Genomic DNA, 55,044 nt, shown 5'->3' on the forward strand with positions numbered 1-55,044 from the left:
GTCGCGGACGGGTGAAGTGCCCCATGCCAGCGGGAAGTTCAGCTCGTCCTTGAGTGCCTGGTGGAAGTCGGGCAGCGGCCCGTCCACGACCGCCGCACTCGCCGGGACCGCTCCCCCGCCGAGCAGCGCCGCCGCCCCGGCCCCCACCACGAAGGCCCGCCGCCCCAGGGGTTCATCGGCGCTCATACGGCCTCCAGTCGCCCAGGTACGCGGCGCGGGTGGCCGACTCGGCCTGTTCGCGGGCGAGTTGGGGCCGGTTCTGCGGGACCGTGATCACGGCGCCGGGGCCGGTGTTGCGGTACTCGGCGAACCGCTGGCTCTGCCACGGGTACGCGTCCGACATGTTGGTGTAGGGCGCGACCGCGTCGATCCCCGCGCCGAGGTGGGTGTCACGGACGACGAGACTCGGGCGGGCGGTGGTGTCGGAGCTGGGCACCCAGGGGCGGGCCAGCTTGTAGGCGGCGTCCGGGGCCTCGCTGCTCACCCGGCTCCGCGTCACCAGGTAGCCGCGCGGGTTGGTCACCGCCGTGGAGGGCGCGAAGACGAAGCCGTAGGGGGCGGCGGCCAGGTCGGTGCGGTCCAGGGTGCGGAAGTGGCACTGCTCGTAGACCGCGGTCGCCCGCCCGAAGACGAAGTCGACGTCGCCCTCGACATAGCAGTGGGCGTAGTACTGGCGGGCGAAGGTGCCGAGCGCCATGGAGTCGGCGTAGAGCGTGTCCTGGTGGCCGAGGAAGCGGCAGTGGATGAAGGCACTGCGGTCCCCCTGCACCTTGACGGCCACCGCCTGCGTCCCCGTGATCTCCGGGTGCTCGGCCCGCAGCCAGTCGTTGGCGAAGGTGATCCAGCGGGCGGTGAAGCCGTCGGCCTGCACGGTCGTGGTGGCGGATCCGGTCGTGCCGTAGGTGCCGCCGCCGGGCTTGGGGGTGCCGGCCGCGTTGTCGTACACGATCACGACGTCGCGGGGGTTTTCGGAGGCGCCGATCCAGGTGGCGCCGGTGCGGGTGGCGTCGACGGCGACCGTCTCCCGGTAGACGCCGGGTGCGAGGACCAGTGTGCGGCCGCTGCCGCTCGCCGCGGTCACGGCGGCCTGGACGGTGGCGAAGTCGCCGCGGCCGTACGGGTCGACGTAGAGGGTGCCGGGGGTGAGACGGCGCCGCGGGGAACCGTACCGGCCGAACGGGCGGGGGCCGCCGGCGGCGCGCGCGGGGACGGCCGCGAGGCCGAGTGCGGCGGTCGCACCGGCGGTCGCGAGGAGGAATCCCCTTCTGGACAGGGGTGGTTGAGGTCTGGACGCGGGCATGCTGAAGCTCCTTGAGTCTGCGGCTCGTGCGGGTACGTCCTCGTGTGTGGGGGGGGTGGGCCGGGACGGGGGTGTCCCGGCCGTTGTGGATGGGGCGGCGTCAGTGCAAGTGGCCCGCGCCCGCGTGGTGGTCGACGATGGCGGGGACCGCCCTGGCCGGGTCGATCCGGGTGCGCAGGGTCGGCGTCCAGCCGGCGCCCGACCGCAGGATCTCGGTCGGCACCTCGGCGTTGTGGACGGCGATCAGATCGACCCGCCTGCCGTTGACGTAGTTGTCGTCGGCGGTCAGCGGCGCGTCGTTCCACCGCTTGAGGATCGTCCCGGCGCCGATCCCGTCGGGCAGCGTGAACGCGTTGTGCTGCGCGACGAGTTGGGACTCCAGGCCGATCCCGTAGCTGTAGCCGTAGCCGTCCTTGGCCACGAAGTGGTTGTTGTACGAGTCGACCTGGCCGAAGCGGACCCGCGGCGCCCGCTCCACCAGGTTCGAGAACAGGTTGTGGTGGAAGGTGACCTTGAGATGGCCGCGGTCGACGGCGGCCGTCGAGGCGCTGTCGCTGTTGCCGATCAGGATCGTCTTGTCGTGGTCCTCGAAGACGTTCCAGGAGGCCGTGACGTAGTCCGCGCCCTTGACGATGTCCAGCTCGCCGTCGTGCTGCTGGTAGATCCGTCCGTAGTAGCTCGGCAGCGTGCTGTCGGGGTGGTCGCCGTCCGTGAACGTGTTGTGGTCCATCCACACGTGCGTGGAGTTGTACACGACCGCGCTGTCGTACTCGGAGTTCCAGTTGCCGTCGGCGGTGTCGGTCGGGTCCCACTGCGGGAAGCAGTCGAGCGGGCTCTCGAAGGCCAGGTTGCGCACGATGACGTTGTCGACGTCCTTGATCTGCAGGCTGGCGCCGTGGAAGCCGGCGTTCCTGCCGACCCCGATGATGGTGGTGTTGGCGGGCACGGTGGCCTTGATGTACGCGTCCTGGTTGGCGGCGGAGGCGCGGCGCAGGCCCTCGGGGCTGTCGTCGGGCTCGTCGTCCAGGGTTCTGTCGCGGCCCCACACCGCGGGGTCGTACGTGGCGAGATAGGCGTCGAGGTCGTAGCCCGGCGCCTGGAACGAGTCGCAGCTCGGCCCGTCGGCGTCGATGACACCCTTCACCTTGATGATCTTCGGCGCGCTGCCGCCGTCGGCCAGGGCGGCCTTGAAGCCGGCCCAGTCGGTGACGGTGTGGACATGCGCGGCGTCGGCGGCCGCGCCACCCGTGGTGCCGGTGCCGTAGGACCCCCACCCGTCGTGCGCGCCCAGCACCTGCCGGGCGGTCTCATGGTGCTGGGCATGCGCGGCGGCCGTCCCCGTGACGCCGAGCACCAGGGCGGTGCATCCCACGATCGATGCTATGACGCGTCCATGACATATCTGTGTACGCACGTGCGACTCTCCTCGTTTACGCGGCCGGGCTGCCGGTCGCCTCGGGCCAGGTGATCCAGGACGTCGGAATCTCGTCGTGCAGCCGGACGACGTCGCGCGGCGCGAGCACCCGGGTGCGCAGCAACTCCCGCGCCACGAGCCGCGCCACGGCGATCGCGCCCGGCGGATTGAAGTGCGTGTTGTCCTGCTCGGTGGCGGTCCAGTTGAAGTAGACCTTCGTCTCCTCGACCCCGAGCTCCTGCCACAGCGCCAGGGACAGCGCCTCGATGTCGAGCAGCGGCACCCGCTCCCGCCCGGCGAGGGCACGCATCGCCGCCGGATACTCACCGTGGGTCGGCACGGCGTTCCCGTCGGCGTCGAACCTGCGGCGCTCGACCGGAGTGGCGAGTACGGGCCGGGCCCCGTGCGCCCGCGCTCCCTCGATGTACAGCCGCAGACAGTCCTGGTACGTCGTCCAGGGCTCGGTGTAGCGGGTCGGATCCCCGCTCTTCTCGTCGTTGTGCGCGAACTGGACGAGGAGAAGATCTCCGGGCCGGATCAGTTCGAGGATCGCCCCGAGCCGCCCCTCGTCCACGAAACTCTTCGAACTCCGCCCGTTCACGGCGTGATTGGCGACAGCGAGCCCCTTCCGCACAAAGAAGGGAAACGCCATACCCCACCCCGTCTCGGGGGCGGCGTCCGCGTATTTCTGCGCGGCGGTGGAATCACCGGCGATATACAGCGTGCGACGCCGCGACGCCGCCTGCGCATTGCCGACCCCCGAAAGGGCGAGAGGAACAGCGGCGCCCACCGCCATGCCGACCTGTCTTCGAGTAAGAGCCACACCGGTACCTTTCAAACATGGGTGGGACGAGCTTGCCTGTTTGGGGGCGCGGGGAACTGCGCGACCAGCCACTACCAACCGGCAGTCCCTCACGAACCGAAACCACAAAAGACCTCAGTGGTTCTGCTTCCAGTCCGCCTGCGCCTTGTTCAACTGGTCCGCGACCGTGTCCAGGAAGTCCTTCACGCTCATCTTTCCGAGCAGCACCTTCTGGAAGTTCGGCTCGTTGTCGGCCTTGGAGATCGTGTTCCAGTCCGGCAGGTAGTACGGCAGCTGCACGATCTTCGTGCCGTCACCGTTCAGCGCCTGCGCCGCCAGCTTCGTCGGCTCCGCCTTCTGGATCCACTCGTCTCCGGCCGCCTCCGTGTTCGCGGGAATCTGCCCGGCGGACTCGTTGAACTTCGAGTTCTCCTCATGCGAGACGGCGAACTCGATGAACTTCCACGCGGCCGCCTTGTTCTTGCTGGACTTGAACAGGCTCATCCCGTCGACCGGATTGGAGATCTGCACCCGTGTGCCGTCGGCCTGCGTCGGGTTGGGCAGGCCCCGGAACTTCTCGGCGCCCAGTGCCTTCAGATGGTCCTGGTACGAACCGAGGTTGTGGCTCAGCATGCCGATCGTGCCGCTGTCCCACTGGGCGACCATCTTGGTGAAGTCGTTGTTGACGTCGGCGGACGGGGTGTCCTTCTTGTAGAGCGCGACGTACTTCTCCAACGCGGCCACGTTCTTGGGGTCGTTGACCGTCGTCTTGTCGCCGTTCCAGAACGAGGTGATCCCGCTCTGGCTGTACGCCGCGTCCAGCGCCGGCGCGATGGATCCCTCACCTCCACGAATGGTGAACCCGAACTCGTTCTTGCCCTTGTTCGTGAGCTTGTCGGCGGCCGCGTAGAACTTGTCCCAGGTCGTCGGTGCGTCCAGACCGGCCTTCTCGAACAGGTCGGTGCGGTACCACAGCGTGCCGTTGTTCGACGACGTGGGGATCTGGTACAGCTTGTCGCCGCCGCCCGCGGCCTTGCTGCTGTCCAGCAGGTTCTGGCTGAGCTTGCCGTTCAGCGAGCTCTTCGCCAGCCGGCCGTCCAGCGGCTCCAGCGCACCCTGGACCGCGACCTCGGCGAGCATCGCGGTGCCCACACCGCCGACGTCGGGCAGCCCGCCGCCCTGGATGGCGGTGTCGTACTTGGACTGGGCGCTCGCGGCCGGGATGCCGACGTAGTTGACCTTGATGTCCGGGTTCTTCTTCTCGAAGTCGACGATGATCTCCTTCCAGATGTCGGTACGGACACCGCCGTTGTTGTCCCAGAAGGTGATCTCGCCCTTGCCGGAGCCCTCGTTGCCCTTGTCCCCCGCGCTTCCGCTGCCGTCGTCGCCGCAGGCGGTGGCGGTCAGCGCGAGCACGGAGCCCAGGGCGACGGCGACGGCCGCGCGCCTGCTTCTGCGGATGCTGCTCTTCATTGGTCGGCTCTCTTCTTCTGGACGGACGGACATACGACGTCGTGGGGGGTGCGCTGTTACAGGGAGGTGATCCGGAAGTGCGTGAAGGTCGCCGCGCCGGCGTGCCCCGTCCCGGTGGGCGCCAGCGCGAACAGGCCGAGCAGGGCGCCGACCCAGCGCCAGGGGGTGGCGGCGAAGACGGGACCCGAGGAGCGCGGGCCGTCCCCGAGGTCGTACGAGAAGCGGCAGCGCGCCCCCGCGCCGATCTCGATCCGCAGCCGCACGCGTCCCTCGGGAGCGGGCAGCGGATGGGCGGCGTCCCGTTCCCGCTCCGCGACCGGCTCGGCGAACCGGTGGACGAGCTGGACCGTGCCGTCGGACCCCCGCTGGAGACCGATCCAGCCGAACGCGTCCCCGAGCACCGCGAGTCCGGCCCGCGCCCCCGGTTCCTCGCTGTGCAGGGTGAGGTCGACCTCGACGGCGGACGGGGTGCCGGGCAGCCGCTGGGTGAGGACGTTCGGGATCCGGCGCAGGTCGTGCGCGTCGGCGGAGCGGACGCAGGTCAGCCGGAGGCCGTCACCGGAGTGCTGAGTGGCCCAGCCCGCCCGCGGGTTGACGGTCCACGACCACTGGCGGCCGAAGCGTCCGCCGGGGAAGTCGTCGTCGGTGGCGGGCGCGGCGGGCGGCTGCGCAGGCAGCCCGGGCTTCTCGTGCTCGGCGACGGGGGCGCCGTCGTCCCCGATCACCGGCCAGCCGTCCGCGCCCCAGCGCATCGGCTGGAGGTGCACGACCCGGCCGTAGGGGCCCTTGTGCTGGAAGTGCAGGAACCAGTCCTCGCCGGACGGGGTGCGCACCCAGGCGCCCTGGTGCGGCCCGTTGACGTCGGTGTCCTTCTGCTCCAGGACGATGCGTTCCTCGTAGGGCCCGAAGAAGCCGCGTGAGCGCAGGGCTCCCTGCCAGCCGGTCTCGACTCCCCCGGCCGGCGCGAGGATCCAGAACCAGCCGTCGTGCCGGTAAAGCTTGGGTCCTTCGAGGGTGAACCACCCCGGTATCCGGTCGCCGTCGACGATCACCTTGCCCTCGTCGAGGAGTTCGGTGCCGTCGGGGTGCATCCGGTGGCCGGTGAGGCGGTTCTTGACGCCGGAGCGGGACTTCGCCCAGGCGTGCACGAGATACGCCTCGCCACTCTCCTCGTCCCACAGCGGGCACGGGTCGATGAGCCCCTTTCCTGCCTTCACCAGGTGCGGGCGCGTCCAAGGACCGCGTATCTCGGGGGCGTTGACCTGGAAGATGCCCTGGTCGGGATCGCCCCAGTAGATCCAGAAACGGTCCTCGTGGTGCCGGATCGAGGGTGCCCAGACCCCGCAGTCGTGGCGTGGGGTGCGGAACTCGGCGGCGGGTTCCAGGCGTTGCAGGGCATGGCCGACCAGCGTCCAGTTGACCAGGTCGCGGGAGTGCAGCAGCGGCAGCCCGGGCACGCGGCCGAAGCTCGACGCGGTGAGATAGAAGTCGTCGCCCACGCGGACGACGTCCGGGTCGGACCAGTCGGCGTCGAGGACGGGGTTCGTGTACGTCACCGGTGCACCGCCTTGCGCACCAGTGCCGCCGCTTCGTCCGGGCCGAGGCCGCCGTCGGCGACCACGGTGACCACGCGCCGCAGGACCGTCTCACCGGGTGGGACCGGCAGCCGCGCTTCGTGCGCCAACGACGAGCCCACGCCCGGGTATTCGGCGGTGCGCACGAACCACGGGTCGTGGCGGGTGGCGTCGGTGGCACCGGCGAGGACCAGGGTCCAGGTGCTGCCCGCGAGCGCGAGCCAGTCGGCGCGGGTGCCGTGCACCGCGCTCTCGCCCTCACGGTCCGCGGTGAAGACGTGCGGTGCCGTGTGCTCCTTGCGGGCCCGCCAGAAGAAGCCGCCGTAGGCCGCGCCGGGGCGTCCGTTGGTGGCGGGGCTGCCGATGGACAGCGGGCCGGGGGTGACATTGGTCAGGGAGAAGGTGAAGTCCAGCGCCCACGCGGTGTCGGTGAGTTCGGTGGCCGCCACGGTGCGGCGCTCGCGCAGCAGCTCGACACCGGCCGCCACCCAGCGCAGCTCCTCCACGAAGCCGTCGGGCTCGCGCAGCAGGAAGGAGGTGTGGCGCTGGGCGCCGTGGTTGTCCAGCTCGGTGGGGCCCTGGTCGCGTACGAAGGTCCGGCCGCCCCAGAAGTTGTGCCCCTCGACGTCGGGAACGGCGACACCGACGCCGAGGTGGTGGGTGTGATCGGCGGGGCTCAGCTCGGTGACCGCCGTACCGGCCAGGGTGGTCACGGGGTGCAGATACGGCCGCGGGGAGAGCCGGTCCGGCAGCTCGGGCCGGGTGACATACCGGCCGATCGGGCGGCCCGCGACGCGCAGGACGGGCGAGTCGTTGGTCGTCATCAGGTGCTCACCTCTTTCGGTGGGGCCCAGGTGGCGCCGAGTTCGGAGTAGAGGGCGAGGGTGTCGGCACAGGTGGCGACGAGTGCGTCGACGCCGTCGACGACCCTGCGGTCCTCGTCGGCAACCGCATGCCAGGCCGCGGTGGGCAGCGGGGCCGGATCGGGGGCCTGTCGAACCGCTTCAACGACCGTCATGAAGGCCCCGGTCGAGGCGGGAGGGACCAGCAGCGCGGTGCCGTCCGTGACGTGCGCGACCAGGTTCTCCAGCAGGTCGGTGCGGCCGTACACGTACTCCTCGGGGCCGTGACCCGCACGCTGGAGCAGGACGCGGTCCTGCTTGTACCAGAAGGTGATCCGGCCGCTGGTGCCGTGCACCACGACATACGGTTCGCCGGGGTGCTCGGCGCACAGGGTCGCGGCGACGGTGACGGGGACGCCCCGGGCGGTGGTGATGCGTACGCAGGAGGTGTCGTCGGACTCGATGTCGTTGGCGCGCCACAGCTCCGGCTCGATGCCGGTGACGTCCTCCTCGTGGGTGGAACGGCCCAGGGCGAGGGCGGTGGCGACCACGTGTGCGAGCGGGTTGGTCAGCACGCCGTCGATCACGTCTACGCCGTCGAGGCGCCGCTTGCCGGCCCAGGGCGCGCGCCGGTAGTAGGACTCCGTGCGCGCCCAGGCACCGGCCCCGCCGATCCCGACGACCTCGCCGATCGCGCCCTCGTCGGCCAGCGCGAGGATCGTGGGCACCGCCAGGGAGCCCAGCGACTGGAAGCCGATCTGGCAGGCCACGCCCGCCGCGGCGACCCCGTCGGCCATCCGGCGGAACTCCGCGCAGGAGGGCGCGGGCGGCTTCTCCAGGAGCAGGTGCGCGCCCTTGCGCGCGGCCGTCAGCGCCAGGTCGGTGTGGGTCGGGATGGGTGTGGAGATCACCGCGAGCCGGGCGCCCGTGGAGTCGAGGAGTGCGCCGAGGTCGGCGGACTGCTCGGGCGTGCCGAGCCCTTCGGGGATCTCGTCGGCGGCCAGCGGGGTCAGCTCGCAGATCCCGGCGAGCCGGACGGCGCCCTGGTCCTGGAGCCGGCGGATGTTGTCCAGGTGCCGGCGGCCGTGACCGCGTGCGCCGGCGAGGACGACGGGTACGGTCATGGGATCCTCCCCGCGCCCTTTAGGTCCGGGCCGATGTGACGCGCACCGGCGGGCACCGGCGAGCCGGCCGCTGTCAACACCGCGCTGTACACCCTGAGTTGACGCCGCCTCATCCCTTCACCGCCCCCGCGCTGAACCCGGTGATCAGCCACTTCTGGATGAAGGCGAACACGATCACGACGGGCACGGCCGCGATGATGCCGCCCGCGGCGAGCGCGCCGAGGTCGACGCTGTCCGCGCTCATCAGGGTGTTGAGGCCGACCGGGATGGTCTGCTTGCCCTGGTCGCTCAGGAACATCAGGGCGAACAGGAAGTGGTTCCAGGCGTGCACGAAGGCGAAGGAGCCGACCGCGATCAACCCGGGCCGCAGCAGCGGCAGGACGACGATGCGGAAGGCGGTGAACCGGTTGCAGCCGTCGACCCAGGCGGCCTCCTCCAGCGAGGCCGGCACGTTCCGGATGAACCCGCTGATCAGGATCATAGACAGCGGCAGCTGGAAGACGGTCTCGGCGATGATGACGCTGCCCAGCGAGTTGATCATCTGCAGCTTGGCGAAGATCTCGAACAGCGGTACCAGGAGCAGTGCGCCCGGCACGAACTGGGTGCACAGCAGGGCCAGCATGAAGGCCTTCTTGACCCGGAAGTCGAACCGGGCGAGGGCGTAGCCGCCGGCCAGCGCGACCAGCGTCGTCATCACCAGGGTCGCAATGCCGACCAGCACGCTGTTCTGGAAGAAGGTGGCGAAGGCCCGTTCGTTCCAGACCTTGTCGAAGTGGTCGAAGGTCATCGGCCAGGGCACGAGGGAGGTCGAGCCGGCCGGGCGCAGCGCGAAGAGCAGGATCCAGTAGAAGGGGACGAGCGTGAAGAGCAGATAGAGGCTGAGCGGGAGGTAGATGTGCCAGCGGGGGACCTCGTCCCAGGCGCGGCGCTTCCTCCTCGGCCGGGCGGGCTCGGACGCCACACGGTCCGGCGCGGGTGCGATCTCGGTGATCACTTCTGCTCACCTCCGAACTTGCTCAGCCGCAGATAGACGATCGAGCAGAAGAGCAGGATCACGAACGCCACCGTGGTCAGGGCGGAGGCGTAGCCGAAGTTGTGTGCGTCGACGCTGGTGTTGGCGATGTAGAGCGGCAGGGTGGTGGTCTCGCCCGCCGGTCCGCCGCCGGTCAGGGTGTAGAGCAGGTCGACGTTGTTGAACTCCCACACCGCGCGCAGCAGCGTGGACAGGACGATGGCGTCCTTCAGATGCGGCAGGGTGATGTGCCAGAACTGCTTGAGCCGGCTCGCCCCGTCGACTTCGGCGGCCTCGTACAGGTCCTTCGAGACGGACTGCAGGTCGGCGAGGATGAGGATCGCGAAGAAGGGGACGCCGCGCCACAGGTCGGCGACGATCGCCGCCGGGAAGACGGTGGAGGTGTCCGAGAGCCAGCTGGTGCCGTACGAGCCGATGCCCATGTCCGCGAGGTAACGGGTGATGCCCGTCTGGGAGTTGTAGAGCAGCACCCAGATCGCCGAGGTCAGCACGCCGGAGACGGCCCACGGGGAGAAGACGAGCGCGCGGCCCAGCGCCCGGCCGACGAAGGTCTGGTTGACGATCAGCGCGAGCGCGAGGCCGAAGAGCAGCTGCAGACCCACTTCGACGAAGACCCACTTGGCGCTGAAGGTCAGCGTGTCCCAGAACTGCGGGTCCTTGGTGAAGATCTGGACGAAGTTCTCGGTGCCCGCGAAGCCGTTCCGCCACGGCTTGGTGGGGTTGTAGTTCTGCAGGCTGTAGTAGAAGACGCTGATGACCGGGTAGGCGATGAAGCCCAGCATCAGCAGGGCCGCCGGTGCGATCAGCAGGTACGGGAGCCTGCGCGGCGCGGCGGAGGCACGGCGCCGCCGAGGTGGCGGGGGCGGTTTCGCCACGGCTGCGGCTTGGGCCATGACAGGGTCTCCGTTCTCGGTGCGTCGTGCGTGCGGCGTGCGTGCGGCGTGCTCTTGCGGTACAGGAAGCGCTTTCTCAACGGATGTGGCAATGGGTGGTTCTGCTGCTCGATGAGTCAGCCGGCGTACGGGTCCGCGACCTTGCCCGGGCGGGCCAGGAACTCGAAGTCGCAGCCGGTGTCGGCCTGGGTGATCTGTTCGTTGTAGAGCGCGCCGTAGCCGCGCTCGTAACGGATGGGCGGCGGCGTCCAATTGGCCCTGCGCCGCTCCAACTCCGTGTCGTCCACATGGAGGTGGAGGGAGCGCGCCTGGACGTCGAGGGTGATGAGGTCCCCGGTGCGTACGAGGGCCAGCGGTCCGCCGACGTACGACTCGGGCGCGACGTGCAGCACGCAGGTGCCGTAGCTCGTGCCGCTCATTCGCGCGTCGGAGATCCGCACCATGTCCCGCACGCCCTGCTTGAGCAGGTGGTCCGGGATCGGCAGCATGCCGTACTCGGGCATGCCGGGGCCGCCCTTGGGCCCGGCGCCCCGCAGCACCAGCACGCTGTCGGCGGTGATGTTCAAATCCGGGTCGTCGATGGTGCGTTGCATGGTCCTGTAGTCGTCGAAGACGACCGCGGGACCGGTGTGCTTCAGCAGGTGCGGCTCGGCCGCGATGTGCTTGATGACGGCGCCGTCCGGGCAGAGGTTGCCGCGCAGGACGGCGACCCCGCCCTCGGCGGCGACCGGGTTCTCGCGGGTGCGGATGACGTCGTCGTCGTGGACGACCGCACCCTGAATCTGCTCCCCCAGCGTGCCGTTCACGGTCGACCGGTCCAGGTGCAGCAGGTCGGTGATCCGTGAGAGGAACGCGGGCAGGCCGCCGGCGAAGTAGAAGTCCTCCATGAGGTACGTCCGTCCGCCCGGCCGCACGTTCGCCAGCACCGGCACGGTGCGCGCGATGCGGTCGAAGTCGTCGAGGGTGAGCGGGACTTGGCAGCGTCCCGCCATCGCGATCAGATGGATGACCGCGTTGGTGGAGCCGCCGAGCCCGAGCACGGTGGTGACGGCGTCCTCGAACGCCTCGCGGGTGAGGATGCCGGAGGGCGCGAGGCCGCTCCAGGCCAGCTCGACGGCGCGACGTCCGGAAGCCGCGGCCATCCGCTCGTGCCCGGAGTCGACGGCGGGGATCGAGGAGGCGCCCGGCAGCGTCATGCCGAGGGCCTCGGCCGCCGCGGTCATCGTGGACGCGGTCCCCATCGTCATGCAGTGACCCGGTGAGCGCGCCAACCCGCCCTGCAGCTCGCGCAGTTCGCAGTCGGTGAGGTTGCCCGCGCGGTGCTCGTCCCAGTACTTCCACATGTCGGTGCCGGAGCCGAGGGTCTCCCCGCGCCAGTGCCCCGGCAGCATCGGCCCCGCGGGCACGAACAGGGACGGTACGTCGGCCGAGGCGGCACCCATGAGCAGTGCGGGCGTCGACTTGTCGCAGCCGCCGAGCAGCACCGCCGCGTCGACCGGATAGGAGCGCAGCAGCTCCTCCGTCTCCATCGCGAGCAGGTTGCGGTAGAGCATCGGGGTCGGCTTCTGGTACGTCTCCGAGAGCGTGGCCACCGGGAATTCGAGCGGGAAGCCGCCGGCCTGCCACACCCCGCGCTTGACCGCCTCCGCGCGCTCGCGCAGATGGACGTGGCAGGGGTTGATGTCGGACCAGGTGTTGACGACGGCGATGACGGGGCGGCCCCGGTACTCCTCGGCCTCGTAACCCAGCTGGCGCATCCGGGCGTTGTGCGACCAGGTGCGCAACTGGCCCTCGGTGCCGTACCACTGGTGGCTTCTGAGCTCTTCGGGGGACTTCATATCGACCACCCCGCGGCTATCGCGGCGACCTCGGCGCGCTTGTCCTCCGCCAGCGGCTTGCTCGGCGGACGGACCTCGCGGCGGCACAGGCCGAGGGAGGCGAGGGCCTCCTTGACGACGGTGACGTTGTCGGCGGAGCCGTTGGCCGCGCGCAGCTCCTCGAAGCGGCGGATCTGTTCCCAGACCTTCATGGCGGCCGGGTAGTCGCCGGATCGAAGCGCTTCGATCATGTTCAGCGAGACGGACGGGGCGACGTTCACCAGCCCCGAGGTGAAGCCGGTGGCGCCCGCCGAGAAGTAGGAGGGGGCGTACGGCTCGGCGAGACCGGCCACCCAGACGAACCGGTCCAGGCCCGCGTCCCGTGCGAACGCGGCGAACTTGGCGGCGTCCGGCACGGCGTACTTGACGCCGATCACGTTCGGGCAGGCGTCGGCCAGCTGGGCGAGCCGGGCTCCGGTGAGCTGGGCATTGCGGATGTACGGGACGACGCCCAGCTCCGGGACGGACTCGGCGATGGCGCGGTGGTAGTCGACCCAGCCGGCCTGGGAGACGTACGGGTGGACGGGCTGATGGACCATCACCATCCGGGCGCCGTGCTCGCGGGCGTGCCGGGCGGAGTCGACGGCGGTCGGCACGTCGAGACCGACGCCGGCCAGGACCACGGCCCGGTCCCCCGCCTCGTCGAGGGTCAGCTCGGTGACCAGGCGGCGCTCCTCGGGGGTGAGGGCGTAGAACTCGCCGGTGTTGCCGTTCGGGGTGAGGGTGGTGACGCCGCCGTCCAGCAGCCGACGCAGCAGCGCCCGGTGGACGTCCCTGTCGACGCTGCCGTCCTCGGCGAACGGGGTCACCGGGATCGCCACCACGTCGGCCAGGGCCGCCCGCTGGGTCTCGAACGCCGCGCTGCTCATGACTGACCTTCCTCTGCCTGGGCCTCGGGGAACGCTCGCCGCACGAAGGACGCGATGTGCGCGTGCAGGGCACGGGCCGCGCCGTCCGCGTCGCCGTCGAGGGCGAGCCGCAGGATCTCGCGGTGCTCGCCCGCCTCCCGCTCCCAGGACGGGTCCGCGGCCCAGGCCACGGCGGAGACCAGGGCGGCCTGGTCGCGGACCTCGTCGAGCATCCGGCCGAGCAGCGGGTTGCCGCACGGCAGGTAGAGCGCGCGGTGGAACTCCCGGTTGGCGAGGGAGCGTTCGGCGGTGTCGGCCGCGTTGTCGGCCCGGGTCAGGGCCTCGCGCGCATCGTCGAGCGAGGCACCGCGCCCGACCGCCCGCCTCAGCGCCTCCGGTTCGAGCAGCAGCCGTACGTCGTAGACCTCGCGCGCCATGTCGGCGTCCACCATGCGCACCGTGACGCCCTTGTACTGGCTCATCACCACAAGACCGGTGCCGGCCAGGGTCTTGAGCGCCTCGCGCACGGGGGTCTTGGACACCCCGAACTGTGCGGCGAGGTCGGTCTCGACCAGGGCCTGACCGGGCGTCAACTGCCCGGTGAGGATGCGGTGTTTGATCGCGTCCAGCACATATTGCGTGCGGGACGGGATCGGCAGGGGCACAGAGGTCATGCGCGCCTCTCGGATCTCGCGTATCGCGTCTCATATATGACGTACGAAGTACGACGCGATGAAGGTAGGAGCGGGCGCGGCCTTCGTCAATGCCTCTGACAAAAGAAGGCTTCCGAGTAAGGAATTCAGTGCTCCGGGCGCCAGTCCGGCTTTCGTCCGCTCAGCCCGACCGCCCGGTCGAGCAGGTCGGCGCCGGACGGCACCGGCACGACGGGGCCGAAGATGCCGCCGCCGCGGCTCGGGTCGTCCGCCGCGGCGAACAGGAAGTCGTGGCACATCCGCAGGGCGGCCGGGTCGGGGTCGTAGTCCTGGCCGGTGGCGCGGGCGAGGTCCCAGCCGTGGATCACCAGTTCGTCGGTGGCGACGGCCGCGGCGACGTCGCCGGGCAGGTCGATGCCGCCGGCGCGGGTCATGCCCGTCCAGGCGGCGGGGTCGCGCCAGGACTCGGCCAGCTCGTCGAGCACCTTGGACAGCTCCTCGCGCCAGCCCGGGCCGAGTTCCGGCACGGCGGCGGGGTCCGGGGCGGTGTCGGTCGAGCCGCCCAAGTCCTTGCGGGCGGCGTCGCGGAAGGCGACGGTCAGGCCGAGGACATGGCCCAGCAGGCCCTGCACGGTGTAGTCGGGGCAGGGCGTGGGGCCCGTCATGTGCTCCTCGCGCACCCCCTGGGCGAGCCTCGCGATGACACGCGTCTGCGGTCCGAGGTCGAGGGTCGTGTTGTCCGTCATGCGTTGCTCCTCGTGGTCCGGGGCCTCGAAGGCTCTCGAAGGTTCTCTAAGGTTCTCGAAGGGTTCTCCGAGGTGTGGACCGCTCCGGAGCGCAGAACTCATCGCATGCCGGGCTCGGGGTCGGGACGTGCCGTGCGCAGCAGCTCGGCCGGTGTGCGGCCGCCGCCCAGGCACCACAGGGCGATCACCGGGTCGCAGATCGCGCACCCCAGCGAGGAGCTGTGGGCGAAGGGGATGATCGGGTTGCCCTTGACGTGGTGCACGACGTCCCACGCGGTGTGCATGAGCCAGCCGATGCCGACGAAGGTCCAGGAGTCCAGGCCCCGGTAGGCGACATAGGTGGCGACCGCGGTGAAGGCGAACTCCCAGCCGCCGAGGCCGCCGCCGCTCAGATAGGCGGCGCCCGCCCCGCCGACCATGACCGCGTTGAGCCTGCGTCGGTGCGGCTCGCGGACCAGGCACATCAGCAGGACGTAGAGGAGGCCGATGAGGATCGGGGCGACGTAGTTCATGGTGCCGACGCTAGGGCGGGCGCGCGGGGCGTCCCATGGGGATTACCGACAGCTTCCCACGGGATTCCGCCGCCTTTCTAAGGCAGTTGCCCCATGCCCGAGCGGGGGTCTTAGACCCACGATGGCCAGGCATGACGACATCGCTATCGACACCGGCATGGGCGGTGGTGCGGGTCCTGCGGGACCGCAACGCGGGGCTGTATCTCGTGGGCGTGGTGGTCTCCGGCTTCGGGACGTCGGCGCTGTGGCTGGCGTCGGGTGTGTGGGTCAAGGACCTGACCGGCTCGAACGGCCTCGCGGCGCTGTGCCTGCTCGCCATGTGGACGCCCACGCTCGCCGGCCCCCTGCTCGGCACCCTCGCCGACCGGGTGCGCCGCAAGCCCCTGCTGATCGGCACGAACCTGCTGCTGGCCGTCCTCCTGCTCACCCTCTTCACCGTCGACTCCCCCGGCCGCCTCTGGCTGCTCTACGCGGTCCTGTTCGTCTACGGCGCCGCGGGCGTCGTCGAGGACGCCGCCGAGTCGGCCCTCGTCGCCGCCGCCGTCGACCGGTCCCTGCTCGGCGACTTCAACGGGCTGCGCATGACGGCCACCGAGGGCATGAAGCTGGTGGCGCCCCTCGCGGGAGCGGGCCTGTACGCGGCCTACGGCGGATCGGGTGTGGCCCTGCTGGACTCGGTCACGTTCGTGCTGGCGGCGGGGGTGTGCACGCTCTTGCGAGTCCGCGAGGACAGGATGACGCCGCCCACGACCGGCTGGTGGGAGCGGACGGCCGAGGGCACGCGCTGTCTGTGGGCCCACACCCGGCTGCGGCCACTGGTCCTGGCGGGCGGCGGCACGATGCTCTGCGCGGGGGTGAGCGGCGCGCTGCTCTACGCCGTCGTCGACGGCCTCGGCCACGCCCCCGCCTACGCCGGCGTGCTCTACGCCGTCCAGGGCGCGGGTTCGGTCCTGCTCGGGCTGACCTCGGGCGCCGGACTGCGCCTGCTGGGCCAGCGCCGGTTCGCCGCGTTCGGGATCGCCCTGACGGCGTGCGCGGTGGCGGGCCGGGCGGTGCCGTCCGACGCCGTGGCACTCGCCTGCAGCGCGGCGAGCGGAGTGGGGCTGCCGTGCGTGCTGATCGCCGCGATGACGGCCGTACAGCGCGAGACCCCGGGCCCCCTTCTCGGCCGCACGGCCGCCACAGCCAACACCCTCATGTTCACCCCCAACGTGCTCGGCCTCGCCGCGGGCGCAGCCCTGGTCGAACTGATCGACTACCGCCTGGTGCTCGCGACCCTGGGGGTCGCGCTGCTGGCGACCGCCGCGGCCCTGATGCAGAGCCGAGCGAGCGCCTCCCGCACCAGCGACAGATCGCCGTCCGACGCCAACCCGGCGTGACAGAGCTGCAGTTATGTGGCCCCGAGCCCTCTGACCGCGGCCGGGTCGGCCGCCAGGGTGGCGATCTCGCCGTCGGCGCGGGACTGGTCGAACCGGTCGACCACCGCCTGCTCCTCCCGGCACTGGGCGTGACCCTGATTCAGAGCCGGGCAAGTGCCTCCCCCACCAACGACAGGTCGCCGTCCGACGACAACCCGCCTTGATGCAGCCGCGCTTGGGAGGGATCGACTCCTCCCGGCCCCGCCTCGTCCACCGCCAGAGTGCCGATCTCGCCCCCCGGCACGAGACTGGTCGAACCGGTCGACCACCGCCCGCTCCTCCCGGCCCCGGCGTGGCGCCGCTAGTGACGGCCGGCCGTGACCCTGGTTCAGAGCCGGGCGAGCGCCTCCCCCACCTGCGACAGATCGCCGTCCGAGGCCAACCCGGCCTGATGGAGCCGCAATTGGGAGGCGCCGAATCCCCCGGTCCCCGGCCATGGCGCCGCTGGTGACGGCCCCGGCCCTGGTTCAGAGCCGCGCCAGTGCCTCCCCCACCAGCGACAGGTCCTCGTCCGACGCCAACCCGGCGTGATACAGCCGCAGTTGTGTGGCGCCGAGGTCTCTGGCCCGGGTCGCGTTCGCCGCCAGGGTGGTGGGGTTGCCGCCCATGCCGGAGACCACGGTGAAGTTGGCGGCGATCACGCTCTTCTGGTGGCGCTGCTCGGTGAAGGGGGGCAGCAGGTCCGTGCCGCCGGTGCACGGGACGACCACGCCGTCGGCGACGGACAGGATGTGTGCGGGGTCCACGCCGACGTTGGCGCCGACGTGGTACGTCACCGGATCGGCGTGCAGCAGCACCTGGAAGCCCTCGGGGGCCGCCGCGCGCACCGCCCGGACGGCCTCCTCCTGGAGGGTGCGGGCCCTCTCGTCGCGCCACGCGCGCGTGGCGGCCGCCGTGGCCTCGCCGAGCAGCTTCTCGACCCCGGCCCAGCCCCCGTCGTCCGGCGCGCCCCGCCACAGCGGCTCCAGCGCGTCGCGCACACCGGCCGCCAACTCGTCCGCGTCCAGGCCCTGTTCGCCGTACCCCTCACGGCAGTACGGGCAGAAGCAGAGCCCCATGAGATACGTACCGGCGTCGCCGAGAGCGACTCCGCCGGTCTTGTCGTGGGCGTGCAGATGCTGCAGCCCGTACCAGCCGAGTGACTCCAGCTCGGTGCCGCGCGCGCCCGGCCGTACGGCCGCCTCGGCGGCCAGTTCGACGAGGTACGCGCGCGTGGCGGGCTGCGCGATGCACGGGGCCCACGGGTAGCGGTCGCCGTAGGCGTTGACGACGGAGGTGTCCGGACGCTCCGCGCCCAGGCGGGAGTTGTGGGCGAGCACGACCCAGGTGTGCACGTCGAGCCCCGCGTCCGCGAGCGCCTGCGCGGCCTCGCCGTACGCGTCCCCGGGCGCCCAGTCGCCGGCCGCGTACGGCCTGATCTCGTGCCCCTCCCAGCGCGCGTCCGTGGGGTAGAGCACGGCGGCGTGCTCGGCGGTGACGATGCGGTGGCGCGGGTGGCGCGGCGTCAGCGCGCGCGTGGAGTGGTACGCGGCGGCCAGCGTCACCTGCCGCACCCCGAGCGCGGCGATGCGCCGCGCGGCCTCGGGGTCCCCGTTGACGTCCCAGGGGTAGACGAACGCCGACGCCCTCACTTGTCCTCCAGCTCCTCCAGCAGCGCGTACCCGCGTTCGATCAGCGCCGCGAGCTGCTTGACATGGTCCTCGGTGGGCTCGTGCAGCGGCGGCCGCACCTCGCCCGCGTCCAGGCCGCGCAGCCGTACGCCCGCCTTGACCAGGGCGACGGCGTAACCCCGCCCCTGGGCCCGCAGCTCGACGAACGGCCGGTAGAAGCCGTCGAGGAGGCGGTGGGCGGTGGTCTCGTCGCCGGTGCGCAGCGCCTCGTAGAAGGCGCGGGCGATCTCCGGGGCGAAGCAGAACACGGCGGACGAGTACAGGCCGATGCCGATGGCGCGGTAGGAGAGCTGGGTCTGCTCGGCGGTGGGCAGGCCGTTGAAGTACAGGAACTCGCCCGGGACCTCGGTGCGCACGGCGCTGACGATGCGCTGCATCAGGTCGAGGTCGCCGAGGCCGTCCTTGAAGCCGATGACGCCGTCCGTGCGGGCCAGCTCGACGACGCTCTCGGGCGTGAACACGGCGTTGTCGCGCTGGTAGACGATCACGGGCAGCGCGGTCGCGGCGGCCACCTCGCGGTAGTGCCGCAGCAGCCCCTCCTGCCCGGCGACCACGAGATAGGGCGGCATGGCGAGCAGGCCGTCCGCCCCCGCCGCCTCGGCGAGGCGCGCGTACCGCACGGCGAGCGCGGTCCCGTACCCGGCGCCGGCGACGACCGGCACCCGCCCGTCCGCCGCCTGGACGGCCGTCCGTACGCACGCCTCGAACTCCTCGGGCGTGAGCGCGTGGAACTCGCCGGTGCCGCAGCAGGCGAAGACCGCGGCGGCCCCGGCGTCGACCCCGCGGCGCACATGGGTGCGGTACACGTCGAGGTCGACCGAGCCGTCCGGGCCGAAGGCGGTGACCGGGAAGAACAGCGGCCCGCTGGGGATGCTGAGTCGAGCGGCGAGGGGGGATGGCGTCACGGGCTCTCCCTGTGGCAGGCGCGTACGTTCTTCTGATCGGTGTCTATATTTCTGAACATCGCCACACTATGGAGCCGACTCGCGGCAGGTCAAGCGCGCAAACCCGCAAGACATCGACGGATTCGGCCGCTCCGCGCGACACTTGACGGAGTCGGGCCGCGCTCCTTAGCGTGTCCACGAATGTGAATTCTGTCCACGCATGCGGCCGTCATCGGCGGCGGACCAAGGAGACCCGAGGATGCCCGCTCCCCGCACCGTTCTGCTCACCGGCGCCGCCGGCGGACTCGGCACCCTGATGCGGGACCTGCTCCCCGCCTTCGGCTACGAACTGCGCCTGCTCGACCTGCGCCCGATCGACGGCGAGCCCGACGCGATCACCGCGGACCTCGCCGACCGGGACGCCCTGCGCGAGGCCGTGCGGGGCGTCGACGCGATCATCCATCTCGCCGGCATCTCCCTGGAAGCCCCCTTCGAGAAGATCCTCGCGGCGAACATCGAGGGGACGTACAACCTCTACGAGGCCGCGCGCGAGGAGGGCGTCGGCCGCATCGTCTTCGCCTCCTCCAACCACGCGGTCGGCTTCACCCCGCGCCCCCAGGGCGAGCCGCCGTTCGCGGCGAGCGCGCTGATCCCGATCGACACCCCGCGCCGCCCGGACACCTTCTACGGCCTGTCCAAGTCCTTCGGCGAGGACCTCGCCCAGCTCTACTGGGACAAGCACGGCCTGGAGACGGTCTCGGTGCGCATCGGCTCCTGCTTCCCGGAGCCGACCAGCGTGCGGATGCTCTCGGTGTGGATGAGCCCGGCCGACGGCGCCCGCCTCTTCCACGCGGCCCTGACCGCCGAGGACGTCGGCCACACGGTCGTCTACGGCTCCTCGGCCAACACCCGCCTGTGGTGGGACCTGTCGACCGCGCGGGCGCTCGGCTACGACCCGCAGGACGACTCCGAGCCGTACGCGGAGAAGCTGATCGCCGAGCAGGGCGAACTGGAGCCGGACAACATCGCGCACGCCCACCTCGGCGGCCACTTCGTGAGCGACCCGCCGATCTGGCCCTACTGAGCCTTCGGCCGGTCCCTCCGGCTCCGCCGTACGGCGGAAATCGATCGTTCGCGAACGGCGGGCGGGCACCGAACGGGCCCGCCCGCCGTCGCATTCGGGCACCGCGCCTGCCCGATCTCACGCGTCCGTTCGCAGGCGCGCAGGTCCGAGGCGGGCACTCCGCTCTGCAAACGGGCACATACGGGCAGCATCGGGCGTGCAACAAGCCTGGTCAGTGCGGCACACCGGGGGTAAAACTTCCCCCGTGGGCCCCACCCGGGCCCGAACGGGCAGTGAGCAAGGAAGGCGGTTGCGGCGATGACGGCGAACACCGCGAAGACGGCTGAAGAACGTCAGCGCGAGATCGTGCGGGTCGCGCGCGCCACCGGCTCCGTCGACGTCACCGTGCTCGCCGACCAGCTGGGCGTGGCCAAGGAGACCGTACGGCGGGATCTGCGCGCCCTGGAGGACCACGGTCTGGTCCGCCGCACCCACGGCGGCGCCTATCCCGTGGAGAGCGCGGGCTTCGAGACGACGCTCGCCTTCCGCGCCACCAGCCATGTGCCCGAGAAGCGCAGGATCGCGTCCGCGGCGGCCGAACTGCTCGGGGACGCCGAGACGGTCTTCGTCGACGAGGGCTTCACCCCGCAGCTCATCGCCGAGGCACTGCCCAGGGACCGGCCGCTGACCGTGGTCACCGCGTCCCTGCCGGTGGCCGGCACCCTCGCCGAGGCCGACGCCATCTCCGTGCTGCTGCTCGGTGGCCGGGTCCGCTCCGGCACGCTGGCCACCGTCGACCACTGGACGACGAAGATGCTGGCCGGCTTCGTCATCGACCTCGCCTTCGTCGGCGCCAACGGCATCTCCCGCGAGCACGGCCTGACCACCCCCGATCCGGCCGTCAGCGAGGTGAAGGCGCAGGCCATCCGGGCCGCGCGCCGCACGGTCTTCGCGGGCGTGCACACCAAGTTCGGCGCGGTCAGCTTCTGCCGCTTCGCCGAGATCGGCGCACTGGAGACCATCGTCACCAGCACGCTGCTGCCGTCGGCCGAGGCCCACCGCTACTCCTTGCAGGGGCCGCAGGTCATCAGGGTCTGACCCGGCGGCCGTCCCGCAAGGCATCTCCACACCCCAAAGCGCCCCTTATCTCCCCCTATGTCCAGGAGCGATCCATGCGCACCCAGAGCCGACGACGGCCACCGCGAGCAACGCTCGCCATGGCCGCCGCAGGGACGCTGCTCGCCCCGCTGCTCTCCGGCTGTTGGGTCGGGGCGGGCGGGTCCGGTTCCGGCGGCAACTCCATCAACGTCCTGATGGTCAACAACCCGCAGATGGTGGAGTTGCAGAAGCTCACCAAAGCGAACTTCACCAAGCAGACCGGCATCAAGGTGAACTTCACCGTCCTGCCGGAGAACGACGTCCGCGACAAGATCAGCCAGGACTTCGCCAACCAGGCGGGCCAGTACGACGTGGCGACGCTCTCCAACTACGAGATCCCCATCTACGCCAAGAACGGCTGGCTGCACGAGATGAACTCGTACGTCGCCAAGGACGCGGCGTACGACGAGCAGGACGTCCTCAAGCCGATGCGCCAGTCGCTGACCGCCGACGACGGCAAGCTCTACGGCCAGCCCTTCTACGGCGAGTCGTCCTTCCTGATGTACCGCAAGGACATCTTCGCCGAGAAGGGCCTGAAGATGCCCGCGCACCCCACCTGGGACCAGGTGGCCGACCTCGCCGCGAAGGTCGACGGGGCCAGGCCCGGGATGCACGGCATCTGCCTGCGCGGCCTGCCCGGCTGGGGCGAGGTGATGGCGCCGCTGACCACCGTGGTGAACACCTTCGGCGGCACCTGGTTCACCAAGGACTGGAAGGCCCAACTGGACTCCCCCGCCTTCAAGAAGGCGACCCAGTTCTATGTCGACCTGGTGCGCAAGCACGGCGAGTCCGGTGCCGCGCAGTCCGGTTTCGCCGAGTGCCTGAACAACATGACCCAGGGCAAGGTCGCCATGTGGTACGACGCCACGTCCGCGGCCGGCTCGCTGGAGGCCAAGGGCTCCCCCGTCAAGGGCAAGCTCGACTACGCGCCCGCCCCGGTGGAGAAGACCGACAACTCCGGCTGGCTCTACACCTGGGCCTGGGGCATCCAGAAGGCCTCCCACAACCCCGACAAGGCCTGGAAGTTCGTGTCCTGGGCGTCCAGCAAGGGCTATGAGCAGCTGGTCGGCGAGTCCAGCGGCTGGCCCAACGTGCCCGCGGGCAAACGCGCCTCGACCTACGCGAACGCCGACTACCGCAAGTCGGCGGCGTCCTTCCAGGAGATGACGAAGGAGGCCATCGAGAGCGCGAAGCCCAACAATCCGGGGGTGCAGCCGCGCCCCGCGCCCGGCATCCAGTTCGTCGGCATCCCCGAGTTCACCGATCTCGGCACCAAGGTCTCCCAGGAGATCAGCGCGGCCATCGCCGGACGCCAGTCCGTCGACTCGGCCCTGAAGAAGTCCCAGAAGCTCGCCGAGAAGATCTCGAAGGAGTACGAGGGGCGATGACAGCCACGACTACGGCTCCGATAGCCGCAACTCCCGTACGTACCAAGGGCGCACCCCCCGCCCGACTGCGCGCCTGGGCCACCCGTGCCCCGCTGCTGCCCGCCCTGGTCTTCATGATCGTGGTGACCCAGCTCCCCTTCGTGGCCACGCTGGTGATCTCGTTCTTCGACTGGAACGCCCTCTACCCGAAGGCCCGTCACTTCACGGGCTTCGACAACTACCAGGAGGTGCTGACCGACGCGGATCTGCGCCACTCGGTGTGGACGACCGTCCTGCTGACGGTGGCGGTGGTGGTGGCCTCCCTGGTCCTCGGCCTGGCGCTCGCCCTGATGCTCGACCGCAAGTTCCGCGGCCGGGGCGTGGTCCGCACGCTGCTGATCGCGCCGTTCCTGGTGGTCCCGGTCGCCGCGGCCCTGCTGTGGAAGCACGTCCTCTACAACCCCGAGTACGGCCTGCTCAACGGCCTGTTGCACTACGTCGGCGGGCCGCAGCCGGACTGGATCTCCAACACCCCGCTGCTCGCGGTGGAGGCCTCCCTGGTCTGGCAGTGGACGCCGTTCATGATGCTGATCCTGCTGGCCGGCCTGCAGAGCCGCGACAGCCAGCAGCTGGAGGCCGCGCGGGTGGACGGCGCGAGCGACTGGCAGATCTTCCGCCATCTGACGCTTCCGCACCTGCGCCGCTATCTCGAACTCGGCGCGCTGCTCGGCTCGATCTACATCGTGCAGAACTTCGACGCGGTCTTCACGATCACGTCCGGCGGCCTGGGCACCGCCAACCTGCCCTACACCGTCTACCAGAGCTTCTACCAGGCCCATGAGAACGGCCTCGCCTCGGCCGCGGGCGTCCTGGTGGTCATCGGCTCGATCATCATCGCGACCTTCGCGCTGCGCGTGGTGTCGTCCCTGTTCCGCGAGGAGGTGTCCCGCGCATGAGTACCGTCGCCGCATCGGCCCGCCCCCGCCGCAGGGGAGCCGGCATCGGCCTGGTGGCCTGGCTGGTCGGGATCGTCTTCTTCCTGCCCATCGCGTGGATGGCGCTGACGTCCTTCCACTCCGAGTCGGACGCGGCCACCAACCCGCCGTCCTTCGGCGCCGCCCTCACCCTGGACGGCTACCGCGAGTTCTTCGGCTCCGGCGGCGGCGCGAGCCCCTGGCCGGCGCTGATCAACTCCGCGGTGGCGTCGGTGGGTTCGACGATCCTGGTGCTGCTGCTCGCCCTCCCGGCGGCGTACGCGCTCTCGATCCGCCCGGTGAAGAAGTGGACCGACGTCCTGTTCTTCTTCCTGTCGACGAAGATGCTCCCCGTCGTGGCGGGCCTGCTGCCGATCTACCTGTTCGCCAAGAACACGGACATGCTGGACAACATCTGGCTGCTGGTCATCCTCTACACCTCCATGAATCTGCCGATCGCGGTGTGGATGATGCAGTCCTTCCTCGCCGAGGTCCCGGTCGCGGTGATCGAGGCGGCGCAGATCGACGGCGCCCGGCTGCCGGTCATCCTCGCCCGCGTGGTGGCGCCGATCGCGCTTCCGGGCATCGCGGCGACCGCCCTGATCTGCTTCATCTTCAGCTGGAACGAGCTGTTGTTCGCCCGGGTCCTGACGGGCGTGGTCGCCGAGACCGCCCCCGTCTTCCTGACCGGCTTCATCACCAGCCAGGGCCTGTTCCTGGCGAAGGTGTGCGCCGCGTCGCTCGTCATCTCCCTGCCGGTGCTCGCCGCGGGGTTCGCCGCCCAGGACAAGCTGGTCCAGGGCCTGTCGCTTGGAGCCGTCAAATGAAGGCCGCCGTCATCGAGTCCGTGGGCCGTGCCGTCGTCACCGAGGTCCCGGACCCGACGCCAGGGCCCCGCGAGGTCGTCGTCGAGGTCGCGGCCTGCGGTCTGTGCGGCACCGATCTGCACATCCTCCAGGGCGAGTTCGCGCCCAAGCTGCCGATCGTGCCCGGACACGAGTTCGCGGGTCAGGTGGTCGGCGTCGGCACCCAGGTCACGGAGGTCGCGATCGGCGACCGGGTGGCGGTCGACCCGTCGCTGTACTGCTACGAGTGCCGCTACTGCCGTACGGGGCACAACAACCTCTGCGAGCGGTGGGCCGCGATCGGCGTGACCACGGCCGGCGGCGCGGCCCAGTTCGCGGTGGCGCCGGTGGCCAACTGCGTGAAGCTGCCCGAGCACGTGCGCACCGAGGACGCCGCCCTGGTGGAGCCCCTGTCGTGCGCCGTGCGCGGCTACGACGTCCTGCAGTCCCGCCTCGGCGCACACGTCCTGATCTACGGCTCGGGCACGATGGGCCTGATGATGCTGGAGCTCGCCAAGCGGACGGGCGCGGCGAGCGTGGACATGGTGGACCTGAACCCGGCCCGTCTGGAGACGGCCCGCACGCTCGGGGTGTCGGCGTCCGCCGCCACCCCGGACGAGCTGGACCGCCCGCAGGGCTGGGACCTGGTGATCGACGCCACCGGCAACGCGGCCGCGATCCAGGACGGCCTGGACCGCGTCGCCAAGGCGGGCACCTTCCTGCAGTTCGGGGTGGCCGACTACGCGACGCGCGTGACGATCGACCCGTACCGCATCTACAACCAGGAGATCACCATCACCGGCTCCATGGCCGTGCTGCACAGCTACGAGCGGGCGGCCGAGCTGTTCGCGAACGGCGTCCTGGACCCGGAGATCTTCATCAGCGACCGCCTCCCGCTGGACCGCTACCCCGAGGCGCTGGACCAGTTCGCGTCCGGGGTGGGCCGCAAGATCGTGGTGGTTCCGTAGGTATTGGCCGGGAACCGGGCCGGGGGTGTGCGGCTCCCCCGAATGATCGAAGGGTAAGGGAACGGTAAAGCGCCCTCGCTCGTTCAAGGGGCATGACAGCTATGACCCCCGGCTCGAACATCCCTCTTCCCACCGCCCGCGTGACGGTGGACGTCGCCGCCCCGGTGCGGCTCGACGTATCGGGCCTGCTGCTCACCGGCGACGGCAAGGTGCGCTCCGACGACGACTTCATCTTCTACAACCAGCCGAGCGGCCCGGGCGTGACCTACCGCTCGGGCGGGGGTGCGGCGCCCGACGCGATCGTCGTCGACACCGCCGCCGTCCCCCCGGGCATCGAGAAGATCGTGGTGACCGCAAGCCCCGACGCCCAGGGCCAGACCTTCCAGGGCATCGAACCGACGGCCACGATCCGCAGCGCGGACGACAACAGCGTCCTGGCCACGTTCACACCCCCGCAGCTCGGAGCGGAGACGGCCCTGGTGGTCGTCGAGATCTATCTGCGAAACGGCCAGTGGAAGGCCCGCGCGGTCGGCCAGGGGTACGCCAACGGCCTGGCGGGCATCGCCACGGACTTCGGGGTCACGGTCGAGGAGCCCGCCGCGCCGGCCGCCCCCGTGGCACCGCCGCAGCCCACGGTGCAGACCCCGGTGACGCCGCCGGCCCCGCCCCTGTCCACCACGCCGCCGCCTCCGCAGGCCCCGCCGGCCGCCGCGGCCCCCGCCCCCGGCACCGGGAAGATCAACCTCGACAAGGGCCGGGTCAGCCTGCAGAAGAACCAGACCGTGTCCCTGGTCAAGGGCGGCCGTCCGCTGCTCAGCCAGGTCAAGATGGGCCTGGGCTGGGAGCCGGCCTACGGCGGCAAGGACATCGACCTGGACGCCTCGGTCATCGCCTTCGGCCCGCAGCGCAACCACATCGACAGCTGCTACTTCGGCAAGCTGTCCATCCTGAACGGCGCGATCAAGCACTCCGGCGACAACCTCACGGGCGAGGGCGGTGGCGACGACGAGGTGATCGCGGTCGACCTCGGCCGCATCCCGCCGGAGGCGACGGGCCTGGTCTTCACCGTGAACTCCTTCTCCGGGCAGAAGTTCACCGAGGTCGCCAAGGCCTACTGCCGCCTCCTGGACGCCGCCACCGGCGAGGAGCTTGTCCGCTTCGACCTCACCAACGCCGAGGCCCAGACGGGCGTGATGATGGCGAAGCTGATCCGCCAGTTCTCCGGCGAGTGGGAGATGACCGCGATGGGCGACTTCGTCAAGGCCCGCACGGTCCGCAACATGGTCAAGCCGGCCGCCCAGGCCCTCTGACCGAGTACGACTACGCGCGCAGCCCCTCCGTCAGCAGTGACAGATACCGGCGGAGGTGCTGCGTGCCGCCGTTGGCGAGTTCCGACGCGGTCGACACCCCGTGGGCCAGCCGCAGTACGTCGACCGGCTCGACATCCCGCCGCAGGGTCCCCTCCTGCTGGGCGGCCTCCACCAGCCGCTGCGCGGCCGACTTCATATGGGTCGCGCAGGCGGTGAGCGCGGCATTGCTCCCGTCCGAAACGGCCGATCCCAGCAGGGACTTCAGGCCGCGGACCTCGATCGTGCCGAGACAGACCTCGTAGAGCCACTCCACCAGCGCCTCACCGGGCGCCAGCTTTCGCGCGAGTTCGTCCGCGCGGCTCCCGAGCGCCTCGATCGCGTCGACGTAGACCGCCTCCAGCAGGGCCTGGCGGTTCGGGAAGTGCCGGTACAGCGTGCCGGAGCCCACCCCCGCCCGCTTGGCGATGTCGTCGAGGGACGCGCTCTCCCCGTGCTCGGCGAAGGCCTCGGCCGCCACCTTCAGCAGCCGCTCATAGTTGCGCCGAGCGTCCGCTCGCATGGGCTTGACCTGCGCCATTCAGATACTCCTTGCGAACCGGGGACTCTCTCCGTATTTTAGCGAGAGTTAAACGGAGACAGTCCCCGGTTATCTCCGCGGTCAACCTCGCCTGCCCATGATCCGTTGCTTCGTGCTGCCCGCGCGCACCCACCGGGGACCTCGAAACGGGAGAACTCCATGTCCACCCCGTCCACCGCCACCGAAGCACCCACGACACCACAGCACCCCGCCGGGCTCGGCACCGTCCTGCTCGTCATCGTCACCGCCTACCTGATGGTCGGCGTCGACTCCACCGTCGTCAATGTCGCGCTGCCCGACATACAGCAGGACCTCGGCTTCACCCGCACCGGTCTGTCCTGGGTCCTCAACGCCTACACCCTCGCCTTCGGCGGACTGCTGCTGCTCGGCGGACGCGTCGGAGACATCATCGGACGCCGCCGCACCCTCACCACCGGCGTCCTGCTCTTCGCCGGCTCCTCCCTGCTCGGCGGACTCGCCACCGACAGCGCCTGGCTGCTCGCCGCCCGCGCACTGCAGGGCATGGGCGCCGCCCTCGTCGCACCCAGCACCCTCGCCCTGATCACCGGCACCTTCCCCGAGGGCCCGCGCCGCCACCACGCCCTCGGCATCTACTCCTCGACGGCCGGCATCGGCGCCTCCGTCGGCCTGGTCCTCGGCGGCATGCTCACCTCCTGGGCGTCCTGGCGCTGGGCCCTGCTGATCAACGTCCCGATCGGCGCCGTGGTCGCGTTCGCCCTGCCCCGCTCTGTCACCGAGACACCGCGCCACGCGGGCCGGTTCGACGCGGCCGGCGCCCTCACCGGCACGGCGGGCATGACGTCGCTGGTGTACGCCTTCATCCGGGTCTCCGAGGCCGGCTGGAGCGACACCTGGGCCCTGCTCGGCTTCAGCACGGCGGCCGCCCTGCTCGCCGGATTCACCCTCGTGGAGTCCCGGGCCGGCCAGCCGATCATGCCGCTCCGGCTGCTGTCCGACCGCAACCGCGCGGGCGGCTACCTGGGCGTACTGCTGCTGCCCGCGGGCATGTTCGGCGCCTTCTACTTCCTGACGCTGATCAGCCAACAGGTGCTGCACTACAGCCCGTTGCGCGCCGGGTTCGCCTTCCTGCCGATGACGCTGGCGATGTTCGTCACCGTCCGCTTCGTGCCCCGCCTGCTGGCCAGGACCGGCGCCAAACCGCTGCTGCTCACCGGCATGGGCCTGCTCGTCACCGCGGCCGCCTGGCTGTGGCGCCTCGAACCGGGCGACGGCTACGCGTCCGGCCTGCTCGGCCCGCTGCTGCTGATCGGCATCGGCGTCGGCCTGAGCTTCATGCCGCTGAACGCGACCATCCTCGCCCGCGTGGAACCCCGTGAGGCCGGTGCCGCCTCCGGCCTGCTGCAGACCCTTCAGTGGCTCGGCGGCACCCTCGGCCTCTCCGTCCTGGTGACCGTCTTCGGCACGGCGACCCGGCACGCCTCGGGCACCCCGGCCGAGATCCTCACCGAGGGCTCGGCGCGCGCGTTCGGCGTCGGGGCGCTGATCGCCCTCGCCGCCCTGCTGGTCTCGGCGTTCGTGATCACCGGGCGGCGCGGACGGACCGTCTAGAACAGCGCGCTGTAGGCGTTGAGCGCGGGCTGGCCGCCCAGATGGGCGTAGAGCACCGTGGAGTCCGGGCCGATCTCGCCGCGCTCGACCAGGTCGACCATCCCGGCCATCGACTTCCCCTCGTAGACCGGGTCGGTGACCATGCCCTCGGTGCGGGCGGCCAGCCGCATCGCGGCCAGCGTGGTCTCGTCCGGGATGCCGTAGACCCCGGCGTGATAGCGCTCGTCCAGTTCGACGTCCGCCTCGGTCAGCTCACGCTCGACCCCGATGAGCCGGGCGGTGTTCCGGGCGATCCGCGCGATCTGGTCGCGGGTGGCGGCGGGCTTCGCCGAGGCGTCGATGCCGATCACCCGGCGCGGCCGTCCGCCCGCCTCCTCCAGCGCGGCGAACCCGGCGACCATGCCCGCCTGGGTGGAGCCGGTCACCGAGCACACCACCACGGTGTCGAAGAAGACCCCGAACTCCCGCTCCTGCTCGGCGACTTCGTACGCCCATCCGGCGAAGCCGAGGCCACCGAGCGGGTGGTCGGAGGCGCCGGCCGGGATGGCGTACGGCGTGCCGCCCGCTTCCTCGACGTCCCTGAGCGCCTGCTCCCAGCTCTCCTTGAAGCCGATGCCGAACCCGGCCTTCACCAGGCGTACGTCGGCCCCGGCCAGCCGGCTGAGCAGGATGTTGCCCACCTTGTCGTAGACGGAGTCCGGCCAGTCCACCCAACTCTCCTGCACGAGCACGCACTTGAGCCCGGCGCGGGCGGCGACGGCCGCGACCTGGCGGGTGTGGTTGGACTGCACCCCACCGATCGAGACGAGTGTGTCGCAGCCCTTGGCGAGCGCGTCGGCGACCAGGTACTCCAGCTTGCGGGTCTTGTTCCCGCCGTAGGCGATGCCGGAGTTGCAGTCCTCGCGCTTGGCCCAAAGCGAGGCGCCGCCGAGACGCGCGGTCAGCCGCTCCAGCGGATGCACCGGCGACGGGCCGAAGAGGAGGGGGTAACGCTCGTACGAGGAAAGGGACATGAGTCCTCCCGGGGTCGGGATCAGTCGTCGTCGGCGAGGTCGGCGAGAGTGCGCCAGATCTCCGCGGTGACACGGACCGCCTCCTCGGCGTCACCGGCGGCGCAGGCATCGATCAACCGCTCGTGCAGTCCGGCCGAACGGCAGGAGCTCTCGCCGAAGCGACGTCGCTCCAGGCGGCGGATGAGGGGGGTGTAGCGGGCGATGGTGGCGGCCGCCGCGCCGTTGCCCGCGGCCTTGACGAGCACGTCGTGCAGTGCGTCGTCGGCCCGCAGGGCCCCGTCGACGTCCCCCGCGCCGACGGCCGTGGCGAAGCGCTCGTTGGCCACGCGCATGGCGCGAACGCCCTCGGTGGTCAGCCGGGGCACCCCGGTCCGCGTGACCAGCTCGTGCAGGGCGCCGACCACGGCCGCGGCGTCCCGTACGTCGGCGGTGACCAGCGGGGTGACGCGGGTGTAGCTCTGCGGCTTGCTCTCCAGCAGCCCTTCGTCCACGAGCCGCGAGAACGCCTGCCGCACCGGCGCCCGCGACAGCCCGAGCCGCTCGGCGAGCTCACCGTCCCGCACCACCGCACCGGGTTCGAGCTCCCCGCCGACGATGGCGTCACGGATCACCTCGTAGGCGCGGTCCCGGAGGAGGGTGCGCCGGACGGGTCGTATGGCCTCCATGAACTGAAATGTTAGATGTCAGTCTCGTCGAGGGACAAGAGCCGGAGACGGACAAGGGCGTGGCCCGCACCCCCGTGAAGTGCGGGCCACGCCTCGGTGCTCAGACCCTCAGACCGCCCAGGGCCAGTCGGCGTCCCGGGCCGCCTCCAGCAGCGGCACCATCCGGAAGGCCGCGTCCGAGAGGCCGCCGAAGGTGTGCCGGTTCGCCGTGCCCGACGGGCCGTGGCCCGCGCGGTAACCGGCGAGGTTCCAGGTGTAGACCGGCACCCGCGACGGGACCTGCTCGGTCGGGTCGCCGTGGTGGCTGTAGCTGTACTGCTCGTCGGTGACGATCAGCACCCGGTCGTGCCCGCGGTAGTGCCTGCGCACCGCGCCGGTCGTGTCCGTGCCGCCCAGGTCGCCGAAGCGGTCGAGGATCTTCAGCACGGACTCACCCTTGCGGTACCTGATCCGGTTGCTCGTCGAGCCGAACTCGACGAGGTCCGCGTTCGCCGCCCGCAGCGCGAGCGCCGTACCGAAGACCGCCGCCGCGTCGGCCCGGCTGAGCTCCGTGCGGTCGGACATCCGCGAGTAGAACATCGAGCCCGAGCGGTCCACGAGGACCAGCGTCCGGCCGGGCAGCGCGGGCACATTGGCCAGCGAGTGACCGAGCGCCTGCTCCAGCGGGTACGACCAGCGCAGCGAGGGCGCGTGCCGGTACGCGGCCAGATACCGGAAGGGGAACTGCCGCGAGCGCGCGACCTCCGCCGGGTCGCTGATCTTCGCCGCGACCCGGGCTGCGACCTCGTCGGACACACCGGCCTCGTCGAAGTTGCGCAGGTTGCGCACCAGTGCCATGGCGCCCATGGACGGAATGACGGCCTCCCACGCCGCCCTGTCCATCGGCCCCCGCAGCCACCCGGCCAGCGCCTCCCAGGTCATCCCGGCGGCGGCCAGCCGCTGGGCGCCGCCCTCGGAGGTCACCACCGCGCGCCGCTCGGCCGACGGCACCGCCATGAGCGCGCGGTGCGCGGTCAGGACGCGGCTCGACGCGGGCGGCACCGCGGTGTCCGGGTTGTGCCGGCGGTCCAGGGCGTACTGGAACAGCTCGCCCTGCCACGGCTTGTCCGGGTCCGGGGCCGCGTGCACCAGGTTGAGGATGTCGCCGAAGCGGTAGCCCTTGGACGCGGTGTCGTACTTCAGCAGCGACTTGCCGCTGTAGAGGCGTCGCACGGCGTCGGCGATCCCCCGCTTGACGGGCTTGGGGACGCTGCGGCCGTACCTCGCCGTCCAGTACCCGAGCAGTTCACCGGGCTCGTCGGGGCGCTGCAGCACCGAGGCCACGACCTGCCGGTTCGACGGCCCGTCCGTCGTGCCCGCGTCGAGGCGCGCCTTCACGTACTCCGCGGCGCCCACGATCGAGGCGGTACGGAGATTGCCCTCGCCGCGCAGCCAGCGGAGCAGGCCTGCGGTCCAGTCCGGGTCCTCGACGGCGAGCTCGCGCACGAGGCGTGCGAAGCGGTCGTCGCGGTCGGCGCCGGTCTCGTAGAAGGCCTGCTGCGACACGAAGTTGGCCACCGCGAGGAGAAAGAGCTCGGAACGCGTGTCCCGCTCACGGCCGCGGCCGCCCTCGTACGTACGGAGCACTCGGCCCGTGGAGGTGACCCGCGAAACGGGCTGCGCCTTCGCGCCCTTGCGATTGAATCGCGCCATGGTGAATTCCCCCGAATTCCTTGCTGTTTCGGAGGGAGGCGCAGCAAAGGGAAGGTGCCCGGAATCGAGAGCAGACCCGCGCTCCGGACACACACCTTGAACTGCGCCTCCCGAGATCAAGTCGGCTGCGGCATCGGATTTTCTTTGCGAAAGAAGTAGCCGCGGCCCGCGCACCGGGAGGTGCATGAAGTTGTAGATGTCCAGAGATCGAGGTCGGCGGAACCGACGTAGGTGCTCTAACCCCTGAGCTACACCGGCGAGTTGTACCGGTGGCGGGACTCGAACCCGCGGCCGCCCCATTATGAGTGGAAGTAGGTCCTGCCTTCGCACCTGGACGTTTCTCACTCTAGGAGGCGGGCCGCGGAACTCGCGAACCAATTAATGCATCAACGCTTCTGACGCTTCCACGGCCCCGTGATGGCCAGCATGATCCCGGGGGTCTGGATGTTGGCGTACAGCGTCTTTCCGTCGGGCGAGAAGGTGACCCCCGTGAACTCGCTGTACTCCGGCTCCTCCTCGGTGCCGATGTTCAGTTCGTTGCGGGCGATGGGGTAGGTGCGGCCGCTGTCGGTGGCGCCGAACAGGTGCTGCAGTCCCTCGCCGTCCTCGGCGATGACCAGGCCGCCGTACGGGGAGACGGTGATGTTGTCCGGGCCGTCGAAGTTGCCTTCCTCGGACGGGTCGGGGTTGACACCGATGAGGACCTTCAGGGTCAGGGTGCGGCGCTTGGGGTCGTAGAACCAGACGGCGCCGTCGTGCTGGACGGGGCTCTCGTCACGGGCGTAGGAGGAGACGACGTAGGCGCCGCCGTCGGCCCACCACATGCCCTCCAGCTTGCGGGCGCGGGTGACCTGGCCGTCGGTGAACTGCTTGCGGACGGAGGTGGTCCTGGCGTCGCGGTCGGGGACGGTCACCCAGTCGACGCCGTAGACCGTGCCGATCCTCGTGGCGCGGGAGAGGTCGTCGACGAACTTGCCGCCGGAGTCGAAGCACTTGAAGGCCTGGAGGACTCCGGCGTCGTCGGCGAGGGTGCGCAGCCTGCCGCGGCCGTGGTGGAAGTGCTCCGGCGGGGTCCAGCGGTACAGCAGGCCGTTGGGGCCGGACGCGTCCTCGGTGAGGTAGAGGTGGCCGCGCCTGGGGTCGACGACGACGGCCTCGTGGGCGTAACGGCCCAGCGCCTTGATGGGCTTGGGGTTGCGGTTGGCGCGGCGGTCGGCGGGATCGACCTCGAAGACGTAGCCGTGGTCCTTGGTGAAGCCGTTGGTGCCGGCCTTGTCCTCGGTCTCCTCGCAGGTCAGCCAGGTGCCCCAAGGGGTGTTGCCGCCCGCGCAGTTGGTGGCGGTGCCGGCGATGCCGACCCACTCGGCGACATGGTCGCGGCGCACCTCGACGACGGTGCAGCCGCCGGCCGCGGCGGGGTCGTAGACGAGGCCCTCGGTGAGCGGGACCGGGTGGGGCCAGTCGGCGCGGGGGCCGGCCAGCTCGTGGTTGTTGACCAGGAGGGTGGCGCCGCGGGGGCCGTCGAAGGTGGAGGTGCCGTCGTGGTTGGAGGGGGTGAACTCGCCCGACTCCAGCTTCGTCCTGCCGCTGTAGGTGATGACGCGGTACTTGAACCCGGCGGGGAGGGCGAGGATGCCGTCGGGGTCGGGCAGCAGCGGGCCGTAGCCGACACCTACGTGTCCGTGTCCGTGTCCCGGCCTGCCGTCGGCACTCTCGGTGTCCGTGGACGCAAGGGCGTTGGGGGCGGTGGCGAGGGCGCCGACGCTGCCCGCCAGAGCTACCCCGGCACCGGTGACCGCGGATTTTCTGGCGAAGTCCCTGCGGGTGAGCGACATGGTGTCTCCTGTGACGGTGGATGTGCCGTGGAGGGTGGCGGACCTCGGGTCGGCGCCACCGTCCCGCCCACATCTGAACGGAGCCTGAACACAGGGCGACACTTGCGGACCTGCTTCCATGAATCCGTACGCAACGCACCACGGGAAGCAAAAATCCGTACTGCTGCGGGGCTCAACCCCCTTGCTGCGACCGCGCCTTGAACGCCGCCTTGCGGGCCTCCTTCGCGATGCGCTTGTCCGGGTGGAGGCGGCCCATGGCCTCCAGGACGTCCGCCGTGGCGGGGTGGTCGACGCGCCAGGCGGCCGCGAAGAAGCCGCCGTGCTGGGCGGCCAGACCCTGCACCAGGGCCCTCAGTTCCTCGGAGTTGCCCTCGGCGGCCAGTTGTGCGGCGATGGTGTCGATGGTCAGCCAGAAGATCATCGCTTCGGAGGGCGCCGGTACGTCCGCCGCTCCGTGCTCGGTCAGCCAGACGCGGGCGAGTCCGCCCAGTTCGGCGTCGTCGAGGACCTCCCGCAGTGCGGGTTCGGCCTCGGCGCCGACGAGCGAGAGCGCCTGCTGGCAGCGCAGCCGGCGCAGCGGTGCCCCGCCGTCCGCACCCCGAGCGGCGGCCAGCAACTCCCGTGCCGCGGCGAGGGGTTCACGGCGCGCCATCCACAGTTCGGTCTCGGCCTGGGCGGCCCGCTGGGGGAACGTCGCCGTCCCGTCGAGCAGGACGTCGGCCCCCTTGTCCGCGAGGTCGCCGACCGCGGGCGCCGCGAACCCGGCCTCCAGCAGCCGGGAGCGCAGCCCGTACAGGCCGAGCGGGGTGAGCCGCACCATGCCGTAGCGCGCGACGTCGGTGTCGTCCGGGGGCGCGAGTTCCTCGGCGGCGGTGTCGGCGTCGGCCATCAGCGCCTCGTCGACCGGCTGGAACTCCACGAGCCCCACCGGCTCCAGGAGCCGGAACTGGTCGTCCAGCCGCATCATCGCGTCCGACACCTGTTCCAGGACGTCGTTGGTGGGCTCGCCCATGTCGCTGGGCACGATCATCGAGGCGGCGAGGGCGGGCAGCGGCACGGGCGAGTCCCCGGGTCCGTCCTCGCTGACGGTGAGCAGGTACAGATTGCCGAGGACGCCGTCGAGGAACTCCGCCTCCCCCTCCGGATCCCACTCCAGCCGGGAGAGGTCGATCTCGCCGTCCTCGTCCAGCGCGCCCTCCAGTCCCTCCAGGTCGGGCACGCTCGCGTCGGCGAGGACCGTCTCCAGGGCCTCCAGCCAGACGGTCAGGACGTCGTGCGGCGAGCCCGAGGTGAGCAGCGCCAGGTCGTCCCCGGCGGCGACGGTGCCCTCGTCCTCGTCGGTGACCCGGACGAGCCCGGTGTCCAGGGCGACCCGCCATGCCTCGCTCGCGAAGGCCGCGGCGTCGTCGCCGATCAGCCCGAGCACCTCGGCCGCGGCCGGCAGCTGCTCGTCGACGAGTCCGCCCCCGGCGTCGACCCGGGTCTCGGGCCCGGCCCAGCGGGCGAGCCGTGCGGCCCGGGAGAGCAGCGGCGTGGACAGGGCGTCCCGCGCCAGCTCCGCTTCGGGGTGCAGGCGCACCGGCGGCAGGGGGGAGCTGTCTGACATCGGCTGGTTCTCCTCGGGCGTGTCGTACCTCAGCCGCTCAGCCTAGACGGATTTCGCCCCATGCCGCCCGGTTCATCTCCCGGACAGCACCCGTACATGGCCGAAACCTTGACAAGTGGCCTGACCGCGCAGGAGATTGACGCGCGTAGAAATACGGCGGACAGCTGTTCACCGGAGCTCTACGCGCGTCGCCGCCGCCCCACCGGTCGCGGACGCGAGACCGTCCACGCACCACCCTCGTCCCGGCGCCCACGCACGTCCCCGGAGGGATTTCCGTTGCCGAGCAAGTCTTCCGCGCGTCTCGCCGCGCTCACCGTCGCCGCCGTCTGTTCCGCGGCGTCCACCGTCGCACTGACCGCGCCCGCGCACGCGGACACCGTACGCATCCATGACATCCAGGGCAGCACGCGCACGTCCGCGTACGCCGGCCAGAAGGTCACGGACGTGCCCGGGATCGTCACCGGAGTGCGCACCTACGGCTCCTCCAGAGGCTTCTGGATCCAGGATCCGAACCCGGACGACGACCCGGCCACCAGTGAGGGCGTCTTCGTCTTCACCAGCTCCACCCCGAAGGTCGCGGTCGGTGACTCCGTCACGGTCACCGGCACGGTCTCCGAGTACGTCCCCGGCGGCACCTCGTCCGGCAACCAGTCGCTGACCGAGATCACCAAGCCGGTGATCACCACCGTCTCCACCGGCAACACGGTCCCGGCTGCGACGCTGATCGACGCGAGGTCGGTGCCCTCGCGCTACACACCCGCGGGCGACACCGCGGCGAACGGCTCGATCAACGGCCTGACCCTGCAGCCGAAGAAGTACGCCCTGGACTACTACGAGTCCCTGGAGGGCATGAACGTCCGGGTCGCCAATACCCGCGTGGTCACCGGCACCGACCCGTACACCGAGCTGTGGGTCACGGTGAAGCCGCACGAGAACCCGACCCGCCGCGGCGGCACGCTCTACGGCTCCTACGACGACCAGAACACCGGCCGGCTGCAGATCCAGTCGCTGGGCGCGACGGCCGACTTCCCGGTGGCGAACGTCGGCGACACGCTCACCGGCACCACGGCCGGCCCGATGGACTACAACCAGTACGGCGGCTACACCCTCGTCGCGAACGAGATCGGCGCCCTCAAGAGCGGCGGCCTGCAGCGGGAGACGACACGGAAGCAGTCCCGGAGCGAGCTCGCGGTCGCCACCTACAACGTCGAGAACCTCGACCCGGCCGACGACACGTTCGCCCAGCACGCCTCCGCGATCGTGAACAATCTGAAGTCGCCCGACATCGTGTCCCTGGAGGAGATCCAGGACAACAACGGTGCGAAGGACGACGGCACGGTCGCCGCCGACGTGACGGTGACCAAGCTGATCGACGCGATCGTCGCGGCGGGCGGCCCCAGGTACGACTGGCGCGGTATCGACCCGGTCAACGACCAGGACGGCGGCGAGCCCGGCGGCAACATCCGCCAGGTCTTCCTCTTCAACCCCGAGCGGGTGTCCTTCACGGACCGCGCGGGCGGCGACTCCACCACCGCGGTGGGCGTCACCAAGGTGCACGGCAAGGCCCGGCTGACGGCCTCCCCCGGCCGGATCGCCCCGGCGGACTCCGCCTGGGACAACAGCCGCAAGCCGCTGGCCGCGGAGTTCGTCTTCCACGGCAGGACGGTATTCGTGATCGGCAACCACCTGAACTCCAAGGGCGGCGACCAGGGTCTGACGGCGGCGTACCAGCCGCCGGCGCGCAGTTCGGAGACCCAGCGGCACGCGCAGGCGACGCTGGTCAACGCCTTCGTCAAGGACATCCTGCACGTCCAGAAGAACGCGGAGGTCGTCACGCTCGGCGACATGAACGACTTCGAGTTCTCCGGCACCACGAAGATCCTCGAAGACGACGGCGCCCTGTGGTCGGCGATCAAGTCGCTGCCGAGGAGCGAGCGTTACACCTACGACTACCAGGGCAACCAGCAGGTCCTGGACCAGATCCTGATCTCCCCGTCGATCCGCCGCGGCCGTGGTTTCGACTACGACTCCGTGCACATCAACTCGGAGTTCCACGACCAGATCAGCGACCACGACCCGCAGGTGCTGCGGTTCCGTCCGTGAAGTTCGGTCCGTAAGGTTCGGTCCGTAGGGCCGTGACTCCCGCTTGCTCAGGGCTGGTCGAACACGCCGTTCAGCCAGCCCTGCCAGGCGGTCTCGCACTCCTTGATGTCGGTGCCCGGCGTGAAGTCGTGCAGGGAGATGCCGACCGGGTGGCCCCAGTGGTTGCGCCCGAAGACACGGGTGAGACCGCGATCGGTGCGCAGCCCGATGAAGTACGGGTTGCGGAAGTCGACGACGGCCTCGAACGCGTCCGGGCCCCGGACCGTCAGGCGCGTGCCGGCGGCCATGTCCTCGCCGACGCCGAGCGCCCGCCCGACGACAGCGAGCGCGTCGAGCGCCTTGGACGCCTCGGGCCCGTCGAAGGTGGCGAACGCGGCGGGCCGGGGCGCGAAGTGGACCAGGTACTCGCGCAGGGTGTGCAGATAGAAGTCGGTGTGCTTGGCGGCGCCGTCGTACTGGTTGTCCCAGTCGTCGACGAAGATGCCGCTGTGCACGTACCGCACCCAGGCCCGGCGTCCCTCGTCGCGGGGCTCGATCGTGTAGTCGAGCTGGTTGAGGGTCTGCTCGGAGATGCCCTTGACGTCCTCGACGCGGTTGGTGTAGCGGTGCGGCGGGTCCCAGGCGGTGACCTCGGACCCGAAGGGCCCCTTGCCGCCGACCCGGGGCTCCGGCGGCTCCATCGGCCACAGATAGCCTCCGGTTCCGCTGGTGACCGCCTCCCATACCTGCTCGGGGGTGGCGTCGACCTCGAACTCGCGGGCGATCTCGAATTCCTTGGACATGGCGGGCTCCTGACTACTCCGGCTCGGTCTGGTCGAGCTCGCTCTGCTCGAGCTCGGTCTGCTTGAGGGTGGGATGGACGGCCACGACGATCCGGTGCGCACGCCCGCCCTCGGCGTCGGGGGCGTCGTACTTGCGGATCAGCGCGGTGACCCCGGCCGTCAGCTCCTGCACGAACGCGGCCCGGTCGGCGGCCGAGGCGAAGCGCACCTCGCCGTCGAGCGCGTACGTCGCCAGCCGCTTGCGGGCCTTGGCGGCACCGGTGATCAGCGCGCCGACGTCGCTCACCAGACGGGCGCCGAGGGCGAGCAGCCAGCGCGCGGACAGCTGGTCCCGGAAGCGGTCGGGGTCGGGCTGTACGGCGGAGAGGGCGAGCGGCGAGATGACGTACGACGCGGCGGTCGCCCGCATCAGCCGCTCGGTGACATTGCCCTTGCGGCGCTCCCCGGCGAGCTCGACCAGGCCGTGCCGCTCCAGCGCCTTGAGGTGGTAGTTCACCTTCTGGCGGGGCAGCCCGACCTGGCCGGCCAGCATCGCCGCCGACGCGGGTCCGGCCGTCAGCTCGGCGAGCAGCCGGGCCCTGATGGGGTCCAGGGAGACGGCGGCGGCCTCGGGGTCCTCGATCACGGTGACGTCCAGCATGGGTCCACCGTCTCACCGAAAACTTTTTTTGTCCAGACGGTTCAGACTTTCGGTGAGTCTCGCCGAAGCAGTAGGTCTCAGCCGGGGAGCAGGCCCAGCGCGTGCTGGTAACGGCTGACCGTGGTGCTCTTCAGGCCGGGCCAGGTCTGGACGCGGTGCCACTGCTGCGTCGACGAGCCGATGCCGTCGCCGGGTGCGGCGAGGGCTTCGAGGTGGGCGCGGGCGCTCTCCCACTCCGCGTAGTTGAGGACGCGGGTGCCGTCGGTGCTCAGATGGAAGTGGGCGGAGATGCCGCCGGGATGCGGGGTCGGCTCGCTCTCCAGCGCCTCGAAGACGGCGTCGACCCAGGCGCGCTGCCGGTCGGGGTCGGGGCCCTCGAACTCGATGTCGACGATCACGATGCAGCCGGGGACCCGCGTCTCGCCGTCCCTGACGCCGCTGCGGTAGCGCCGGTAACGCCCCAGTCCCAGCCGTTCGATGCCGGGCACGGCGGTGTCGATCGCGTCGACGCGCTCCTGACGCTGCGTCTTGACGAAGGCCTCGTAGGCCGCTTCGCCGGTCCACTGCGAGTGGTGGAGCAGGGTGGAGGCGTCGTCGCCGGTGTAGACGTGGTAGCCGAGCAGATCGTCGGCGGGCCAGGGGCGGCCCTGCCAGGTCTCCGCTATCGCCTCGACGGTCTGCCGCTGGCGCAGCGGGGTGCCCACGCGCCAGGTGCTGAAGAAGGGTGCTCCCACGCGCGGGTCGGTGAGGTCGGGGTGGGCGTCGGTACGGCGGGTCATACGAACCTCCGGTGGGCGGTGACCGATCGGTGTACCGCCCACCCTTCAACCTCAACCTCGATTCAGGTCAAGCCGCGCCTCACTTCTTCGGATGGCGCCGGCTGATCACCACGACCGCCACCAGGGTCGCGCCGATGACGAGGGTGGGCCGCGGATGCCGCATCGCCGCCTGCACCACCGGCCGGGCGGGCCACGGCATGCCGCGCTCCGCCCGGTGCTGCAGCTCCTGCCCCGTCGACTGCGCCGTGTCCTGGGCCGAGTGGCCGGTCCGCAGCGCCCGCTCGTGCGCCCGGTGCCCGGCCTTCGCGGCGTTGTCGTGCATCCGGTGGCCGGCCTTGGTGGCCTTGTCCTGGACCTGGTGGCCCGCCTTGGTGGCCCTGTCCTGGACCTGGTGACCGGCCTTGGCGGCCCGCTCCTGCATGGTGTGGCCGGCCTGTGCGGCGGTGCTGCGCAGTTGCACGGTCATGGCTCCGGCCTTGTCCCTGAGGTCGGCCGCCCGGGCCCGCGCCCGCCCCTTCACATCCATCTTGCCCGCCAACTCCTCCACTGTCGCACCGAGTTCGCTGCGTGTGCGCTCGATCTGCCGGCGCAACTCGTCGGGCCCCTTGGCGCCCGTCGCGGCCTTGTCCGTCATCGGTGTGCCCTTTCCTTGATCTCCTCGACATCGGCCTTGACGCTGCCGAGGGTCTCCTCGGGCGTGGGGGGAGTGGCCCGGCGCAACTGGGCGCGGCCGGTCATGGCGAGCACGGCCGCGATCACGAACAGCACGGCCGTCACGATGAGTGCCGCGGCCCAGACCGACAGCGCCAGCGAGAGGGCGGCGACGGCCGTGCCGGCCGCGGCGAGCAGGCCCGCGTAGGCGAACGCGCCCGCAGCGCCGAGCAGTCCGCCGCCGAGTCCGGCGCGCTTGCCCTTGGCGGCCATCTCCTCCTTGGCGAGGGCCACTTCTTGCCGTACGAGCCTGGAGAGCTGTTCTGTGGCCTGCCCGACCAGCTCGCCCACCGAGTGGTGCTCGTCGTGCACAGGCCCGGGGTGCATGGTCCCGGTCACGGCGTCGCCTCCTGTCGTGTTCCGCTCGTCTGCCTCTCGTTCGGAACACCCCGGGTACCCCGGCTCTCCTGCGCTACCCCTGCCTGCCCCGGCCGGGTCCGTGTTCGCCCAGCCGGGCCAGCTGGGTCTGGAACCAGTCGAGGCGCGCCTGCAACAGGGCTGCCTCCGCGACGAGTTCGGGCACCCCGAGCCCCTCGGCGCCGGGCACTGCGGTCGGCCGGTCCGGGTCGCCGCCGCCCGCCACCACCCGCAGCCCCTCCCCCGCGAGCCGCGCGAACGCCGCGAGCGAAACGGACGTACGAGCGCGGACGCAGCCCGCGCAGGAGGGCGCGAGCCCGCGCCAGCCGGGCCGGCCCCAGCCCGCGTCGGCCAGCGCCACGGCGACCGCGCCGCATGCGCAGGGGCCGACCGTGGCGACGCGCACCCGCTGGCGGGCGGAGCGGAAGCCGCGCTCGAAGCGGATGTAGGCGCCGAGGACGGAGACCTCCAGCAGAACGGCCGCCCGGTGCTCGGTGGTGCAGAGCATCGCCTCGGCGACCGCGCGGTCGTGCACGCAGTGGAACCCGCAGGCGCAGCGGCGGTGCGGTGCGCGATGGCGCAGGCCGTAGACGCACGCCGCGTCGGCCAGGACGCCGTACGGCAGCGCGCCGCCCAGCGACACACCGGTGAACCCGGCCCGGGTGCCGTCCTGGGACAGCACCGGGTGGGCGATCTTGTATCCGGTCGGCGGCTCCGTAGGGCGTTCCTCCGGAAGCCGCAGTCTCATCGGGCCGCCGGGACCTCTTCGGGGGCCTTCAGTTCCGTGGTCTCCTCGGGGAGTTCGATCTCTTCGGGTTCCTGGACCGATGTCTGCGGCTGCTCCTCCGCGACTCCCGTGGCGAGTGCCTTGCCGAGCTTCATGTCGCCTCCCATGACGCACTGCTGCCGCTCTCCGACCCGACCATGGTGACCCATGAAGGGCCTCTTTGGACATAGGGCCCGTCACCGGCACCCATCTCGAAGCCTTGCTTAGCAATACGTCGTAGAAGAATTAAGTGGAGCTTCACCGTCGCCGTCCCGACACTGCTGACATGACGACTGCCGTTGACACGACGACTGCCGCGGCCGGTGCCACCCCCTTCGGCCGCGCCCTGTGCGCGATGGTCACTCCGTTCACCGAGGACGGTGCGCTCGATCTGGACGGTGCGCAGCGGCTCGCCGCGGATCTGGTCGCGCGCGGGTGCGACGGGCTGGTGCTCTCGGGCACCACGGGCGAGTCGCCGACCACCACGGACGCCGAGAAGGCGGCGCTCGTCGAGGCGGTGCGGGAGGCGGTGGGCGGGGCGCCGGTCGTGGCCGGGGTGGGGACCTTCGACACCCGGCACACGGTGGAGCTCGCCCGCGCGGCCGAGAAGGCGGGCGCGGACGGCCTGCTGGTGGTCAGCCCGTACTACAGCAGGCCCCCGCAGGACGCGCTGGAGGCGCACTTCCTCGCGGTCGCGGACGCGGTGGGGCTGCCGGTGGTGCTGTACGACATCCCGGGCCGCACCGGCACACGCATCGAGGCGGACACGATGATCCGGCTCGCCGCCCACCCGAGGATCGTGGCGGTCAAGGACTGCTCCTACGACTTCCTGGCCGCCCAGAAGGTGCTCGCCCGCACCGACCTGGCGTACTACGCGGGCTGCGACGAGCACAACCTCGCCCTGTACGCGGTGGGCGGCGCGGGCTACGTCAGCACCGTCGCGAACGTCGTCCCAGAGCAACTCCGCGCGGTGCTGGACGCGTTCGACGCGGGCGACACCCCCGTCGCCGCCCGCCTGCAGCAACGCGCCACCCCGCTCATCGAGTCGATGATGTCCTCCGGCCTGCCCGGCACCGTCACCACGAAGGCCCTGCTCCACGAACTCGGCCACCCCGCCGGCCCGGTCCGCGCCCCACTGCAGCCCGCCGACCGCGCGACGGTCCACGGGCTGCTGAGGGAGTACGAGCGGCTGGTGGCCCACTGACTGGACCGGCCGGCGGCACCGGCCCCGGTCAGGGCTGGGCGAACAGGGGGTCCCAGCGCCCGGCGTCCCCGTCGTGGCCCTGGCGGAAGCCGCTGAGCGGGACCTCCTTCTCACTGCCGATGGTGACCAGCACCAGCCGCTGATGGAACTCGTTCTTGTCGTTCTTGGCGATGTCCCAGGCGATGAGCTGCTTGTTGCCCACCCAGGCGAGCAGCTGCTGCCCGCGCACCTCGGTCTTCGCGCCGGTCAGGGCGTCGAGGACGTAGGAGGAGGTGTGCCACTTCTTTCCCGCGAAGTCCCCTGCGACGAGTCGGCCGTTCGGGGACTTGCCCGCCTCGACGTACCACTGGAGGTACTTGTCGCCCGCCGGTGCGGAGACCGGCTCGCCCTTCAGGGTCCAGAACTCCTTGCCGATGTCGCCCATGGGGTTGCCGGCCCAGACGTGCCGGCCGTCGTCGGTCAGGGCGAAGTCCTGGCGGGCGTTGAGCATCCCGCCCATGGGATCGTCGGGGTCCTTCTCGAGCCTGACCTCCGTCCAGGGCCCCGTCCCGGAGGCCACGTCGATGACGTAGAAACCGGTGCGGCTCGACTGCATCGTGGGCCCCCAGTCACCCTGGCCCTGGGACCTGTACAACTGGTCGGGGTTCTCGCCGTACGTCGTGGCCACCAGCTTGCGGCCGTCGCGCGAGAAGGCGAGCCCGGCCACCTTGTGGTCGACCTCGATCCACCGCTCGACCTTGCCGGTGGTCAGATCGAGCAGTCCGATCCGCGACGCGGGCAGGTTCCGCTCCAGGACGGCGGCGGTCTTCATCCCGGGCGCCACGGCCACCCATGACCACTTGGCGGTCCGCACATACCTGCCGGTCTCGTGGTCCAGCAGGTAGTAGGTGCGCCGGCTGACGGCGGTCTCCTTGGTCAGCTCGACGGTGTCCGTCACGGAGTATCCGGCCAGGGTGGTGCCCCCGGCGGAGATCAGGTTCCGCGGCGGCGACTGGTCGGGGTGGGCCTCGGTGCCCTTGTGGTGCACGACGACGTCCGCGGGGCGTACGTCCTTGCCGCCGGAGTCGAGCAGCGGCACCGCCACCGCGACGGCGACCACGGCGGCCGTCGCGGCGGCGACGGCCGCGATCCTGCGGGTGCGGCGGCGCCGGCGCAGGGCCAGCACGCGGTCCGCCAGTCCCGGCCCCGCCGGGGTCTGCGCGGCCGCCTGCTCGCGCAGGGCCTCGCGCACGAGTTCGTCGACGTTCACGGACGCACCTCCACGGGCGAGTAGTCACGGGACGTCGCCTGTTCGGCGTCCGCGCGGCCGAGGACGGCCAGTTCGGGCGCCAGACTGCGCAGCCGCGCGAGGGAGCGGTGGGTGGTGGACCGTACGGTGCCGACGGAGCAGCCCAGCAGCCGGGCCACGTCGGCCTCCGGCAGGTCCTCGAAGTAGCGCAGCACGAGCACCGTGCGCTGACGTGCGGTGAGCCGGCCGAGCGCCTCGCGCATCACGACACGCAGTTCGGCGGCGGCGGCCTGGTCGGCGGGCTGCGGCTCACCTTCGGGCGGCTCGGCGACGCTGACCTCGCGCCGGGGCCACTTCAGCCGCCAGCGGCTGATCTGCTGGCGATACAGGACCCGGCGTACGTACGCCTCGGGCTCGTCGATCCGCTGCCATCTGCCCGCCGCTTTGACCAGCGCGTTCTGCAGGAGGTCCTCGCCGGCGTGCCGGTCTCCGCCGCACAGCAGCACGGCCGTCTTCAGCAGGGCCGACGACCTGTTGTCCACGAACTCACGGAAGCTCTCCAGACCTTCGGCATCCATCGTCACCTTCTCTTCCCCCGGCGGAGACCCGTGTGCCCCGCCCTGTGCCCCTACTGACGCGCGCGACCGCTCACCGCTATGCCTGTGCGGCGGAAAATTCTCCGCCGCCGCGGCACCCCTCGTGCCGTACGTTGTCCCCGTGAGCCGCCCGCTGCTGTTCCTCGACGTCGACGGCCCCCTCAACCCCTGGGCCGCGAAGCCCGAGCGGCGCCCCGACGGCTATACGACGATCAGGGTCGCCCTGCAGCCGGGCCGCGCCCTGCGCGTCTGGCTGAACCCCTCCCACGGAGCCGCGCTGCTCGGCCTCGACTACGACCTGTGCTGGGCGACGACCTGGATGGACGCCGCCAACCGCTGGATCGCCCCCGTGATCGGGCTCCCCGAGCTGCCCTACGTCGACTTCGGCACGGACCTGTTCGCGCTGCGCCCCGACGGGGTGCACTGGAAGACGGAGGCGATCGTCGCGTACGCCGAGGGGCGCCCCTTCGCCTGGGTCGACGACGAACAGACCCCGGCGGACGAGGAGTACGTCGCCGCCCGCCACGGCGCTCCAGCCCTCCTGCATCACGTCAGCCCCCATCTCGGGCTGCGCGAGGAGGACTTCGGGGCCCTGGCCCGGTTCGCGGCGACGCTGCGGCCGTGACCGGAAGGCGATCGGTTCACCCGCCCCCGGTGAACATGCACGAGCGCCCTTCCGTACGACGACGGAAGGGCGCCCGGTGCTGCGGCAGCGCTAGTTGTGGCTGTGCAGGATCTCGTTCAGGCCGCCCCAGACCGCGTTGTTCGGGCGGGCCTCGACCGTGCCGGTGACCGAGTTGCGGCGGAAGAGGATGTTGGAGGCGCCGGAGAGCTCGCGGGCCTTGACGATCTGACCGTCGGGCATGGTCACGCGGGTGCCCGCGGTGACGTAGAGGCCTGCCTCGACCACGCACTCGTCGCCGAGCGCGATGCCGACGCCTGCCTCGGCGCCGACCAGGCAGCGCTCGCCGAGCGAGATGATCACGTTGCCGCCGCCGGACAGCGTGCCCATGGTGGAGGCGCCGCCGCCGATGTCCGAGCCGTCGCCCACGACGACGCCGGCGGAGATACGGCCCTCGATCATGGAGGTGCCGAGCGTGCCCGCGTTGAAGTTGACGAAGCCCTCGTGCATGACCGTGGTGCCCTCGGCCAGGTGTGCGCCGAGGCGGACGCGGTCGGCGTCGGCGATGCGCACGCCCTTGGGGGCGACGTAGTCCGTCATGCGCGGGAACTTGTCGACCGACGTCACCTGAAGGTGAAGGCCCTCGGCACGGGCGTTGAGGCGGACCTTCTCCAGGTCGTCGACGGCGACCGGGCCGAGCGAGGTCCAGGCGACGTTGGCGAGGAAGCCGAACATGCCGTCCAGGTTCTGGCCGTGCGGCTTGACCAGGCGGTGCGAGAGGAGGTGCAGCCGCAGGTAGACGTCGTGCGCGTCGATCGGCTTCTCGTCCAGGGTGGAGATGACCGTGCGGACCGCGACCACGTCGACGCCCCGGCGGGCGTCCGGACCGATCGCCTTGGCGGCGCCCTCGCCGAGGAGTTCCACGGCCTTCTCGGCGGGCAGCCGCTCGGTGCCGGACGGGCCGGGCTGTTCGCTCAGCTCGGGCGCCGGGAACCAGGTGTCGAGAACAGTGCCGTCGGCGGCGATCGTGGCAAGGCCGGTGGCCACGGCGCCGGTGGTGCGAGAAGCAGTCGTGTCGGTCATGAGGGCAACCTAACCGGCCGGAGGGCACGGAGGCCAACCGCCGGCCACGGTGTCTCAGGTGCCGGTCGGGACCGTCATCACCCGGGACAGCGCCTCGCGCGCGAACCCCTCGTCGTAGGGGGTTCCGGTCAGCAGGACCTGCAGACAGATCCCGTCCATCAGCGCGACCAGCGCCCGCGCCGTGACCGCGTCGGTGCGCCGGCCCAGCCGCAGCGCGAGGTCCTCGCACCACTCGGCCGCGACCGGGCGCAGGGCGGGGCGGCGCAGGGCGGCGAGATAGAGCTCGTACTCCAGCTCCACACCGGTGCGGTCGCCGGACAGCCACTCGCCGAGGATCCGCGCGAGTTCGGCGGGCAGGTCGCACGCGGCGTCCTCCAGGGCGCCGTGCGCGGCGACGACCTTGGCGAAGCCCTCGTTGGCCTGCCGCAGCGCGGCGACCATCAGTTCGTCGAGGGTCTTGAAGTGGTACGTCGTCGAGCCGAGCGGTACGTCGGCCTCGGCGGCGGCCGAGCGGTGGCTCAGGCCGGCCAGGCCCTTGTCGCCCACCACGCGGATCGCCGCGTCGATGATCCGCTGGCGCCGGTCGGGGTCGTAGCGGCGGGGCATCAGTGCGCTCCTCCGAGGTTGAGCACGACGACTCCGACGATGATCAGGGCGATCCCGGCGGCCTTCTGGACGGTCATCCCCTCTCCGAGGAACACCATTCCGATGGCCACGATGGCGGCGGTGCCGAGCCCGGCCCAGATCGCGTAGGCCGTGCCGACGGACATGCTCTTCAGCGTCTGGGCGAGCAGCCAGAAGGACACGACGTATCCGACGAGCGTCAGCACCGACGGCCACAGCCGGCTGAACCCGTCACTGAACTTCATGGCGGTGGTGCCACCGACCTCGGCGGCGATGGCCGCGAGGAGCGTCAGAAAGGCCATGCGTACGAGTGTACATAACGCCGTTCACGATGGTGCGTCCCGGAAGGAGATCAGCGATGTCTTCGGGCGCAGTACGCAGAACTCGTTGCCCTCGGGGTCGGCCAGCACCACCCAGCCCACCCGGTCGCCCTGTCCGATGTCGACACGGCGCGCCCCCAGCGCGAGCAGCCGTTCGACCTCGGCCTCCTGGTCGTCCGGGGCGAGGTCGAAGTGCAGCCGGTTCTTGACGGTCTTCCGGTCGCTCACCGGCATGAAGCAGATCCCGGTGGGCGCGAACTCGTCCGGTCCGATGACGACTTCACGCGGTTTCTGCGACAGGATCCGCCAGTCGAGCACCCGGCACCAGAAGTCGGCGAGTCCGGGGAGATCGTGGGCGTCCACGACGATGTGATGCAGTGAAACGGCCATACCGGAGACGGTATGGCCGTTTCACAAGGGGCCGCAGGTTTTTTTGGGTGGCTCAGACGTTGAAGCCCAGCGCCCGGAGCTGCTCGCGGCCGTCGTCCGTGATCTTGTCCGGGCCCCACGGCGGCATCCAGACCCAGTTGATCCGCAGCTCGCTCACCAGGCCGTCCGTGGCGGACTTGGCCTGGTCCTCGATGACGTCCGTCAGCGGGCAGGCCGCCGAGGTCAGGGTCATGTCGATCGTCGCGACGTTCGAGTCGTCGATGTGGATGCCGTAGATCAGGCCGAGGTTGACCACGTCGATGCCCAGCTCGGGGTCGACGACGTCGTACAGCGCCTCGCGGAGTTCCTCCTCCGAGGCCGGCTTCATCTCAAGGGTCTCGCTCATGCCGTCTTCCTTTCGGCGTCGGCTCCGCCCAGGGCCTGGGCCGTCGCGTCCTTCCACGCCATCCAGCTCAGGAGGGCGCACTTGACCCGGGCCGGGTACTTGGAGACACCGGCGAACGCGACCGCGTCCTCCAGCACCTCCTCCATCGCGTCGTCGGGCTCGATCCTGCCCTTGGACTGCATCAGCTCCAGGAAGGTCTCCTGGATCTGCTGCGCGTCGGACAGGTCCTTGCCGACGAGGAGTTCGTTCAGCACCGAGGCCGAGGCCTGGCTGATGGAGCAGCCCTGGCCCTCGTAGGACACGTCCTGGATCGTCGTGCCGTCGTACTTCACCCGGAGGGTGATCTCGTCGCCGCAGGTCGGGTTGACGTGGTGCACCTCGGCGTCGCCATCCCGCAAGCCCCGCCCGTGCGGGTTCTTGTAGTGGTCCAGGATGACTTCCTGGTACATCGAGTCCAGCTTCACGCGTCAGCCCTTCATCCGAAGAAGTTCCGTACGTGCTCCAGGCCGTCGACCAGGGCGTCGATCTCCGCCGGCGTGGAGTACAGATAGAACGACGCTCGCGTGGTCGCAGGAATTCCGTAGCGGAGGCAGACCGGCCGCGCGCAGTGGTGACCGACACGGACCGCGATGCCCTGCTCGTCCAGGACCTGGCCCACGTCGTGCGGGTGGATGTCACCCAGCGTGAACGAGATCGCCGCGCCCCGGTCCTCGGCCGTGGTCGGCCCGATGATCCTCAGGTCGGGGACCTCCGCCAGCCGCTGCACCGCGTACTCGGTGAGCGCGTGCTCGTGGGCGAGGATCTTGTCCATGCCGAGCGAGGACAGATAGTCGATCGCCGCGCCGAGACCGACCGCCTGGGCGATCGGCGGCGTGCCCGCCTCGAACTTGTGCGGCGCGGGAGCGTAGGTCGAGGAGTGCATGGACACCGTCTCGATCATCTCGCCGCCGCCCAGGAACGGGGGCAGGTCCTCCAGCAGTTCCTGGCGGCCCCACAGGACGCCGATGCCGGTGGGCCCGCACATCTTGTGGCCGGTGAAGGCCACGAAGTCGGCCTGCAGCGACTGCACGTCCAGCGGCATGTGCGGCGCCGCCTGCGAGGCGTCGACGCAGACCAGCGCGCCGACCTCCTGGGCGCGGCGGACTATCGCCTCGACCGGGTTGACCGTGCCGAGGATGTTCGACACCAGCACGAAGGAGACGATCTTCGTCTTCTCCGTGATGATCTCGTCGATGTTGGACAGGTCGAGACGGCCGTCGTCGGTGAGGCCGAACCACTTCAGCTTCGCGCCCGTGCGCTGCGCGAGCAGCTGCCACGGCACGATGTTGGAGTGGTGCTCCATCTCCGTGATGACGATCTCGGTCTCGTGGTCCACGCGGTAGGGCTCGTCGGCCCAACCGAGCATGTTCGCCACGAGGTTGAGGGACTCGGAGGCGTTCTTGGTGAAGATCACCTCGTCGCGGCTGGGCGCGTTGATGAACGACGCGACCTTGTCACGCGCGCCCTCGTACAGCGCCGTGGCCTCCTCGGCGAGCACATGCACACCGCGGTGGACGTTGGCGTTGTAGCGCTCGTAGTACTCGTTCAGGGCGTCGAGCACCTGGCGCGGCTTCTGCGAGGTCGCCGCGTTGTCCAGGTACACGAGCTTCTGGCCGTCGTGGACCTGGCGGTCCAGGACGGGGAAGTCCTTGCGGATCGCCTCGACGTCGAGGAGGCCCGGCAGCTGTGTCACTCGGATGCGCCACCCTTCGTGTAAGCCTCGTAGCCCTCGTTCTCCAGCTTGTCCGCGAGCTCGGCGCCGCCGGACTCGACGATGCGGCCGCCCGCGAAGACGTGGACGTGGTCGGGCTTGATGTAGCGCAGGATGCGCGTGTAGTGCGTGATCAGCAGGGTGCCGACCTCGCCGGTCTCACGGACGCGGTTGACGCCCTCGGAGACGACGCGCAGGGCGTCGACGTCGAGGCCGGAGTCGGTCTCGTCGAGGATCGCGACCTTCGGCTTGAGCAGCTCCAGCTGAAGGATCTCGTGGCGCTTCTTCTCACCGCCGGAGAAGCCCTCGTTGACGTTGCGCTCGGCGAAGGAGGGGTCCATGTTGAGGCGCTCCATGGCCTCCTTGACCTCCTTCACCCAGGTGCGCAGCTTGGGGGCCTCGCCGCGGACGGCGGTGGCGGAGGTCCGCAGGAAGTTCGACACGGACACACCCGGGACCTCGACCGGGTACTGCATGGCCAGGAACAGGCCGGCACGGGCGCGCTCGTCGACGGACATCTCCAGGACGTCCTCGCCGTCGAGGGTGACGGTGCCGCCGGTGATCGTGTACTTCGGGTGGCCCGCGAGGGAGTAGGCGAGGGTCGACTTGCCGGAGCCGTTGGGGCCCATGATGGCGTGCGTCTCGCCCTGCTTCACGGTCAGGTCGACGCCCTTGAGGATCTCCTTCGTGGCGTTGTCGGCCTCGACGGTGACGCGCAGGTCTCGGATTTCAAGCGTTGCCATGGGTGCCTCAGGACTCCTGGTTGAGGGAGACGAGCACGTCGTCCCCTTCGATCTTTACGGGGTATACGGGGACGGGGCGCGTCGCGGGAAGGCCGGACGGCTTACCGGTGCGAAGGTCGAAGCTGGAGCCGTGCAGCCAGCACTCGATCTGGCAGTCCTCCACCTCGCCCTCGGACAGGGAGACGTTCGCGTGCGAGCAGATGTCGTGGATGGCGAACACCTCGCCCTCGGTCTGCACGACCGAGACCGGCGTGCCGTCGAGTTCCACCCGCTTCGGGGTGTCCTCCTCCAGCTCGCTCAGCCCACAGGCGCGTACGAAAGCCATCAGACGGTGGCCTCCAGCTCGGTCTCGATCTTGGCGAGCAGGCGCTCCTCGATGTCCGGGACCGCGATCTGCTGGACCAGCTCGGCGAAGAAGCCGCGGACCACCAGGCGGCGGGCCTCGTCGGCCGGGATGCCGCGGGCCATCAGGTAGAAGAGCTGCTCGTCGTCGAAGCGGCCGGTCGCGCTGGCGTGGCCGGCGCCGACGATCTCGCCGGTCTCGATCTCCAGGTTCGGCACGGAGTCGACGCGGGCGCCGTCGGTCAGCACCAGGTTGCGGTTCATCTCGTAGGTGTCCGTGCCCTCGGCCCTGGCCTCGATGAGGACGTCGCCGATCCACACGGCGTGCGCGGACTCGCCCTGCAGCGCGCCCTTGTAGACGACGTTGGACTTGCAGTGCGGGACGTTGTGGTCGACCAGGAGGCGGTGCTCGTGGTGCTGACCGGCGTCCGTGAAGTACAGCCCGAACAGCTCGGCCTCGGCGCCAGGGCCGGCGTAGGAGACGCGCGGGTGCAGTCGTACGACGTCGCCGCCGAAGGTGACGACCACGGACTTGAAGCTCGCGTCCCGGCCCACCAGGGCGCTGTGCTGGGCCACGTGCACGGCCTTGTCGTCCCAGTCCTGCACGGAGACGACGGTCAGCTTGGCGCCGTCACCGAGGACGTACTCGACGTTGGCGGCGAGCACGGCGTCACCGGTGTGGTCGATGACGACGACCGCCTCGGCGAAGGCGCCCAGCTCGACGACCTGGTGGCCGTAGCGCACGCCGCCCTCGCCGTGCACCGCGATGCGGATCGGCTCGGTGAGGACCGTCTCCTTGGGGACGGTGACCACTCCGGCCTGCTCGAACGCGGAGTAGGCCTGGGCCGCGACGCGGTCCACCGGGGTGCCCGCACGGCCGAGGCGCGGGTCGTCGCGGTCCACGACCTCGACGGTGACGCCCTCGGGCGCCTCCACGGCGACCTTCACGCCCTCGCCGGCGGCGACGGCGGTGCCGTCGTGCAGCCCGCGCAGCCGCTCCAGCGGCGTGAACCGCCACTCCTCCTCGCGGCCGTGCGGGACCGGGAAGTCCTGCACGTCGAAGGACGGGGGCGCGCTCATGCGCGTGGCGACGGTCGACTCGGCGGCCACCGCGATCTGGCCCGCGGTGGTGGACCCCACGGGGATATTCTGAGCCTCAGCCATGGCTGTCGGTCTGCTCTCTTCCTACGTCAGGTTTCGCTGGCTGCGTGAGGGGGCCGGTGCTAGCCGACCGCGCCTTCCATCTGCAGCTCGATCAGCCGGTTGAGCTCGAGGGCGTACTCCATGGGAAGTTCCTTGGCGATCGGCTCGACGAAGCCGCGCACGATCATCGCCATCGCCTCGTCCTCGGAGAGACCGCGGCTCATCAGGTAGAAGAGCTGGTCCTCGGAGACCTTGGAGACGGTCGCCTCGTGGCCCATGGACACGTCGTCCTCGCGGACGTCGACGTACGGGTACGTGTCCGAGCGGGAGATGGTGTCGACGAGCAGCGCGTCGCACAGGACGTTCGACTTGGAGCCCGGGGCGCCCTCGCCGATCTCGATCAGACCGCGGTAGGAGGTGCGGCCGCCGCCTCGCGCCACCGACTTGGAGACGATGTTGGAGGAGGTGTTGGGCGCCATGTGGACCATCTTGGCGCCGGCGTCCTGGTGCTGGCCCTCGCCCGCGAAGGCGATGGAGAGGGTCTCGCCCTTGGCGTGCTCGCCCATCAGGTAGACGGCCGGGTACTTCATGGTCACCTTGGAGCCGATGTTGCCGTCGACCCACTCCATGGTCGCGCCCTCGTAGGCGACGGCGCGCTTGGTGACCAGGTTGTACACGTTGTTCGACCAGTTCTGGATGGTCGTGTAGCGGCAGCGGGCGTTCTTCTTGACGATGATCTCGACGACCGCGGAGTGCAGCGAGTCCGACTTGTAGATCGGCGCGGTGCAGCCCTCGACGTAGTGCACGTAGGCACCCTCGTCGACGATGATCAGGGTCCGCTCGAACTGGCCCATGTTCTCCGTGTTGATGCGGAAGTAGGCCTGCAGCGGGATCTCGACGTGCACGCCCTTCGGCACGTAGATGAAGGAGCCGCCGGACCACACGGCGCTGTTCAGCGACGCGAACTTGTTGTCGCCGACCGGGATGACCGTGCCGAAGTACTCCTTGAAGAGCTCCGGGTGCTCCTTCAGGGCCGTGTCGGTGTCCAGGAAGATGACGCCCTGCTCCTCCAGGTCCTCACGGATCTGGTGGTAGACGACCTCCGACTCGTACTGGGCGGCGACGCCCGCGACCAGGCGCTGCTTCTCGGCCTCGGGGATGCCCAGCTTGTCGTAGGTGTTCTTGATGTCCTCGGGCAGGTCCTCCCAGGACTCCGCCTGCTTCTCCGTGGAGCGCACGAAGTACTTGATGTTGTCGAAGTCGATGCCCGACAGGTCCGAGCCCCAGTTCGGCATGGGCTTCTTGTCGAAGAGGCGCAGGCCCTTGAGGCGGAGCTTGGTCATCCACTCCGGCTCGTTCTTCTTCGCGGAGATGTCCCGGACGACGTCCTCGTTGATGCCGCGCTTGGCAGAGGCACCGGCCTCGTCGGAGTCGGCCCAGCCGTATTCGTACTTACCCAGGCCTTCGAGCTCGGGGTGGGCAGTCTCCTCGATGGGGAGAGTCATGCGGGGTTCCTCCCGGCCGTGCTTGCGGATGCGTTGTCAGTGGTCTGTGGGGAAATCTTGGGGATGAACGTCGTGCAGACGCCGTCACCGTGCGCGATGGTCGCCAGTCGCTGGACGTGCGTTCCGAGCAGCTGGGAGAAGATCTCGGTCTCCGCCTCGCAGAGCTGCGGGAACTCTTCCGCGACATGGGCGACGGGGCAGTGGTGCTGGCACAGCTGCTCGCCGACCGGTGCGCTGCGCGCCGTAGCAGCGTACCCGTCCGCGCTCAGCGCCCTGGCCAGGGCTTCGGTGCGCTCCTCAGGGGCGGCGGCCTCGATCGCCTTGCGGTAGGCGGCGGCCTGCTCGGCGATCCGTGCGCGCGCGAAGGCGACGACCGCCTCGTCCCCGCCGAAGCGCTCCCTGATCCAGCGCAGGGCGTCCGCGGCGAGCTTGTCGTACGACTGGTCGAAGGCGTCGCGGCCGCAGTCGGTGAGCGCGAAGACCTTGGCCGGGCGGCCTCGGCCGCGGGCTCCGTAGACCCGCTGCTCACGGGGGGCCACGACGTCGTCGGCGACCAGTGCGTCCAGGTGCCTGCGGACGGCGGCCTGGGTCAGGCTCAGCCGGCCGGCCAGCTCGGCGACGGTCGAGGGGCCGTGGTCCAGGATGGATCGCGCGACGCGGTTGCGGGTGGACCGCTCACCGGTCGCGTGCTCCTCCTGGTGGACCCCTGCCGGGGTCTCCAGAGCCTCGCCGACGTTTTTCACAACGCCATTGTTGCGTAATTCCTCAGGACCGGGCAAGCGGCGTCGGCGCCGCTGGACGGTGCCCTGCGTCACTTAGGTCTACCTAATCCGACCTGCGGAAACGATCTTTGTCTGTGTGCACCGGTGGAGATCCTGCACCCGGCCGTCGGGGCCCTGGACGCCGTACCTAGACTCGGGCCCATGCGAAGTGAGCCCGTGGTCCAGGTTCAGGCCCTGGTGAAGCGGTACGGCACGAAAACCGCTGTCGACGGCCTCGACCTGGTGGCCGGGGCGGGTGTGACCGCCGTACTCGGTCCGAACGGCGCGGGCAAGACGAGCACGGTGGAGATCTGCGAGGGATACCGTCGGCCGGACTCCGGCACGGTGCGTGTGCTGGGCCTCGACCCGGTGCGCGAGGCCCGCCGGCTCCACCCCCGCATCGGTGTGATGCTGCAGTCGGGCGGCGTGTACTCGGGCGCCCGGGCGGACGAGATGCTGCGGCACGTGGCGAAGCTGCACGCGA

Annotated in this window: 57 protein-coding genes (2 of these 57 cut by a window edge); 13 read left to right on the forward strand and 44 right to left on the reverse strand. The window is 70.7% G+C overall.

Annotated features, from left to right (window positions below):
- The 15 genes from MQN93_RS29645 to MQN93_RS29715 form a co-directional block, all read right to left on the reverse strand.
- Positions 1–186, reverse strand: partial view of a dienelactone hydrolase family protein gene (locus MQN93_RS29645; protein ID WP_242711960.1) — the 5' end (the start) only. The gene continues 972 nt to the left of window position 1, outside the view; the window shows 186 of its 1,158 coding nt (coding positions 1–186); it begins with the start codon at positions 184–186; its stop codon lies beyond the left edge, outside the window.
- Positions 173–1,300 carry a pectinesterase family protein gene (locus MQN93_RS29650; RefSeq protein WP_242711961.1) on the reverse strand — a complete coding sequence of 376 codons (1,128 nt, stop codon included), beginning with the start codon at positions 1,298–1,300 and terminating at the stop codon, positions 173–175. The genes MQN93_RS29645 and MQN93_RS29650 overlap by 14 nt, the downstream gene beginning before the upstream one ends.
- A gap of 100 nt (positions 1,301–1,400) precedes the next feature.
- Positions 1,401–2,714, reverse strand: coding sequence for a pectate lyase family protein (locus MQN93_RS29655; RefSeq protein ID WP_242711962.1), 1,314 nt, complete (start codon positions 2,712–2,714; stop codon positions 1,401–1,403).
- Between the two features lie 16 nt (positions 2,715–2,730).
- Positions 2,731–3,537, reverse strand: a complete 807-nt coding sequence (locus MQN93_RS29660) for a rhamnogalacturonan acetylesterase (RefSeq protein WP_242711963.1) — start codon at positions 3,535–3,537, stop codon at positions 2,731–2,733.
- A gap of 114 nt (positions 3,538–3,651) precedes the next feature.
- Positions 3,652–4,989 (reverse strand): ABC transporter substrate-binding protein, encoded by a 1,338-nt coding sequence (locus tag MQN93_RS29665; RefSeq protein ID WP_242711964.1) that lies wholly within the window; start codon positions 4,987–4,989, stop codon positions 3,652–3,654.
- A 56-nt stretch (positions 4,990–5,045) separates the two neighbouring features.
- Positions 5,046–6,545: a glycoside hydrolase family 43 protein gene (locus MQN93_RS29670; RefSeq protein WP_242711965.1), complete on the reverse strand. Its 1,500-nt coding sequence runs from the start codon at positions 6,543–6,545 to the stop codon at positions 5,046–5,048.
- A complete protein-coding gene (locus MQN93_RS29675; RefSeq protein ID WP_242711966.1) occupies positions 6,542–7,387 on the reverse strand; it encodes a DUF6807 domain-containing protein in 846 nt (281 codons plus the stop codon). The genes MQN93_RS29670 and MQN93_RS29675 overlap by 4 nt, the downstream gene beginning before the upstream one ends.
- Positions 7,387–8,529 carry a Gfo/Idh/MocA family protein gene (locus MQN93_RS29680; protein ID WP_242711967.1) on the reverse strand — a complete coding sequence of 381 codons (1,143 nt, stop codon included), beginning with the start codon at positions 8,527–8,529 and terminating at the stop codon, positions 7,387–7,389. The genes MQN93_RS29675 and MQN93_RS29680 overlap by 1 nt, the downstream gene beginning before the upstream one ends.
- A gap of 109 nt (positions 8,530–8,638) precedes the next feature.
- A complete protein-coding gene (locus tag MQN93_RS29685; protein ID WP_016436185.1) occupies positions 8,639–9,523 on the reverse strand; it encodes a carbohydrate ABC transporter permease in 885 nt (294 codons plus the stop codon).
- Entirely contained in the window at positions 9,520–10,455 is a 936-nt protein-coding gene (locus tag MQN93_RS29690) for a carbohydrate ABC transporter permease (protein WP_242711968.1), read from the reverse strand. Before MQN93_RS29690 ends, MQN93_RS29685 begins: the two co-directional genes overlap by 4 nt.
- A 116-nt stretch (positions 10,456–10,571) precedes the next feature.
- Positions 10,572–12,293, reverse strand: a complete 1,722-nt coding sequence (araD, locus tag MQN93_RS29695) for an L-arabinonate dehydratase (protein WP_242711969.1) — start codon at positions 12,291–12,293, stop codon at positions 10,572–10,574.
- Positions 12,290–13,201 carry a dihydrodipicolinate synthase family protein gene (locus MQN93_RS29700; RefSeq protein WP_016436182.1) on the reverse strand — a complete coding sequence of 304 codons (912 nt, stop codon included), beginning with the start codon at positions 13,199–13,201 and terminating at the stop codon, positions 12,290–12,292. The genes araD and MQN93_RS29700 overlap by 4 nt, the downstream gene beginning before the upstream one ends.
- Positions 13,198–13,854 carry a GntR family transcriptional regulator gene (locus MQN93_RS29705; protein ID WP_016436181.1) on the reverse strand — a complete coding sequence of 219 codons (657 nt, stop codon included), beginning with the start codon at positions 13,852–13,854 and terminating at the stop codon, positions 13,198–13,200. The genes MQN93_RS29700 and MQN93_RS29705 overlap by 4 nt, the downstream gene beginning before the upstream one ends.
- Before the next feature lie 125 nt (positions 13,855–13,979).
- On the reverse strand, positions 13,980–14,579 hold the full coding sequence (locus MQN93_RS29710) for a TIGR03086 family metal-binding protein (RefSeq protein ID WP_242711970.1): 600 nt from the start codon (positions 14,577–14,579) through the stop codon (positions 13,980–13,982).
- Positions 14,580–14,677: 98 nt separating this feature from the next.
- Positions 14,678–15,091 (reverse strand): DUF6010 family protein, encoded by a 414-nt coding sequence (locus tag MQN93_RS29715; protein ID WP_242711971.1) that lies wholly within the window; start codon positions 15,089–15,091, stop codon positions 14,678–14,680.
- 131 nt (positions 15,092–15,222) lie between these two features.
- Here MQN93_RS29715 and MQN93_RS29720 point away from each other — a divergent pair, with 131 nt between their 5' ends.
- Complete coding sequence (locus MQN93_RS29720; RefSeq protein ID WP_242711972.1) at positions 15,223–16,470, forward strand: MFS transporter; 1,248 nt, start codon at positions 15,223–15,225, stop codon at positions 16,468–16,470.
- Positions 16,471–16,976: 506 nt separating this feature from the next.
- Here MQN93_RS29720 and MQN93_RS29725 read toward each other — a convergent pair.
- A complete protein-coding gene (locus MQN93_RS29725; RefSeq protein WP_242711973.1) occupies positions 16,977–18,140 on the reverse strand; it encodes a hypothetical protein in 1,164 nt (387 codons plus the stop codon).
- Positions 18,137–19,084 (reverse strand): 5-dehydro-4-deoxyglucarate dehydratase, encoded by a 948-nt coding sequence (locus MQN93_RS29730; RefSeq protein ID WP_242711974.1) that lies wholly within the window; start codon positions 19,082–19,084, stop codon positions 18,137–18,139. Before MQN93_RS29730 ends, MQN93_RS29725 begins: the two co-directional genes overlap by 4 nt.
- 238 nt (positions 19,085–19,322) lie before the next feature.
- Here MQN93_RS29730 and MQN93_RS29735 point away from each other — a divergent pair, with 238 nt between their 5' ends.
- From MQN93_RS29735 to MQN93_RS29765, 7 genes are all read left to right on the forward strand, one after another.
- Positions 19,323–20,147 carry an NAD-dependent epimerase/dehydratase family protein gene (locus MQN93_RS29735; protein ID WP_016436174.1) on the forward strand — a complete coding sequence of 275 codons (825 nt, stop codon included), beginning with the start codon at positions 19,323–19,325 and terminating at the stop codon, positions 20,145–20,147.
- Positions 20,148–20,444: 297 nt separating this feature from the next.
- Entirely contained in the window at positions 20,445–21,224 is a 780-nt protein-coding gene (locus tag MQN93_RS29740; protein ID WP_016436173.1) for a DeoR/GlpR family DNA-binding transcription regulator, read from the forward strand.
- 74 nt (positions 21,225–21,298) lie between these two features.
- Positions 21,299–22,672, forward strand: coding sequence for an ABC transporter substrate-binding protein (locus MQN93_RS29745; RefSeq protein WP_016436172.1), 1,374 nt, complete (start codon positions 21,299–21,301; stop codon positions 22,670–22,672).
- Positions 22,669–23,607: a carbohydrate ABC transporter permease gene (locus MQN93_RS29750; protein WP_016436171.1), complete on the forward strand. Its 939-nt coding sequence runs from the start codon at positions 22,669–22,671 to the stop codon at positions 23,605–23,607. The genes MQN93_RS29745 and MQN93_RS29750 overlap by 4 nt, the downstream gene beginning before the upstream one ends.
- Positions 23,604–24,452 carry a carbohydrate ABC transporter permease gene (locus MQN93_RS29755; protein ID WP_016436170.1) on the forward strand — a complete coding sequence of 283 codons (849 nt, stop codon included), beginning with the start codon at positions 23,604–23,606 and terminating at the stop codon, positions 24,450–24,452. Before MQN93_RS29750 ends, MQN93_RS29755 begins: the two co-directional genes overlap by 4 nt.
- The gene (locus MQN93_RS29760; RefSeq protein WP_016436169.1) at positions 24,449–25,438 is read left to right on the forward strand and encodes a zinc-dependent alcohol dehydrogenase family protein; all 990 of its coding nucleotides are present in this window, start codon (positions 24,449–24,451) and stop codon (positions 25,436–25,438) included. The genes MQN93_RS29755 and MQN93_RS29760 overlap by 4 nt, the downstream gene beginning before the upstream one ends.
- 101 nt (positions 25,439–25,539) lie before the next feature.
- On the forward strand, positions 25,540–26,748 hold the full coding sequence (locus MQN93_RS29765) for a TerD family protein (RefSeq protein ID WP_242712066.1): 1,209 nt from the start codon (positions 25,540–25,542) through the stop codon (positions 26,746–26,748).
- Between the two features lie 10 nt (positions 26,749–26,758).
- On the opposite strand, the gene MQN93_RS29770 is transcribed toward MQN93_RS29765, so the two are convergent.
- Entirely contained in the window at positions 26,759–27,325 is a 567-nt protein-coding gene (locus MQN93_RS29770; protein WP_016436167.1) for a TetR/AcrR family transcriptional regulator, read from the reverse strand.
- 159 nt (positions 27,326–27,484) lie between these two features.
- On the opposite strand from MQN93_RS29770, the gene MQN93_RS29775 reads away from it, so the two are divergent.
- Positions 27,485–28,915, forward strand: coding sequence for an MFS transporter (locus MQN93_RS29775; RefSeq protein ID WP_242711975.1), 1,431 nt, complete (start codon positions 27,485–27,487; stop codon positions 28,913–28,915).
- Here MQN93_RS29775 and MQN93_RS29780 read toward each other — a convergent pair.
- The 5 genes from MQN93_RS29780 to MQN93_RS29800 all read right to left on the reverse strand — a co-directional run bounded on the left by MQN93_RS29780 (position 28,912) and on the right by MQN93_RS29800 (position 35,726).
- Positions 28,912–29,928 carry a 1-aminocyclopropane-1-carboxylate deaminase gene (locus MQN93_RS29780; protein ID WP_242711976.1) on the reverse strand — a complete coding sequence of 339 codons (1,017 nt, stop codon included), beginning with the start codon at positions 29,926–29,928 and terminating at the stop codon, positions 28,912–28,914. The two genes, MQN93_RS29775 and MQN93_RS29780, sit on opposite strands and share 4 nt — an antisense overlap.
- Positions 29,929–29,948: 20 nt before the next feature.
- Positions 29,949–30,593, reverse strand: a complete 645-nt coding sequence (locus MQN93_RS29785) for a GntR family transcriptional regulator (protein WP_242711977.1) — start codon at positions 30,591–30,593, stop codon at positions 29,949–29,951.
- Positions 30,594–30,701: 108 nt separating this feature from the next.
- Complete coding sequence (locus MQN93_RS29790) at positions 30,702–32,285, reverse strand: TROVE domain-containing protein (protein ID WP_242711978.1); 1,584 nt, start codon at positions 32,283–32,285, stop codon at positions 30,702–30,704.
- A 386-nt stretch (positions 32,286–32,671) separates the two neighbouring features.
- Positions 32,672–34,120, reverse strand: coding sequence for an alkaline phosphatase PhoX (locus tag MQN93_RS29795; protein ID WP_242711979.1), 1,449 nt, complete (start codon positions 34,118–34,120; stop codon positions 32,672–32,674).
- 172 nt (positions 34,121–34,292) lie between these two features.
- Positions 34,293–35,726, reverse strand: a complete 1,434-nt coding sequence (locus MQN93_RS29800; protein WP_242711980.1) for a hypothetical protein — start codon at positions 35,724–35,726, stop codon at positions 34,293–34,295.
- Positions 35,727–36,002: 276 nt separating this feature from the next.
- Here MQN93_RS29800 and MQN93_RS29805 point away from each other — a divergent pair, with 276 nt between their 5' ends.
- On the forward strand, positions 36,003–37,829 hold the full coding sequence (locus tag MQN93_RS29805; RefSeq protein WP_242711981.1) for a DUF8508 domain-containing protein: 1,827 nt from the start codon (positions 36,003–36,005) through the stop codon (positions 37,827–37,829).
- A 47-nt stretch (positions 37,830–37,876) separates the two neighbouring features.
- Here MQN93_RS29805 and MQN93_RS29810 read toward each other — a convergent pair whose 3' ends face one another.
- The 7 genes from MQN93_RS29810 to MQN93_RS29840 all read right to left on the reverse strand — a co-directional run bounded on the left by MQN93_RS29810 (position 37,877) and on the right by MQN93_RS29840 (position 41,980).
- The gene (locus tag MQN93_RS29810) at positions 37,877–38,611 is read right to left on the reverse strand and encodes an SRPBCC family protein (protein ID WP_242711982.1); all 735 of its coding nucleotides are present in this window, start codon (positions 38,609–38,611) and stop codon (positions 37,877–37,879) included.
- 13 nt (positions 38,612–38,624) lie between these two features.
- Positions 38,625–39,251, reverse strand: a complete 627-nt coding sequence (locus MQN93_RS29815) for an ArsR/SmtB family transcription factor (protein ID WP_242711983.1) — start codon at positions 39,249–39,251, stop codon at positions 38,625–38,627.
- Between the two features lie 77 nt (positions 39,252–39,328).
- Positions 39,329–40,030, reverse strand: a complete 702-nt coding sequence (locus MQN93_RS29820) for an antibiotic biosynthesis monooxygenase (protein ID WP_242711984.1) — start codon at positions 40,028–40,030, stop codon at positions 39,329–39,331.
- 79 nt (positions 40,031–40,109) lie between these two features.
- Entirely contained in the window at positions 40,110–40,664 is a 555-nt protein-coding gene (locus tag MQN93_RS29825; RefSeq protein ID WP_016436156.1) for a DUF3618 domain-containing protein, read from the reverse strand.
- On the reverse strand, positions 40,661–41,080 hold the full coding sequence (locus MQN93_RS29830) for a phage holin family protein (protein WP_016436155.1): 420 nt from the start codon (positions 41,078–41,080) through the stop codon (positions 40,661–40,663). Before MQN93_RS29830 ends, MQN93_RS29825 begins: the two co-directional genes overlap by 4 nt.
- A 73-nt stretch (positions 41,081–41,153) precedes the next feature.
- The gene (locus MQN93_RS29835; RefSeq protein WP_016436154.1) at positions 41,154–41,846 is read right to left on the reverse strand and encodes a hypothetical protein; all 693 of its coding nucleotides are present in this window, start codon (positions 41,844–41,846) and stop codon (positions 41,154–41,156) included.
- Positions 41,843–41,980, reverse strand: coding sequence for a hypothetical protein (locus MQN93_RS29840; protein WP_016436153.1), 138 nt, complete (start codon positions 41,978–41,980; stop codon positions 41,843–41,845). Before MQN93_RS29840 ends, MQN93_RS29835 begins: the two co-directional genes overlap by 4 nt.
- Before the next feature lie 170 nt (positions 41,981–42,150).
- Between MQN93_RS29840 and dapA the strand changes: the two genes are divergently transcribed.
- A complete protein-coding gene (gene dapA, locus MQN93_RS29845; protein WP_242711985.1) occupies positions 42,151–43,068 on the forward strand; it encodes a 4-hydroxy-tetrahydrodipicolinate synthase in 918 nt (305 codons plus the stop codon).
- Between the two features lie 28 nt (positions 43,069–43,096).
- Here dapA and MQN93_RS29850 read toward each other — a convergent pair whose 3' ends face one another.
- Positions 43,097–44,317, reverse strand: coding sequence for a YncE family protein (locus tag MQN93_RS29850; protein ID WP_242711986.1), 1,221 nt, complete (start codon positions 44,315–44,317; stop codon positions 43,097–43,099).
- The gene (locus MQN93_RS29855; RefSeq protein WP_242711987.1) at positions 44,314–44,874 is read right to left on the reverse strand and encodes a SigE family RNA polymerase sigma factor; all 561 of its coding nucleotides are present in this window, start codon (positions 44,872–44,874) and stop codon (positions 44,314–44,316) included. The genes MQN93_RS29850 and MQN93_RS29855 overlap by 4 nt, the downstream gene beginning before the upstream one ends.
- A 139-nt stretch (positions 44,875–45,013) precedes the next feature.
- Between MQN93_RS29855 and MQN93_RS29860 the strand changes: the two genes are divergently transcribed.
- Positions 45,014–45,517, forward strand: coding sequence for an HAD domain-containing protein (locus tag MQN93_RS29860; protein WP_242711988.1), 504 nt, complete (start codon positions 45,014–45,016; stop codon positions 45,515–45,517).
- 90 nt (positions 45,518–45,607) lie between these two features.
- On the opposite strand, the gene dapD is transcribed toward MQN93_RS29860, so the two are convergent.
- Genes dapD through MQN93_RS29920 form a run of 12 tightly spaced genes read right to left on the reverse strand, consistent with a single transcriptional unit; the run spans position 45,608 to position 54,542 of the window.
- Entirely contained in the window at positions 45,608–46,597 is a 990-nt protein-coding gene (gene dapD / locus MQN93_RS29865; protein ID WP_242711989.1) for a 2,3,4,5-tetrahydropyridine-2,6-dicarboxylate N-succinyltransferase, read from the reverse strand.
- A gap of 54 nt (positions 46,598–46,651) precedes the next feature.
- Positions 46,652–47,203, reverse strand: coding sequence for a TetR/AcrR family transcriptional regulator (locus MQN93_RS29870; protein ID WP_016436147.1), 552 nt, complete (start codon positions 47,201–47,203; stop codon positions 46,652–46,654).
- Entirely contained in the window at positions 47,203–47,523 is a 321-nt protein-coding gene (locus MQN93_RS29875) for a DMT family transporter (RefSeq protein WP_016436146.1), read from the reverse strand. Before MQN93_RS29875 ends, MQN93_RS29870 begins: the two co-directional genes overlap by 1 nt.
- A gap of 24 nt (positions 47,524–47,547) precedes the next feature.
- On the reverse strand, positions 47,548–47,931 hold the full coding sequence (locus MQN93_RS29880; protein ID WP_242711990.1) for a VOC family protein: 384 nt from the start codon (positions 47,929–47,931) through the stop codon (positions 47,548–47,550).
- 52 nt (positions 47,932–47,983) lie between these two features.
- Positions 47,984–48,316 (reverse strand): metal-sulfur cluster assembly factor, encoded by a 333-nt coding sequence (locus MQN93_RS29885; RefSeq protein WP_016436144.1) that lies wholly within the window; start codon positions 48,314–48,316, stop codon positions 47,984–47,986.
- A complete protein-coding gene (sufU, locus tag MQN93_RS29890) occupies positions 48,313–48,780 on the reverse strand; it encodes a Fe-S cluster assembly sulfur transfer protein SufU (protein WP_037782659.1) in 468 nt (155 codons plus the stop codon). The genes MQN93_RS29885 and sufU overlap by 4 nt, the downstream gene beginning before the upstream one ends.
- An 11-nt stretch (positions 48,781–48,791) precedes the next feature.
- On the reverse strand, positions 48,792–50,048 hold the full coding sequence (locus MQN93_RS29895; RefSeq protein ID WP_242711991.1) for a cysteine desulfurase: 1,257 nt from the start codon (positions 50,046–50,048) through the stop codon (positions 48,792–48,794).
- Positions 50,045–50,809, reverse strand: coding sequence for a Fe-S cluster assembly ATPase SufC (gene sufC, locus MQN93_RS29900; protein WP_016436141.1), 765 nt, complete (start codon positions 50,807–50,809; stop codon positions 50,045–50,047). Before sufC ends, MQN93_RS29895 begins: the two co-directional genes overlap by 4 nt.
- A gap of 7 nt (positions 50,810–50,816) precedes the next feature.
- Positions 50,817–51,134, reverse strand: coding sequence for a non-heme iron oxygenase ferredoxin subunit (locus MQN93_RS29905; protein ID WP_016436140.1), 318 nt, complete (start codon positions 51,132–51,134; stop codon positions 50,817–50,819).
- Positions 51,134–52,315 carry a Fe-S cluster assembly protein SufD gene (gene sufD, locus MQN93_RS29910; RefSeq protein WP_242711992.1) on the reverse strand — a complete coding sequence of 394 codons (1,182 nt, stop codon included), beginning with the start codon at positions 52,313–52,315 and terminating at the stop codon, positions 51,134–51,136. Before sufD ends, MQN93_RS29905 begins: the two co-directional genes overlap by 1 nt.
- Positions 52,316–52,374: 59 nt before the next feature.
- A complete protein-coding gene (sufB, locus tag MQN93_RS29915; protein ID WP_016436138.1) occupies positions 52,375–53,799 on the reverse strand; it encodes a Fe-S cluster assembly protein SufB in 1,425 nt (474 codons plus the stop codon).
- Positions 53,796–54,542, reverse strand: coding sequence for a helix-turn-helix transcriptional regulator (locus MQN93_RS29920; protein ID WP_037782658.1), 747 nt, complete (start codon positions 54,540–54,542; stop codon positions 53,796–53,798). The genes sufB and MQN93_RS29920 overlap by 4 nt, the downstream gene beginning before the upstream one ends.
- Before the next feature lie 180 nt (positions 54,543–54,722).
- Between MQN93_RS29920 and MQN93_RS29925 the strand changes: the two genes are divergently transcribed.
- Positions 54,723–55,044: the start of an ABC transporter ATP-binding protein gene (locus MQN93_RS29925; protein WP_242711993.1), read on the forward strand. It continues 602 nt past the right edge of the window; the window shows 322 of its 924 coding nt (coding positions 1–322); its start codon is at positions 54,723–54,725; the stop codon falls past the right edge of the window.

Source organism: Streptomyces spinosisporus (genome assembly GCF_022698145.1).
Taxonomy (GTDB): domain Bacteria; phylum Actinomycetota; class Actinomycetes; order Streptomycetales; family Streptomycetaceae; genus Streptomyces; species Streptomyces spinosisporus.

Excerpts from the sequence above, each read along its gene's own strand:
- MQN93_RS29650 (WP_242711961.1), bottom strand. The coding sequence starts at position 1,300 with ATGCCCGCGTCCAGACCTCAACCACCCCTGTCCAGAAGGGGATTCCTC.
- MQN93_RS29665 (WP_242711964.1), bottom strand. The coding sequence starts at position 4,989 with ATGAAGAGCAGCATCCGCAGAAGCAGGCGCGCGGCCGTCGCCGTCGCC.
- MQN93_RS29675 (WP_242711966.1), bottom strand. The coding sequence starts at position 7,387 with ATGACGACCAACGACTCGCCCGTCCTGCGCGTCGCGGGCCGCCCGATC.
- MQN93_RS29680 (WP_242711967.1), bottom strand. The coding sequence starts at position 8,529 with ATGACCGTACCCGTCGTCCTCGCCGGCGCACGCGGTCACGGCCGCCGG.
- MQN93_RS29690 (WP_242711968.1), bottom strand. The coding sequence starts at position 10,455 with ATGGCCCAAGCCGCAGCCGTGGCGAAACCGCCCCCGCCACCTCGGCGG.
- araD (WP_242711969.1), bottom strand. The coding sequence starts at position 12,293 with ATGAAGTCCCCCGAAGAGCTCAGAAGCCACCAGTGGTACGGCACCGAG.
- MQN93_RS29700 (WP_016436182.1), bottom strand. The coding sequence starts at position 13,201 with ATGAGCAGCGCGGCGTTCGAGACCCAGCGGGCGGCCCTGGCCGACGTG.
- MQN93_RS29705 (WP_016436181.1), bottom strand. The coding sequence starts at position 13,854 with ATGACCTCTGTGCCCCTGCCGATCCCGTCCCGCACGCAATATGTGCTG.
- MQN93_RS29710 (WP_242711970.1), bottom strand. The coding sequence starts at position 14,579 with ATGACGGACAACACGACCCTCGACCTCGGACCGCAGACGCGTGTCATC.
- MQN93_RS29715 (WP_242711971.1), bottom strand. The coding sequence starts at position 15,091 with ATGAACTACGTCGCCCCGATCCTCATCGGCCTCCTCTACGTCCTGCTG.
- MQN93_RS29720 (WP_242711972.1), top strand. The coding sequence starts at position 15,223 with ATGACGACATCGCTATCGACACCGGCATGGGCGGTGGTGCGGGTCCTG.
- MQN93_RS29735 (WP_016436174.1), top strand. The coding sequence starts at position 19,323 with ATGCCCGCTCCCCGCACCGTTCTGCTCACCGGCGCCGCCGGCGGACTC.
- MQN93_RS29740 (WP_016436173.1), top strand. The coding sequence starts at position 20,445 with ATGACGGCGAACACCGCGAAGACGGCTGAAGAACGTCAGCGCGAGATC.
- MQN93_RS29745 (WP_016436172.1), top strand. The coding sequence starts at position 21,299 with ATGCGCACCCAGAGCCGACGACGGCCACCGCGAGCAACGCTCGCCATG.
- MQN93_RS29750 (WP_016436171.1), top strand. The coding sequence starts at position 22,669 with ATGACAGCCACGACTACGGCTCCGATAGCCGCAACTCCCGTACGTACC.
- MQN93_RS29755 (WP_016436170.1), top strand. The coding sequence starts at position 23,604 with ATGAGTACCGTCGCCGCATCGGCCCGCCCCCGCCGCAGGGGAGCCGGC.
- MQN93_RS29760 (WP_016436169.1), top strand. The coding sequence starts at position 24,449 with ATGAAGGCCGCCGTCATCGAGTCCGTGGGCCGTGCCGTCGTCACCGAG.
- MQN93_RS29765 (WP_242712066.1), top strand. The coding sequence starts at position 25,540 with ATGACCCCCGGCTCGAACATCCCTCTTCCCACCGCCCGCGTGACGGTG.
- MQN93_RS29770 (WP_016436167.1), bottom strand. The coding sequence starts at position 27,325 with ATGGCGCAGGTCAAGCCCATGCGAGCGGACGCTCGGCGCAACTATGAG.
- MQN93_RS29775 (WP_242711975.1), top strand. The coding sequence starts at position 27,485 with ATGTCCACCCCGTCCACCGCCACCGAAGCACCCACGACACCACAGCAC.
- MQN93_RS29780 (WP_242711976.1), bottom strand. The coding sequence starts at position 29,928 with ATGTCCCTTTCCTCGTACGAGCGTTACCCCCTCCTCTTCGGCCCGTCG.
- MQN93_RS29785 (WP_242711977.1), bottom strand. The coding sequence starts at position 30,593 with ATGGAGGCCATACGACCCGTCCGGCGCACCCTCCTCCGGGACCGCGCC.
- MQN93_RS29790 (WP_242711978.1), bottom strand. The coding sequence starts at position 32,285 with ATGGCGCGATTCAATCGCAAGGGCGCGAAGGCGCAGCCCGTTTCGCGG.
- MQN93_RS29795 (WP_242711979.1), bottom strand. The coding sequence starts at position 34,120 with ATGTCGCTCACCCGCAGGGACTTCGCCAGAAAATCCGCGGTCACCGGT.
- MQN93_RS29800 (WP_242711980.1), bottom strand. The coding sequence starts at position 35,726 with ATGTCAGACAGCTCCCCCCTGCCGCCGGTGCGCCTGCACCCCGAAGCG.
- MQN93_RS29810 (WP_242711982.1), bottom strand. The coding sequence starts at position 38,611 with ATGTCCAAGGAATTCGAGATCGCCCGCGAGTTCGAGGTCGACGCCACC.
- MQN93_RS29815 (WP_242711983.1), bottom strand. The coding sequence starts at position 39,251 with ATGCTGGACGTCACCGTGATCGAGGACCCCGAGGCCGCCGCCGTCTCC.
- MQN93_RS29820 (WP_242711984.1), bottom strand. The coding sequence starts at position 40,030 with ATGACCCGCCGTACCGACGCCCACCCCGACCTCACCGACCCGCGCGTG.
- MQN93_RS29825 (WP_016436156.1), bottom strand. The coding sequence starts at position 40,664 with ATGACGGACAAGGCCGCGACGGGCGCCAAGGGGCCCGACGAGTTGCGC.
- MQN93_RS29835 (WP_016436154.1), bottom strand. The coding sequence starts at position 41,846 with ATGAGACTGCGGCTTCCGGAGGAACGCCCTACGGAGCCGCCGACCGGA.
- MQN93_RS29840 (WP_016436153.1), bottom strand. The coding sequence starts at position 41,980 with ATGAAGCTCGGCAAGGCACTCGCCACGGGAGTCGCGGAGGAGCAGCCG.
- dapA (WP_242711985.1), top strand. The coding sequence starts at position 42,151 with ATGACGACTGCCGTTGACACGACGACTGCCGCGGCCGGTGCCACCCCC.
- MQN93_RS29855 (WP_242711987.1), bottom strand. The coding sequence starts at position 44,874 with ATGGATGCCGAAGGTCTGGAGAGCTTCCGTGAGTTCGTGGACAACAGG.
- dapD (WP_242711989.1), bottom strand. The coding sequence starts at position 46,597 with ATGACCGACACGACTGCTTCTCGCACCACCGGCGCCGTGGCCACCGGC.
- MQN93_RS29870 (WP_016436147.1), bottom strand. The coding sequence starts at position 47,203 with ATGCCCCGCCGCTACGACCCCGACCGGCGCCAGCGGATCATCGACGCG.
- MQN93_RS29875 (WP_016436146.1), bottom strand. The coding sequence starts at position 47,523 with ATGGCCTTTCTGACGCTCCTCGCGGCCATCGCCGCCGAGGTCGGTGGC.
- MQN93_RS29880 (WP_242711990.1), bottom strand. The coding sequence starts at position 47,931 with ATGGCCGTTTCACTGCATCACATCGTCGTGGACGCCCACGATCTCCCC.
- MQN93_RS29885 (WP_016436144.1), bottom strand. The coding sequence starts at position 48,316 with ATGAGCGAGACCCTTGAGATGAAGCCGGCCTCGGAGGAGGAACTCCGC.
- sufC (WP_016436141.1), bottom strand. The coding sequence starts at position 50,809 with ATGGCAACGCTTGAAATCCGAGACCTGCGCGTCACCGTCGAGGCCGAC.
- MQN93_RS29905 (WP_016436140.1), bottom strand. The coding sequence starts at position 51,134 with ATGGCTTTCGTACGCGCCTGTGGGCTGAGCGAGCTGGAGGAGGACACC.
- sufD (WP_242711992.1), bottom strand. The coding sequence starts at position 52,315 with ATGGCTGAGGCTCAGAATATCCCCGTGGGGTCCACCACCGCGGGCCAG.
- sufB (WP_016436138.1), bottom strand. The coding sequence starts at position 53,799 with ATGACTCTCCCCATCGAGGAGACTGCCCACCCCGAGCTCGAAGGCCTG.